Source organism: Pseudoalteromonas sp. SS15, assembly GCF_049257195.1.
In the GTDB taxonomy this organism is placed as follows: domain Bacteria; phylum Pseudomonadota; class Gammaproteobacteria; order Enterobacterales; family Alteromonadaceae; genus Pseudoalteromonas.
Map to the genome: position 1 here is coordinate 346,029 of NZ_JBMMUD010000001.1, position 57,671 is coordinate 403,699.

The 57,671-nt window shown below is 40.3% G+C and carries 53 protein-coding genes (2 of these 53 cut by a window edge); 15 read left to right on the forward strand and 38 right to left on the reverse strand.

All coding sequences use genetic code 11. From position 1 onward, the window contains the following. From AAEU28_RS01470 to AAEU28_RS01490, 5 genes are all read right to left on the reverse strand, one after another. Positions 1 to 220, reverse strand: partial view of a type 1 glutamine amidotransferase domain-containing protein gene (locus tag AAEU28_RS01470; protein ID WP_421962657.1) — the beginning only. It extends 878 nt beyond the left edge of the window; 220 of the gene's 1,098 nt are visible here — the first part of the coding sequence; it begins with the start codon at positions 218 to 220; the stop codon falls past the left edge of the window. A 75-nt stretch (positions 221 to 295) separates the two neighbouring features. Next, entirely contained in the window at positions 296 to 1,546 is a 1,251-nt protein-coding gene (locus AAEU28_RS01475; RefSeq protein WP_421962658.1) for a sensor histidine kinase, read from the reverse strand. A gap of 57 nt (positions 1,547 to 1,603) precedes the next feature. Continuing rightward, on the reverse strand, positions 1,604 to 2,293 hold the full coding sequence (locus AAEU28_RS01480; RefSeq protein WP_421962659.1) for a response regulator transcription factor: 690 nt from the start codon (positions 2,291 to 2,293) through the stop codon (positions 1,604 to 1,606). Next, the gene (locus AAEU28_RS01485) at positions 2,290 to 3,720 is read right to left on the reverse strand and encodes a S41 family peptidase (RefSeq protein WP_421962660.1); all 1,431 of its coding nucleotides are present in this window, start codon (positions 3,718 to 3,720) and stop codon (positions 2,290 to 2,292) included. The genes AAEU28_RS01480 and AAEU28_RS01485 overlap by 4 nt, the downstream gene beginning before the upstream one ends. 246 nt (positions 3,721 to 3,966) lie before the next feature. Further along, positions 3,967 to 5,550 (reverse strand): winged helix-turn-helix domain-containing protein, encoded by a 1,584-nt coding sequence (locus AAEU28_RS01490; RefSeq protein WP_421962661.1) that lies wholly within the window; start codon positions 5,548 to 5,550, stop codon positions 3,967 to 3,969. A gap of 141 nt (positions 5,551 to 5,691) precedes the next feature. Here AAEU28_RS01490 and AAEU28_RS01495 point away from each other — a divergent pair, with 141 nt between their 5' ends. Beyond that, entirely contained in the window at positions 5,692 to 7,026 is a 1,335-nt protein-coding gene (locus AAEU28_RS01495) for a serine hydrolase domain-containing protein (RefSeq protein ID WP_421962662.1), read from the forward strand. A gap of 20 nt (positions 7,027 to 7,046) precedes the next feature. On the opposite strand, the gene AAEU28_RS01500 is transcribed toward AAEU28_RS01495, so the two are convergent. After that, positions 7,047 to 7,940: a LysR family transcriptional regulator gene (locus AAEU28_RS01500; RefSeq protein WP_421962663.1), complete on the reverse strand. Its 894-nt coding sequence runs from the start codon at positions 7,938 to 7,940 to the stop codon at positions 7,047 to 7,049. Positions 7,941 to 8,065: 125 nt separating this feature from the next. Here AAEU28_RS01500 and AAEU28_RS01505 point away from each other — a divergent pair, with 125 nt between their 5' ends. Continuing rightward, a complete protein-coding gene (locus AAEU28_RS01505) occupies positions 8,066 to 8,587 on the forward strand; it encodes an NADPH-dependent FMN reductase (protein WP_421962664.1) in 522 nt (173 codons plus the stop codon). Between the two features lie 30 nt (positions 8,588 to 8,617). Here the strand turns inward: AAEU28_RS01505 and AAEU28_RS01510 are convergent, their stop codons facing one another. The 11 genes from AAEU28_RS01510 to seqA form a co-directional block, all read right to left on the reverse strand. Further along, positions 8,618 to 9,379, reverse strand: a complete 762-nt coding sequence (locus tag AAEU28_RS01510; protein WP_421962665.1) for a substrate-binding periplasmic protein — start codon at positions 9,377 to 9,379, stop codon at positions 8,618 to 8,620. A gap of 105 nt (positions 9,380 to 9,484) precedes the next feature. After that, complete coding sequence (gene arsJ / locus AAEU28_RS01515) at positions 9,485 to 10,678, reverse strand: organoarsenical effux MFS transporter ArsJ (RefSeq protein ID WP_421962666.1); 1,194 nt, start codon at positions 10,676 to 10,678, stop codon at positions 9,485 to 9,487. Between the two features lie 5 nt (positions 10,679 to 10,683). Beyond that, on the reverse strand, positions 10,684 to 11,694 hold the full coding sequence (locus AAEU28_RS01520) for an ArsJ-associated glyceraldehyde-3-phosphate dehydrogenase (RefSeq protein WP_421962667.1): 1,011 nt from the start codon (positions 11,692 to 11,694) through the stop codon (positions 10,684 to 10,686). Positions 11,695 to 11,861: 167 nt separating this feature from the next. Next, positions 11,862 to 12,887, reverse strand: coding sequence for a proline racemase family protein (locus AAEU28_RS01525; RefSeq protein ID WP_421962668.1), 1,026 nt, complete (start codon positions 12,885 to 12,887; stop codon positions 11,862 to 11,864). A gap of 98 nt (positions 12,888 to 12,985) precedes the next feature. Continuing rightward, the gene (locus AAEU28_RS01530; RefSeq protein ID WP_421962669.1) at positions 12,986 to 15,973 is read right to left on the reverse strand and encodes a TonB-dependent receptor; all 2,988 of its coding nucleotides are present in this window, start codon (positions 15,971 to 15,973) and stop codon (positions 12,986 to 12,988) included. Between the two features lie 259 nt (positions 15,974 to 16,232). Next, on the reverse strand, positions 16,233 to 17,792 hold the full coding sequence (locus tag AAEU28_RS01535) for a dihydrolipoyllysine-residue acetyltransferase (protein ID WP_421962670.1): 1,560 nt from the start codon (positions 17,790 to 17,792) through the stop codon (positions 16,233 to 16,235). A 9-nt stretch (positions 17,793 to 17,801) separates the two neighbouring features. Next, entirely contained in the window at positions 17,802 to 18,779 is a 978-nt protein-coding gene (locus tag AAEU28_RS01540; RefSeq protein ID WP_058029906.1) for a transketolase C-terminal domain-containing protein, read from the reverse strand. Next, a complete protein-coding gene (locus AAEU28_RS01545; RefSeq protein ID WP_421962671.1) occupies positions 18,779 to 19,996 on the reverse strand; it encodes a thiamine pyrophosphate-dependent dehydrogenase E1 component subunit alpha in 1,218 nt (405 codons plus the stop codon). The genes AAEU28_RS01540 and AAEU28_RS01545 overlap by 1 nt, the downstream gene beginning before the upstream one ends. Positions 19,997 to 20,243: 247 nt before the next feature. Beyond that, complete coding sequence (gene astE / locus AAEU28_RS01550; RefSeq protein ID WP_421962672.1) at positions 20,244 to 21,278, reverse strand: succinylglutamate desuccinylase; 1,035 nt, start codon at positions 21,276 to 21,278, stop codon at positions 20,244 to 20,246. Between the two features lie 71 nt (positions 21,279 to 21,349). Next, entirely contained in the window at positions 21,350 to 22,987 is a 1,638-nt protein-coding gene (gene pgm / locus AAEU28_RS01555; RefSeq protein WP_421962673.1) for a phosphoglucomutase (alpha-D-glucose-1,6-bisphosphate-dependent), read from the reverse strand. Positions 22,988 to 22,996: 9 nt separating this feature from the next. Then, positions 22,997 to 23,539, reverse strand: a complete 543-nt coding sequence (gene seqA, locus AAEU28_RS01560; protein ID WP_421962674.1) for a replication initiation negative regulator SeqA — start codon at positions 23,537 to 23,539, stop codon at positions 22,997 to 22,999. Positions 23,540 to 23,665: 126 nt separating this feature from the next. Here seqA and AAEU28_RS01565 point away from each other — a divergent pair, with 126 nt between their 5' ends. The 5 genes from AAEU28_RS01565 to fur all read left to right on the forward strand — a co-directional run bounded on the left by AAEU28_RS01565 (position 23,666) and on the right by fur (position 26,100). After that, on the forward strand, positions 23,666 to 24,424 hold the full coding sequence (locus tag AAEU28_RS01565; protein WP_421962675.1) for an alpha/beta fold hydrolase: 759 nt from the start codon (positions 23,666 to 23,668) through the stop codon (positions 24,422 to 24,424). 85 nt (positions 24,425 to 24,509) lie between these two features. Then, complete coding sequence (locus tag AAEU28_RS01570; protein WP_058029912.1) at positions 24,510 to 24,731, forward strand: DUF2788 domain-containing protein; 222 nt, start codon at positions 24,510 to 24,512, stop codon at positions 24,729 to 24,731. Between the two features lie 2 nt (positions 24,732 to 24,733). Then, positions 24,734 to 25,012: a LexA regulated protein gene (gene ybfE, locus AAEU28_RS01575; RefSeq protein ID WP_058029913.1), complete on the forward strand. Its 279-nt coding sequence runs from the start codon at positions 24,734 to 24,736 to the stop codon at positions 25,010 to 25,012. A gap of 14 nt (positions 25,013 to 25,026) precedes the next feature. After that, the gene (fldA, locus tag AAEU28_RS01580; protein WP_058029914.1) at positions 25,027 to 25,554 is read left to right on the forward strand and encodes a flavodoxin FldA; all 528 of its coding nucleotides are present in this window, start codon (positions 25,027 to 25,029) and stop codon (positions 25,552 to 25,554) included. A 102-nt stretch (positions 25,555 to 25,656) separates the two neighbouring features. Beyond that, on the forward strand, positions 25,657 to 26,100 hold the full coding sequence (gene fur, locus AAEU28_RS01585) for a ferric iron uptake transcriptional regulator (RefSeq protein ID WP_421962676.1): 444 nt from the start codon (positions 25,657 to 25,659) through the stop codon (positions 26,098 to 26,100). A gap of 255 nt (positions 26,101 to 26,355) precedes the next feature. Here fur and AAEU28_RS01590 read toward each other — a convergent pair whose 3' ends face one another. From AAEU28_RS01590 to AAEU28_RS01610, 5 genes are all read right to left on the reverse strand, one after another. After that, complete coding sequence (locus AAEU28_RS01590) at positions 26,356 to 26,766, reverse strand: hypothetical protein (RefSeq protein WP_421962677.1); 411 nt, start codon at positions 26,764 to 26,766, stop codon at positions 26,356 to 26,358. Continuing rightward, on the reverse strand, positions 26,766 to 27,698 hold the full coding sequence (locus tag AAEU28_RS01595; RefSeq protein WP_421962678.1) for an ornithine cyclodeaminase family protein: 933 nt from the start codon (positions 27,696 to 27,698) through the stop codon (positions 26,766 to 26,768). Before AAEU28_RS01595 ends, AAEU28_RS01590 begins: the two co-directional genes overlap by 1 nt. A 9-nt stretch (positions 27,699 to 27,707) precedes the next feature. Next, positions 27,708 to 28,787 carry a M24 family metallopeptidase gene (locus tag AAEU28_RS01600; RefSeq protein WP_421962679.1) on the reverse strand — a complete coding sequence of 360 codons (1,080 nt, stop codon included), beginning with the start codon at positions 28,785 to 28,787 and terminating at the stop codon, positions 27,708 to 27,710. 69 nt (positions 28,788 to 28,856) lie between these two features. Then, positions 28,857 to 30,191, reverse strand: a complete 1,335-nt coding sequence (locus AAEU28_RS01605) for a DUF1501 domain-containing protein (protein WP_421962680.1) — start codon at positions 30,189 to 30,191, stop codon at positions 28,857 to 28,859. A gap of 9 nt (positions 30,192 to 30,200) precedes the next feature. After that, positions 30,201 to 32,327 (reverse strand): DUF1800 family protein, encoded by a 2,127-nt coding sequence (locus tag AAEU28_RS01610; protein ID WP_421962681.1) that lies wholly within the window; start codon positions 32,325 to 32,327, stop codon positions 30,201 to 30,203. Between the two features lie 172 nt (positions 32,328 to 32,499). On the opposite strand from AAEU28_RS01610, the gene rsmF reads away from it, so the two are divergent. Beyond that, positions 32,500 to 33,942, forward strand: coding sequence for a 16S rRNA (cytosine(1407)-C(5))-methyltransferase RsmF (rsmF, locus tag AAEU28_RS01615; RefSeq protein WP_421962682.1), 1,443 nt, complete (start codon positions 32,500 to 32,502; stop codon positions 33,940 to 33,942). Positions 33,943 to 34,203: 261 nt separating this feature from the next. Here the strand turns inward: rsmF and AAEU28_RS01620 are convergent, their stop codons facing one another. Both AAEU28_RS01620 and AAEU28_RS01625 read right to left on the reverse strand, forming a co-directional pair. Further along, positions 34,204 to 35,706, reverse strand: coding sequence for an aldehyde dehydrogenase (NADP(+)) (locus AAEU28_RS01620; protein WP_421962683.1), 1,503 nt, complete (start codon positions 35,704 to 35,706; stop codon positions 34,204 to 34,206). 61 nt (positions 35,707 to 35,767) lie between these two features. Next, positions 35,768 to 36,769 carry a 4-hydroxyproline epimerase gene (locus tag AAEU28_RS01625; protein ID WP_421962684.1) on the reverse strand — a complete coding sequence of 334 codons (1,002 nt, stop codon included), beginning with the start codon at positions 36,767 to 36,769 and terminating at the stop codon, positions 35,768 to 35,770. A gap of 376 nt (positions 36,770 to 37,145) precedes the next feature. Here AAEU28_RS01625 and AAEU28_RS01630 point away from each other — a divergent pair, with 376 nt between their 5' ends. The 4 genes from AAEU28_RS01630 to map all read left to right on the forward strand — a co-directional run bounded on the left by AAEU28_RS01630 (position 37,146) and on the right by map (position 40,702). After that, positions 37,146 to 38,387 carry an NAD(P)/FAD-dependent oxidoreductase gene (locus AAEU28_RS01630; RefSeq protein WP_421962685.1) on the forward strand — a complete coding sequence of 414 codons (1,242 nt, stop codon included), beginning with the start codon at positions 37,146 to 37,148 and terminating at the stop codon, positions 38,385 to 38,387. Between the two features lie 9 nt (positions 38,388 to 38,396). Then, the gene (locus AAEU28_RS01635; protein WP_421962686.1) at positions 38,397 to 39,629 is read left to right on the forward strand and encodes a M24 family metallopeptidase; all 1,233 of its coding nucleotides are present in this window, start codon (positions 38,397 to 38,399) and stop codon (positions 39,627 to 39,629) included. 103 nt (positions 39,630 to 39,732) lie between these two features. Then, positions 39,733 to 39,936: a ParD-like family protein gene (locus tag AAEU28_RS01640; protein WP_138478613.1), complete on the forward strand. Its 204-nt coding sequence runs from the start codon at positions 39,733 to 39,735 to the stop codon at positions 39,934 to 39,936. Continuing rightward, a complete protein-coding gene (gene map / locus AAEU28_RS01645) occupies positions 39,929 to 40,702 on the forward strand; it encodes a type I methionyl aminopeptidase (RefSeq protein ID WP_421962687.1) in 774 nt (257 codons plus the stop codon). The genes AAEU28_RS01640 and map overlap by 8 nt, the downstream gene beginning before the upstream one ends. 106 nt (positions 40,703 to 40,808) lie before the next feature. Here map and sucD read toward each other — a convergent pair whose 3' ends face one another. From sucD to sdhC, 8 genes are all read right to left on the reverse strand, one after another. Then, positions 40,809 to 41,681 carry a succinate--CoA ligase subunit alpha gene (sucD, locus tag AAEU28_RS01650; RefSeq protein ID WP_058029926.1) on the reverse strand — a complete coding sequence of 291 codons (873 nt, stop codon included), beginning with the start codon at positions 41,679 to 41,681 and terminating at the stop codon, positions 40,809 to 40,811. Then, on the reverse strand, positions 41,681 to 42,847 hold the full coding sequence (gene sucC / locus AAEU28_RS01655; protein ID WP_058029927.1) for an ADP-forming succinate--CoA ligase subunit beta: 1,167 nt from the start codon (positions 42,845 to 42,847) through the stop codon (positions 41,681 to 41,683). The genes sucD and sucC overlap by 1 nt, the downstream gene beginning before the upstream one ends. 176 nt (positions 42,848 to 43,023) lie before the next feature. After that, on the reverse strand, positions 43,024 to 44,520 hold the full coding sequence (gene odhB, locus AAEU28_RS01660) for a 2-oxoglutarate dehydrogenase complex dihydrolipoyllysine-residue succinyltransferase (RefSeq protein ID WP_421962688.1): 1,497 nt from the start codon (positions 44,518 to 44,520) through the stop codon (positions 43,024 to 43,026). A gap of 10 nt (positions 44,521 to 44,530) precedes the next feature. Then, a complete protein-coding gene (locus AAEU28_RS01665; RefSeq protein ID WP_390444366.1) occupies positions 44,531 to 47,344 on the reverse strand; it encodes a 2-oxoglutarate dehydrogenase E1 component in 2,814 nt (937 codons plus the stop codon). 84 nt (positions 47,345 to 47,428) lie between these two features. After that, a complete protein-coding gene (locus AAEU28_RS01670) occupies positions 47,429 to 48,139 on the reverse strand; it encodes a succinate dehydrogenase iron-sulfur subunit (protein WP_058029930.1) in 711 nt (236 codons plus the stop codon). A gap of 9 nt (positions 48,140 to 48,148) precedes the next feature. After that, the gene (gene sdhA, locus AAEU28_RS01675; RefSeq protein ID WP_349286529.1) at positions 48,149 to 49,921 is read right to left on the reverse strand and encodes a succinate dehydrogenase flavoprotein subunit; all 1,773 of its coding nucleotides are present in this window, start codon (positions 49,919 to 49,921) and stop codon (positions 48,149 to 48,151) included. Further along, entirely contained in the window at positions 49,922 to 50,269 is a 348-nt protein-coding gene (gene sdhD, locus AAEU28_RS01680; RefSeq protein ID WP_058029932.1) for a succinate dehydrogenase, hydrophobic membrane anchor protein, read from the reverse strand. It abuts the gene before it with no gap. Next, positions 50,260 to 50,637, reverse strand: a complete 378-nt coding sequence (gene sdhC, locus AAEU28_RS01685) for a succinate dehydrogenase, cytochrome b556 subunit (RefSeq protein WP_058029933.1) — start codon at positions 50,635 to 50,637, stop codon at positions 50,260 to 50,262. The genes sdhD and sdhC overlap by 10 nt, the downstream gene beginning before the upstream one ends. Before the next feature lie 400 nt (positions 50,638 to 51,037). Between sdhC and AAEU28_RS01690 the strand changes: the two genes are divergently transcribed. The 3 genes from AAEU28_RS01690 (at position 51,038) to AAEU28_RS01700 (ending at position 54,027) form a co-directional block, all read left to right on the forward strand. Further along, positions 51,038 to 52,324 carry a citrate synthase gene (locus tag AAEU28_RS01690; protein ID WP_421962689.1) on the forward strand — a complete coding sequence of 429 codons (1,287 nt, stop codon included), beginning with the start codon at positions 51,038 to 51,040 and terminating at the stop codon, positions 52,322 to 52,324. A gap of 80 nt (positions 52,325 to 52,404) precedes the next feature. Continuing rightward, positions 52,405 to 53,619, forward strand: a complete 1,215-nt coding sequence (locus tag AAEU28_RS01695) for an aminotransferase class V-fold PLP-dependent enzyme (protein ID WP_421962690.1) — start codon at positions 52,405 to 52,407, stop codon at positions 53,617 to 53,619. A 3-nt stretch (positions 53,620 to 53,622) separates the two neighbouring features. Continuing rightward, complete coding sequence (locus AAEU28_RS01700; RefSeq protein ID WP_421962691.1) at positions 53,623 to 54,027, forward strand: SufE family protein; 405 nt, start codon at positions 53,623 to 53,625, stop codon at positions 54,025 to 54,027. Here AAEU28_RS01700 and tcdA read toward each other — a convergent pair. The 6 genes in view from tcdA to msbA are tightly spaced (at most 2 nt apart) and all read right to left on the reverse strand, a layout consistent with a single transcriptional unit that may run on beyond the window. Then, entirely contained in the window at positions 54,024 to 54,821 is a 798-nt protein-coding gene (tcdA, locus tag AAEU28_RS01705) for a tRNA cyclic N6-threonylcarbamoyladenosine(37) synthase TcdA (RefSeq protein ID WP_421962692.1), read from the reverse strand. The genes AAEU28_RS01700 and tcdA overlap by 4 nt on opposite strands. Position 54,822: 1 nt before the next feature. Continuing rightward, the gene (locus AAEU28_RS01710; protein WP_421962693.1) at positions 54,823 to 55,482 is read right to left on the reverse strand and encodes a pseudouridine synthase; all 660 of its coding nucleotides are present in this window, start codon (positions 55,480 to 55,482) and stop codon (positions 54,823 to 54,825) included. After that, entirely contained in the window at positions 55,475 to 56,233 is a 759-nt protein-coding gene (gene kdsB, locus AAEU28_RS01715) for a 3-deoxy-manno-octulosonate cytidylyltransferase (protein WP_421962694.1), read from the reverse strand. Before kdsB ends, AAEU28_RS01710 begins: the two co-directional genes overlap by 8 nt. Continuing rightward, a complete protein-coding gene (locus AAEU28_RS01720) occupies positions 56,221 to 56,418 on the reverse strand; it encodes a Trm112 family protein (RefSeq protein ID WP_130253800.1) in 198 nt (65 codons plus the stop codon). The genes kdsB and AAEU28_RS01720 overlap by 13 nt, the downstream gene beginning before the upstream one ends. Beyond that, complete coding sequence (gene lpxK, locus AAEU28_RS01725) at positions 56,408 to 57,388, reverse strand: tetraacyldisaccharide 4'-kinase (RefSeq protein WP_421962695.1); 981 nt, start codon at positions 57,386 to 57,388, stop codon at positions 56,408 to 56,410. The genes AAEU28_RS01720 and lpxK overlap by 11 nt, the downstream gene beginning before the upstream one ends. A 2-nt stretch (positions 57,389 to 57,390) precedes the next feature. Further along, a protein-coding gene (gene msbA / locus AAEU28_RS01730; RefSeq protein ID WP_421962696.1) for a lipid A export permease/ATP-binding protein MsbA crosses the window boundary here: on the reverse strand, positions 57,391 to 57,671 show its final stretch. Its footprint extends 1,468 nt past the window's final position; only the last 281 of its 1,749 coding nucleotides appear in the window; its start codon lies off the right edge, out of view — the gene reads right to left on this strand; the stop codon is at positions 57,391 to 57,393.

Here is a 57,671-nt window from a genome sequence, read left to right on the forward strand (position 1 = left end):
TTGTCTTAACAACAACCTCACCGCCTTTAGGTGTGACAATATCGAGCTCTAAGTTATGGTTATGTAATACCAAATAAGTTTGTGCAAGCTCTTCAAGGTCATAACTAATTTTACCTTGGGTTTCATTGCCGTAACCGGAAATTAATAGAGCGACTTTTTTGGCAAATACATGGGGGCTTATTAAGCCCATACAAATTATGAATAAAGTTAAATATTTCATTGCTGCTTCTCCTTGTTGAAGTTAGCAACACTTTAACCAATCAGTTGTCGTGACTTTGTCGTGATTTATATTTATTTAAGTGTTTGGGGGCGTGTTACCAAAGCTTATTTGCACTATAAAGTAACCTGGCGGTTGTTCAATGCTCAATTGCCAGTTTGATTGCTCACAAATGCGCTTTATCAAGTTTAAACCATGCCCTACCCCTTCACTCTGCTTGCCTTTTACGCCGCTTACAAATGGTGAACTAATGGTATTTTGGTGAGTCTGGTTTTTAAAAATAAGCTGCCGCTCATTTAAGGTAATGTCGGCATTATCACCACTCGCATGTCGGACCATGTTCGACAATAGATTTAGCATTAGAATAGTAACCAAATTTTGGTTAAACGTTACTTTCACATCCCTCTCAAAATTAAGAGTTAACTCAAGATGTTTGCCTGCTTCTGCGAGTAAAAAATCGAATTGGTTAATAATCAAAGACTCTAACTCTGCAGTTAAATTAACCACCTCTCTTTGGCTGGATTCGGAACGTGCAAGCGCCAATAAAATTGAAGTGATTTGATTGATATTAGCAACCGCCTCTGCAACCGTATCAAAATCATTTTCTGTGATTTTTTTGGATTCTTTGCTTGCTGAAAGTACATTTTGAATAATCGCCACAGGCGTTCTGATTTCGTGACTTATGTCTTTGGTAAAAACGCGCTCTCGATCAAGCGCGCTATTCAACTGAGTAAAAGCGTTTTTAGTATTGAGTGCTAATAAACCGATTTCGTTTTCTGGAAATACATCAGGCTCAATGTTTTCTGCATTTTTTGTGTTCACTTGAGATGCGAGCGTTTTTAAAGGCCTTGTTATCTTCTTGGCAGTCAATAAGCTAACAACGAGGGCTATGGCAGAAATAACACAAGCTATTACTAAAAGCCACACGAGCAAGTTTGGCATATTATCTTTGCTAACCTCGAACTGCTCTACGTCAGCGAGCAAAAATAATTGTTGTCCACCTAATTCTAGGGTAGTCATATGGAACGTTTTTCCAGAACTTATTTGGTACTCGACTTTGCTAGAGTTTGACGGGTACTCTTTTTGGATTTCGATAGGTAGATCAGAAAAGTTTTTAACCAAGCGCATATAATTAGCTTTTGGTGGGCGGATCAGCCCTGAGCGTTGAAACTCTGAGCTTATATAACTTGCTTCGTCATTAACTAAACGGTTAAAAATATTATCTTCAATTGTCCAAGCATATAAAATAATCAACAAGCTATAAATAAGCGAGATAGATATCACAGTCGCTATAATCACGCGACTTATACTGTTTGAAAGGCTTTTCATCGTTGCATCACTTTATTTTAGTTACTCTAATTAAAATACTCGTTTTTTAGACACGTATTACTCAGACGCAACAATTTTAAAACCAATTCCGTGAACCGTTTTAATCATCGGGCACTCAAACGGTTTATCAATGGCGTTGCGAAGCGTATAAATATGACTGCGAACGGCATCGGTATCAGGCATATCATCTCCCCATACTTTTTCAATTAATTGGCGTTTGCTGAGCGCGTTCGGATATGCTTCAGCAAGCAATTTAAGTAATAAGAAATCGGTTTTTGAGAGTTTTATGTTTTGCCCTCGGCGATGAACTGTTTTTTGATGAAAGTCTATTTCTAAATCACCAATACATGTCTTCTGAGACTTATGTAATTGATGCCTTCTAGCGAGTGCTAAGCACCGAACATAAACCTCGTCTAATACATAAGGTTTTGTTAGGTAATCGTCTGTGCCATGTGAGAAGCCTTCAAGCTTTTCTTCAATACTGTCTCTTGCGGTGAGCATCAATACCGGAACATTTGCAGAAAGTTCTGATTTGATAAAACGACAGAGATTTAGTCCATCGGTATCAGGTAAGGTTAAATCAAGAATTACAACATCAAAGTGTTCAGATTTGAGAAGGTTGGTTGCCATTTGTCCATTACAGGCATAGTCAACGACCATGCCCTTTTGCATAAGAAAATCGCACAGCTGCTCTGCTAATTGCTGATTATCTTCAACCAATAATATGTGGTTTCTTATTTCGTTCATTTTGCTGCTTTTTTCCGAATTAACTCTAGTGTGGCCGCAATGGTCTTATCATTCATGTTTTGCGTGATGCTATTGCCTGGTTCAATTTCATAATGTGGTTGAACACCTTGTTGAGTCAATTCCCCGCTCGGCCTAACTAATAATCGAGTTGTAATATAAGCCCTTAGCTCTGAGTGAGGTAAGTTAAACAAATTGCCCTGTCCTGATTGATTGGCAAAACCTTGTGTTGGCTGACCTACTAAGGTTGCAAAGCCATTATCTTTTAAGGTCGTTGCGAATACGATGGCTGCTGAATAACTCATAGCGCCTGTCAGTAAATAAACCTTACCAGTAAATCTGATATCGTCACTCATTGGCGTTTCCCATTCATCCCAATCCGTGTCAACAACCTTCCCTACTTCACCTTTATAATTAAACCAACCACGGTTGTCTTTGTTGAGTTTTTCTTGCAGCGCTGAGACCAATCTGAATGGTTTATTTGCAAGGTAGCGACTTAAATAGGCAACGGTATCCGTATTACCACCGGGGTTGTTTCTAATATCAATAATAAGAGAGTGAATGTTTAACGTCTTAATTTGCTCAAAACTGTCATCTACAAAATCTTCAAACTCGCTCGGTTTAATATCAAAATGTTCCAAATATAATAAACCTACACCTTTTTCTAACTCTTTAAAGTAATGGTCTTGATTTGTTTTTCCTGAAATAGCAGTTGTTGTCTGTTGCCAATCTTGGGCTTGGGTGATCTGCAGGGTTTTGGCTCTCCCCTCGACTTCTATTTCTAGTTTAAATTCATTAATAAATCCGTATACAGCCCACAAGTTAACTGGGAATCTCGCTACAACGACTTTTTCTCTAAGTAGCCGACTCTCTCCACCTGTATATCTTTGCATGTCTAATACAAGGTCTTTTGTCGAAATACCATTAATCGACAAAATTTTACTTTCAGCCACAACCCTCTCAATACCTGAATGATAGTCGTTTTGTATATATAGCTCTTGCTGTGAATTGATAAATACTTCAAAAGGAAAAGGTTTCGCACCTTGTTCTTTAAGCAAGCTATATTCTTGGTAAGGCCAAATTAAGAATGCATGACCATCATTAAATTTATGACTAAGTTGACCGACTATTTTATAAAATTCGGTTCGTATTAAAGGTCGAGTAATTTGCGACTTGAGTACTTCAGTGTACCTTTTTAGCTCAGAGACTTGAGTATATTTACCAAGGTTAGGGTGACGCTCCAGTGCACCTTGTAATAAAGCATCAATATCTTGATGCATTTGCTCAACAGATAAATGTTCTGTCAGCAAGGTTTCATCTGACAATTCAGGCATTATCTCTAAATGACTACCTTGGCATGCAACTAACACGGGTAGCACACATGCCAACATCAGTGATTTATTAAAGGGTTTTAGAAATTGTTTGAACATCGCTTTACTCCTTTGTGGTATCTCATACCAATCCTCAATAATACTCAATCATTTTGAGGGACTAAAACTGTCGCTAGCTTCGTTAAAAATATCTTCTTTAGAACAACTAAATAGCGAAATTTTCGCCTTGCTATCGACAAGTTTTCTTTGCCTCAAAATAGATCACTTAATTAAGAGGATTGGTATCGCAAAGTTAGCAAAGTGTTTGTGAAGGTTTTGTCGTGAAATGCGAATGATTAATTTCAACTACAGGATAGGCACCCGCTTTACTCGTCGTGCTTGCTTGATATTAAACAAGTTTGTTTTAAGAGCTTGGTAATCTTTAAATAGCTTATCACTTTGTACTTGTTGCTCTAACGAAGTATCAATAATATTGGATTCTAATAAATACTCTTTAGAAAACCCGTTTTGCACGGCTTTCTCTGCTAGCTGTATAAATTGCTCAGGGTCTTTGTTATTTAATGTGAGCAACGAAGCGATAAAATGATTGGAGTATGTAACACCTTCTGAAGTTTTACCTTTCACATTTCTATTATTACCGTCAACCAAATTGGCGAGCAACTGTGCAAGCTGTGCATGTTTACTTTGGCTATGAGCAACCCGCTTTAAATGAACAAGTGATTTATCCATTTTTCCTTGTAACTCTAAAGCGCTTGCCATAAGTAGATGCGCTTCAATAAAGTTTGGCTTTAAGGTCAGTAATTCATTTAAGGTTATTTCTGCTTTTTCATAATGTTTAATTTCCAAGAAATACTCAGCTTGAGTCAGCGAATAAAACGCATCTTGCGGAGAAGACGCTATCAATGAGTCTAAATGACGTTCACTCCAACTAAACATATTTTTATTTAATAAAACCTGAACCCGTATCTTTTGAACAAGCGGATTGTCTGGTTGTAATTTATGCGCAATTTGGATCGCTTGCCACGCCCCTGAAATATCACCACGGTGATTCAGGGCACTAGATTTGACGGCATGCGCGTTCACCCATTTAGGCGAAAGTGAAATGGCTTTGCTAGCACTTTCAATGGCGTTTTTATATTTCCCCTGCTCAATTTGCACATTCCCAAGGGCAACATAAGGCCAAGGTTGGCTGTTCGAAGCGTTAACTGCCTTTAATGCAAATTGATAGGCTTGTATTAAATCGTCTTGATTGGCACCATATAACTTATGCTTAGTTAAATACAATTCGCTTAATATTGAGAAAATAGCGACTTTATTGCTGGCGTGTTTGATTGAGTTTTCTAGCTCACTAATCGCACTATCAATTTTTGAACTATTTTGTAACCCCATAAATCGAGCTACATTTAGCTCACTCGATGGATCGTGAGATGATAGGCTTTTTCTTACTTGTTCTGGTTGCTGTATCTTGCTTGGCTCTGTTTGCTTAAAAACACCGAACGCAATGATGCCAAAGATGACTAATCCACTAAGCATGACACGATGCCTAATAGAATAACGGAATTGTGGACTTACAAGTTTTGGTGAATTTTGTTGTTCTTGTAGGCTAACTGTTTGTTCTATGGTCTTAACTGATAAATTTAAACGATATCCTAGACCTCGTTCTGCAATAATAAGGTCTTGTTCTTTTCCGACTGCCAAAACTTCCCTAAGACGAGATACACGTTTTTTAATGGTGTCTTCTGAAACAACTTTTCCCTGCCATACAAAGTCCAAGAGAATGTCATGAGAAACGACATTCGGCGCGCGTTCAACCAAACACACTAATAATCGATATGATAACTCAGGCAAAGTAACCTCTGTCGAACCTTTAAATAATTTTCGTTCACCAAGGTTTAAAGTTAGGTTGTCTCCGACTTTATAAATTGACATCTTATTCCTTAAATACCCTTAACTAATTCTTATTATTAGATAAGTTCTTTTGTCACTGTGCGTCACCCTAACTCACTTTAAATCACTCTTCAATTAGTTTGAATGTCGTTAAATTAAATGCATGTTTAATTTGGGAATAGCATGATGCGTACTAAGATACTTTTTTTACTTATATTTTTTTCTTCATTTTTAAGCGTTGCAAATCAAATAAAGAGCAAAGAAATTGACAAACTACTGACTCGATATCACCAATTAGAGCAATTTAATGGTGTCGCGTTAATCAGCCATAAAGGGAAAGTGCTCTTGAAAAAAGGTTATGGCAAAGCCAACTTTGAATGGGACATTAATCATACTGTTGAAGGCAAATTCAAAATCGCCTCAATTACTAAGCAATTTACAGCTATGTTGATACTTCAACTTGTTGAACAAAAAAAGCTAAAGTTGGATGAAAAGTTAATAGAATACTATCCAGGCTACAGAGCAGATACTGGCTCTAAAATTACAATTAGACAGTTACTAAATCACACATCAGGCCTTGGCAATTTCTTTCACCTTGACGGATACAAAGCTGTTGAAGCAAGAAACCCTTACACACTGGACGAGTTTATCTCAAAGTTTTGTAGTGAGGATTTAAACTTCGAGCCCGGCACCCAATTCAGATATAGCAATGCGGGTTATACCATTTTAGGTAAAGTCATCGAACAAGTAACAGGTAAATCCTATAGTGAAGTTTTAACACAGCAGATTCTAAAGCCGCTTAACATGAATAACTCTGGGTTTAACCAACAATATTCTGTCCTAAACAATCGGGTGACTGGTTATGAGCGACTTTTAAATCGTTTAGAACACGCAAGCCATATAGACATGTCAGTGCCCTTTTCTGCTGGCAGTATGTATTCAACGGCCATGGATTTGTACCTTTGGGACCGAGGCTTAGCTGAAAACAAAATCTTATCTAAACCTTTAACCACAGTGTTGTATCAAGTCACAAAACATAGAAACTATGCAGCGGGCTGGTTGGTTGATAACTACCCAGAAGAGCGATTCGGTAAACCTCTCACTCGAGTACATCATGGCGGTATGATCCCTGGTTTTAATGCCAATATCAGTCGTGAGTTAGAAGACGACACTTTAGTTGTACTGCTTGATAATACGGGTGGTGCGCCAATGACAGCAATCACTGAAAAAGTACTGAGTATAATCTATGATAAAGACTATGAAGAGCCTGAGTTACGGCTTTCACAACAACTCTATAAAATGATCATAGAACAAGGAACTTCTCCATCAATCGCTTGGTACAAAACATTGATAGCGCAACAAGAAGGGTTTAGTGAGCGTCAATTAATCAGATTTGCATATGAGCTTGTTGATGCTAACGAACAACAAGCTGCTATTGCATTTTTAACGCTAAACACAAAACTCAATCCAGAATCGCAACGAACGCAAGAAGCCCTTGAAAAGATAAGGCTGCTTTAATACCTTATTGGTGAATGAACTTATTTTTTCAGTTCATCACTCAACAGATCAATCAAGCGCCGGACTTTTGATGAAAGGTGCTTGCGACTTGGATAAACAGCATAAACATTGACTGTTGGTTGCTCATACTCTGAAAATAAGATCTCTAAATTGCCTGATTCTAAGCCACTTGATAAATAAAATTCAGGTAATCGAGTTATACCAACCCCAGCTTCAACCAATGCAGTTTCTGCTTCACCGTTATTACACTTGGCTTTGAGTTTAACATCGACAACAAATGGTTCAGCATCACTGTGCTTAAACTCCCATTTTTCTGGATTCTTAAGATTACTATAACCAATGCAATGATGGTTAATGAGCTCCCTGGGGTGATGAGGTCGACCAAATTGAGCAAGATAAGATTTCGATGCCACCACATAGGTGGGGCACGCATAGATTTTTTTACAAATTAGGCTTGATTCATTTAATACCGGTGTTGCTCGTATAACTAAATCGAATCCATCCGCAACAATATCAACGTGTTTATCACTCAAATCTAAATCAAGGGTGACGTTTGGATACTGTTTAATAAAACTTACTACAATGGGTTGAATATGTGAGCGATAGAGCCCTATAGGACAACTTAACTTTAAATTCCCTTTTGGCGTATCGTCTCCCTGTGTGACTAGATTGAAGGCGTCTTGTGCATCACTTATGAGCTGTATGCATTGCTGATAATAAGCCTCACCTTCTGGTGTGAGCGCCAAAGAGCGTGTTGTTCTATTTAACAATCTCACACCAAGCCTTGCTTCAAGCTTATTCATTTCTTTAGAAATATGAGAATTAGAATGGCCCAATTGCTGCGCGGCACTTGCAAAGCTTCCTCGCTTAACCACTTCAACAAAAATTTCTATACCTTCAAACAGCTTATTCATAGTCATATGGAAATAGTGAAAACACAAATAAGGGATTAATAACTAAATAAAGATAATATAGACTATATTTCATCGAGTCGAGCAATGAATTGAAGACTCATCACTTAATTAATGAGGAAGAAGTCATGAAAGTATTAGCATTTGCAGCAAGTAGTAGCCGCCAATCAATTAACAAACAGTTGGCTCAGTACACGGCAAATCAAATTGAAAACGCAGACGTTGAATTATTAGATTTAAACGATTTTGAAATGCCAATCTACAGCTCAGATCGTGAAAATGAATCAGGTATTCCAGAAAAAGCACAAACTTTTTTCAAAAAAATTGGCGAAGCAGATGCCATTGTTATTTCTTTTGCTGAGCACAATGGTTCTTATACGGCTGCCTACAAAAACATTTTTGATTGGACATCACGTATTGATATGAAAGTTTACCAAGGTAAACCAGTTATTTTGTTAGCGACTTCACCGGGTCCCGGTGGTGCGCAAAGCGTACTCGCTGCTGCAGTTGGTTCATCTCAGTTTTTTGCCATGGATGTAAAAGGCTCACTTTCAGTACCGAGTTTCTATGATAATTTCGACTTAGAAACCGGTCAGTTAACAAACCAAGAGCTTGTAGATCAAATCAAAACTATCACTGCTTTGATTTAAACTCCTCTATGAGCTGTGTATTAACACAGCTCAATTTTTAAATTTAATCACTTTTGCTAAAAATTGATCATAACGACCTGATTGTTTCATTCTAAGTAAAGCTTCATCAAACATCTTCAGAATATCGGCATTATTCTTATCAGCTTTCGATAACATGATGTGGCTGTTTTTGCGCATGAAGGGCTGTTCGATATGCCCTATGTTTTTCACTTCTTGCTCTGAAAAATGTTGACGCAACAAATAGTAACCAACCGCCATTTCTTGTGGGTAAATCGATACTCTGCTTTTTAACAACATGCCAAATGCTTGCTCATCATTAGACACTCTGTGCATGTTGATTTGTTTCGCTCGAATAATGTTATCTAGGTCGATGCCATAACTGAAATCTTCAAGGCCAACATAGCTATACGACTTTAATGCTTCAAAGCTATTTAGATAAGGCTTATTTTTTTTGTTGTAAAAAAAAACATGCTTTTCTTCTAATACTGGCTCAGAGAAATAGAATTCACTTTCTCTAGACTCAGTTTTAAGCCATAAGCCGGTGCCATCAACTCTCCCTAATTGCGCTTGCTCCATCGCTCTCGCCCACGGGTAAAATTCAAAAGCAACTTGATACCCGATATCTGAAAATGCCTCGGTAATTATCTCAGCAATGGCACCGTTATTCGGTAAATCACTGCCCATATAAGGCGGCCACTCTCCAACAGATAAAGTAATTTGTTTCGCTGAAACGGGAAAACTTGAAAATATAGATACTAAGAATAATACGTAGACATATATTAACTTTTTCAATGTGATACCAATCATTATCAAACCTAAATTAACTTTAGACGATAATTATGGATAAAAAGTGGAAGTAAAACCCAGAGTCTAAGTTTCTGGGTTTTATAAAAGAGATTAAAGTCGCTTAGTTAGCACTATGGCAATGCCTAACATAACTGACGAAACCAATAAGCAAGCGCTTAAGCCATAATATTGATACATTACACCAGACAATACAGTACCAGTTAAGCGCCCTGCTGCATTGGCCATATAATAAAAGCCCACATCCATTGATACGCCGTCACTGTCTGCACACCTCACAATCAGGTAGCTATGCAATGATGAGTTAATCGCAAATACAGCACCAAAAATTAGCAAACCACCAACAAGGATAAGCTCTGGTGAGAAACTTGAATCTAAACCCAATACTATCATTGCCGGAATAACTGCAAGGGTTGTAACCCATGACAGCGCTGATTGCTTACTTTGGGTTAACGCCATATTTCTGCCGGTGACTTTGGGGGCGTTTGCCTGTACTAAGCCATATAGAATGACCCACACAGCCATAAAAGTACCAACTGTGCTACTTTGCCAACCTAGATCACTGACAAAATACACTGGCAGTGCTACTACAAACCACACATCTCTTGCTGCAAATAGAAATAGTCTCGCAGCTGAAAGCCGATTGATTTGCGGGCTTTTTGAGAACATTTCTGTGAATTTAGGTTTTGCTTTCTTTTTACCTAAGTCTGCTTTTAATCGCCACAGGCTTAATAGCCAAACAAGTATCAGCATTCCAGCCATAAGCCATAATGCGCCTTGAAAACCAAACAAGGTCAGCAACAAACCACCTAAAAAGAAACCGACACCTTTTAGCGCATTTTTAGAACCAGTTAAAATAGCAACCCATTTATACAAAACGCCATCGGCGTCTTCAGGTACCAATTTTTTTATGGCACTTTTGGCACTCATTTTATTGAGATCTTTTGCAATGCCAGATAATGCCTGAGCACACATGACATAAACAACACTCAACCACTCTGGGTTAATAGCAAGCATGACTAATGCGAAGATTTGAATGGACAAGCCTAAATTCATAGTTTTATTCAAACCAAGTCGCGCACCTAGCCAGCCACCGACTAAGTTAGTCACAACCCCAAAGAATTCATAAAACAAAAACAACATGGCGACTTCAAGCGCACTGTAGCCAAGCTGGTGGAAATACAACACCACCAGCATTCTGAGCGCCCCATCTGTTAATGTGAACGCCCAATAATTACTGGTGATGAGTAAATATTGTTTTATGTCATCCGAAAGTTTGGACAACATCTAGATTATCCCCACTTTTGCTCAATAACATAACGAACTAGATCTGCAGTACGATTTGCATAACCCCACTCGTTGTCATACCACAAGTACATTTTTACTTGCGTACCATTCACGACCATGGTTGACTGCGCATCAACCACACTACTTCTTGGATCAGTTTTATAATCAATCGACACAAGTGGACGAGTTTCAAAACCTAAAATGTCTTTTAGTTCACCTTCAGCCGCTTCTTTCATCCATTCATTGATTTCTTCAGCAGTAGTCGCTCGGCTAACTTCAAACACACAATCTGTGATTGATGCATTAGCCAGCGGTACACGAACAGCATGGCCGTTTAGTTTACCTTTCAATTCTGGAAAAATATGTGTAATTGCAGTAGCTGAACCTGTCGTTGTTGGGATCAAGCTCATACCACACGCTCTTGCTCGACGAAGATCTTTGTGCGGTGCATCAAGGATGGTTTGAGTATTGGTGATATCGTGAATTGTTGTCATTGAACCATGCACAATACCGATTTTTTCTTGTAATACTTTAATCGGTGGTGCCAAACAGTTGGTTGTACACGATGCAGCAGTCACAATATTGTGCTTTTCAGCATCAAATAAATCATGGTTTACGCCATAAACCACATTTAATACGCCCTCTTCTTTGACCGGCGCAGTCACAACTACTTGTTTCACACCTTGATCAAAATAAGCCTGTAATTTAGCTTTTGACTTCATCACACCAGACGCTTCAATTACTAAATCACAGTTTGACCAATCAGTTGCTTCAATGGTTTTATTCTGAGTAACTGAAATAGTATGACCATTGATAACCATAGTATCGCCTGCAAAATCAACTTCATGGCTCCAGCGACCATGTACCGAGTCAAAGTTCATCAGGTGCGCTAGTGTTTCTGCATTGCCTGCTGGGTCATTGATCTGAATCACCTCAATACCAGCAGTGTCATATAAGGCACGCATAGTTAGGCGACCCATACGGCCAAAGCCATTTATTCCAACTTTTATACTCATATTTACTCCCAGAAATTGAACGAAGACACACCGATTATGGTCAACTTTCTTGAAAATGTGATTTCTAGTTTTAAAGAAAAAACTGTCAACCTAAAACATATGGAAAATCATATATTTGATTTTCCATATATTCAAGTTTAATTTTCGTTCTGGGTGATTAGAGCGGGTTATTTTAGGAAAAAACCATGTTTGAATGGATCTGAGTCTTCTAAAACGAAATTAGAAAATGCAGTGATATATGCAGTGCCAAATACTCGTGGTATTACAGCGTTGTAACTATGAAATTGTGATTCTTTTTGAATTGTTACATCAAAACTACTCTCTACGATACTTTCAATGGTAATTTTGTCACCAATGTTTATTTGCTTTCTAGCATGAAGTATTGCGGCTCTTGCACTTACACCTGTTCCTGTTGGGCTTCTATCAAGCTCACCATCAGCAAATATACACACATGTTTACTATGGCTGTCTTTATCTTTAGTTTGGGTAGACGAGTAAAAAATCACACCATATAAAAAACTCAAACTTTCATCTTCTGGGTGTGAAAGTGCTAAAGAGTCCTTAACTAAAGCTTTAATTTCTTCACCAAGCTCAGATAATTTAGCGGCATTTGCTTTTGACAACGAGATATCCAGCTTGTCTGCATCTACGTAAGCATAATAGGCACCCCCAAAAGCAACATCAGTTGTAAAGGACCCCAGAGCAGGATGATTAATTTGATGGTCGAGTTTCACTACAAAACTGGCGACATTATCAAAATACGCTTGCCCATTATTATAGTAGGCAGTTACCTGCCCAGCTGGTGAGTCAATTTTTAGTTCCTCTTTTTCTTTAAAGTGGCCAGCTCTTTCAGCCAATGTAGACAATGCAATAATGGCATGACCACACATAGTGCTATACCCTTCGTTGTGAAGAAATAACACACCAAACTCACTGTCTGCTCTTTCATTTTCAGTGATTAAAGCACCATACATATCTGAGTGACCTCTTGGCTCTCCCATAATAGCCGTTCGTAAATGATCTTGATGTTCAAGACATTCAAGCCGCTTTTCTACTATGCGCTTGCCTTTGAGATGTGCGAACCCGCTTTTAATTACTCTAAGCGGTTCACCACCTGTATGCATATCAATGCACTTTATTTGTGTCCCAGACCGAATGTTTAGTGTTTCTAATTGTTTTATAAAATCTGACATGAAACTTCCTTAGATCAAAAAATGCCAAGCAAGCTTGGCATTGGGTGAATGCTGAGCGTAGGTACTTCGCTCAGCGCGCACGGGTATTTTCAGGGAGATTAGAAAACCATACGTGCAGTCAGTGAGACATAGCGTGCCGCTTGACGACCTGTCACCATGCCGTAATCTGGGTTTAACTCAATACCATCATCACCATAACGAGTACGTTCTTCGTTGATGTTTAAAGCACTATCAGCATTCAGTAAGTTATAAACGGTGGCTTTCAGTGATACTTCATTACCCATTAGCTCTGTGAAATATGACATTGAAAGGTCAACATTCGTTACCCATGGTAGTGTGCCTGCGCTACCACGAGGCGCTGGGTTACCATTTTCGTCATAGTGTGAGGCATGGTCATAATAACGACTAATACATGCATCCCAAGGGTTACCTTCTGCACAGCTATCTACATTCTTAGGGTGTACTGAGAAGTAACTTTGCGGACGACCTGATGTAGTACGAGCCACTAAACCAGCAATTAAGTTATCCGTGATATTATACGAGCCAGAAAATTTGAATGCATGACGGTGGTCATTTGGTAAGTTACCGTAGCCATGGTCCATTAGGTCAGCATAGTCGTATGAAGTCGTCCAACCTGGATCTGCCTGGTTATTATCAGTTTTAACTAGGCCTTCTGTGTTACCGTAGTTTTTAGACCAAGTGTAAGATGCATTAATTCTTAAATCATCCGTCACGTTGCCATCTAAAGTAAACTCAACCGCTGTGTACTTACGTACTGCTGCAGGTAAAGCTAGCTCTTCAGCTGATAAGTTAATTACATCAACTGTACCATCGCCATCAAAGTCATAAGACATTTCAATCGCTTCACCTGGATTGTTCAACACATAATATGAGCCTTGACCCACATTATCTGTGATACCCATTTCAGCTAATTTCTTAGCAAGTACAGGACCTACATCTGTGTCTTCTACGCTGCGACCTAGGTCACGGTGAACCACACGTACACCCGCTGACATAGTATCAAAAATTTCCTGCTGATAACCAATGGTGATTTCATCAGAATACATAGGTTTCAAGCTTGAAGAAGCGATAAGGCCAGGTTCAGTAATACCACGTTGACGCCAGCGACGGTCACGTAACATATCGCCACGACTTGGTGAACCATCAGCTAACAGTACTGGTGTACCATCTGCATTTACATCGCCCATTTCATGGTATTCGAACCATTCAACTGACGCAGAGCCTTGCGTGATATTCATGTTTGCAGAAACCGGTTGGTAATAACGGCCAAATGTTGCGAACACTTTAGTTGTACCATCACCGTGTAAGTCATAGATTGCTTGAAGACGAGGCGAGATTTGGTCTTTCATATCAACGTATGCACGACCATCTGTCACCGTGTTTTCAAACTCACTATAACGAAGACCTAAATTAAGCACTAAATTGTCAGTTGCTTGCCAAGTATCATTAATATAGAACGCAATTGAAGTTGAATCAGAATCTACGTCACGTGTTCTTACACGTCTTTCGATGAAAGACTCACCTTCTGCTGCACCTGAGATATCATCAACACCTGCGTTTTTGATTTCCCACCAGCCCATACCATCGCCAATACCATTTTGACCTGAGCTAAATTTTACTTTTACTTTGTTATAGTCAATACCGAACTGTAAAGCGTGCTCATCTAAATCTAAAGTGAAATCAACACGTGCTTGCTCACGTACATATTTCTCTTCTGATACAGTTGATGTTGTATGTTGGCTTAGTGTTGTCCAGCCATTTCTAGAATCCCATACACCAGGATCTGTCGATGCAACCACATTTTCAACATTCTCAGTAACCTGACCAACTACAGCAGAAACTGACATAGTGTCTGTTAAGTAGCCGTTATAGTTAACACTGAAAACTTTACCGCCATCTTCACCTGGTGCAGCTACCCCTTTTTGATCGCCAATTACATTAGTTTGCCAATCATAAACAAAATTTGTTGTATCCCAAGTACGCTTGTTATTCATTGCTGAGAAACCAATTGAATGGTCTTCATTAATGAACCAATCTAGCTTTGTGAACCAGCGATCTTCTTCGGTAGAGGTAGAGCTGAAAGTTGTCTGTCCAGCGCCTTCACTGTCTGAACGACGTGGTGAAAATAATGCGTAAGCAAATACTTTATCTTCAATTAACGCACCCGATGCCCAAACTTGAAACTCTTTAAAATCATATTCATCACGCTGTGTATTTGTTGAAATTGTGCCATTAGACTGATAAATAGAATCATGGTTAGATTCTAGGCTTGATGGATCCCAGCGCACCTCTGCACCAAAATCAAAGTCATTTTCACCCGATTTAGATACCGCGTTTACGATACCACCCATCGCACCACCAAACTCAGGGCTTACACCACCCGTTTTGATTTGCGTTTGAGAAATCGCTTCCCAAGGTAAGCGAATTGAACCTAGGCCTGTTTTAATTGAAGCAACATTTAAACCATTGAAGTAGTAGCCATTTTCAGCTGATGACGCACCACCAAAGCTTGATGCACCATTGAAACTACTACCACCAGGCGCAGACGTACCCGGTGCAAGTAGTGCAATGCTTTCGAAACCCGTATTTACAGGCATCATGTTTAATTCTTCATCACTGAATGTCACACCTGATGTCGAATTACTTAAATCAACTCGACGAATTGAAGCACCTGTTACAGCGATACGCTCAATATTTTGACCAGCTTGCGACATTTGTGCATCAATGATCATAGATTGACCAATGGTAACGTTTACATTTTCTTGCAGTACACTTTGATAACCATCTTTTACGATTGTTACGTCGTAAGTACCGACAGGTACATTACGTAACAAGTACTCACCTTCAGCATTGGTTGTCACTGTATATTTCAAACCTTTAGTTTTGTGTTTGAAAGTCAATGTTGCACCAATAATATCAGAGCCCGTACTTGCTTCGATATGACCCTTAACAACACTGCTGCCGTCTACAGCTAACGTTGGCGCGTGCCAACTTAATGCTGCAGCAATTGCAGTAGCTGCAAGGCTTTTTCTTAGATAGTTACCTTTTTTATTATTGTACTTCATGAGTTGTCCTACTCCTGTGAGTTTTGCGTTTTTCATAATGACGCGTAACACAATACATACAATTTATATTGTATACAATATTTTATTTGATCTTTTATTAACTGGAATATGTAACAAAATATACATTTGATCATAAATTAAGGGTTAACAGGTACAAAAAAGAAATATCGGAAAGGTAGAATTAGAATAAAAACGTTAAGTGTTCATTAACAAAAAACCCCGCATTGGGCGGGGCTTTAAAATATATTTTGAAAATAACTTAGCGCATCGCCATCATCATCTTCGCAGGATTTTCAAGGTAAGCCTTCCATAGATTATTGAATCGAGCAATTGTGCCACCATCAATAACTCTGTGGTCGCCAGACCAACTGACTTGCATAATTGCACGAGAAACGACATTACCTTGTGAATCAAAACGAGGTAAGTGCTGTAATTTACCTAATGCCACAATCGCCACTTCAGGCTTATTAATAATTGGCGTTGCAGTTGTACCACCAATTGCACCTATATTCGAAATCGAAATTGTGCCGCCCTTCAAATCATCAGGTGAAACGCGTCCTTCTCTAGCTGCATCAGTTAAGCGTGTTACATCCTGGGCAACATCAACTATAGATTTACTCTGACAACCTTTAATATTTGGCACCAATAAACCAAGTTTTGAATCTACAGCCATACCGATATTGTGGTCATCAAAATAGGTGATCTCAGTGCAGTCATCGTTTACTTGTGAATTAACAATTGGGAACTCTTTAATCGCAAGCGAAAGTGCCTTAATAAAGAATGGCATCATAGTCAGCTTGATACCTTCTTTCGCATACTGCTCTTTGAGCTCTTTGCGAAGCGCGATCAGGTCAGTTAAGTCGATTTCATCGCTGAATGTAAAGTGTGGAATGGTCGATACCGATGCAACCATCTGCTTTGCCATTGCTGCTTTCATGCCACGAATAGGCTCTACACGCGTGCCCCCTGAAGTAACAGCTTGCACAACCTCTGAAGCAGCCGCTGTGTTTGTTGCAGCTGGTTTGGTTTCAACAACCGCTTGTTGCTCAGTCTCACCGCTTACAAACCTGGCAATATCTTCTTTATACACTCGGCCATTTTTGCCAGAGCCAGGTACCAAGTTAATATCGATATCTTGCTCACGCGCTAAACGACGAACAGCTGGAGACGCGATTGCTTTACCATTTTTTGGTAATTGCGTTTTCACTGTAGTATTTTGTGTATCAGCTTTTGCAGCTGGCTTACTTTCAGCTACCGAAGAAGTTTGAACATTGCCATTACCACCAGCTAAACGCATTTGGAATAACGGACTATGAACCTGTGCAATTTCACCCTTCTGATAGTAAAGCTTTTCAACCACACCATCGTATTTAGCTGGGATCTGTACCAAGGCTTTGTCTGTCATTACGTCACACACAGCTTGGTCTTCAACTATGGTGTCACCTTCGCTGACTAACCACTCAACGATTTCACACTCAACAATACCTTCACCAATGTCTGGCAGTATAAAGTCTTCTAAATGAGAACCTGAAGTGTCTGATGACGCTTGAGTGTCATTAGCTACTTCGGCAGGTGCAGCACCTGCTACATCCATTGCAAAAAGCGGCTCATGCACTTTAGCAATTTCGCCTTTTTCATAGTGTAATTGTGTGATCACACCATCATGTACGGCAGGAATTTGTACTAGCGCTTTGTCGGTCATTACGTCACAGATAGGTTGATCTTCTTTTACTTCATCACCGACTGAGACTAACCACTCTACAATTTCGCACTCTACAATGCCTTCGCCAATATCTGGTAAGATAAATTCTTTTGACATGTCTAATCCTTAAAACTCAACCGACTTTTTAATCGCAGAGAACACTTTAAGTGCATCTGGTACATATTCTTTTTCAAGTGCCAGTGGGTAAGGAGTATCTAAGCCACACACTCGTAAAATCGGCGATTCTAAATGTAAGAAACATTCTTGCTGAATAGTTGCAGCGACTTCAGCACCAAAACCATTGGTGATCGGAGCCTCATGACTAATGATCAAACGGCCTGTTTTGGTCACAGATTTAGCAATGGTTTCAACATCCCAAGGCAGAATACTACGTAAGTCAATGATCTCACAGCTGATACCTGCTTCTTCTGCTTTTTCAGCAGCCTGCTCGATGATTTCCATCTGCGCGCCCCAAGCAAGGAGCGTCACATCTGAGCCTTCTTTTACGACTTCAGCTTTACCCAGCTCAATTTCGTAGTCTTCTTCAGGTACTTCACCGACTGAAGCACGATATAAACGCTTCGGCTCAAAGAAAATTACCGGGTTATCATCTTTAATACATGCACGTAATAAACCTTTAGCTTGGTAAGGGTTACGAGGTACAACTAATTTCAAACCTGGTGTATGCGCAAAGTAAGCTTCTGGAGATTGTGAATGGTATAAACCGCCCGCAATACCACCGCCGTAAGGCGTTCGAATTGTTAAATTACCCACATTGAATTCATTACCACTGCGGTAACGGAATTTAGCCGATTCGTTCACGATCTGATCGAATGCAGGGAAGATATAATCCGCAAACTGAATTTCAGCCAGTGCCGGAGCGCCAAAAGCCGCTAAACCATTTGCGAAACCAAGAATACCTTGCTCAGTCAGTGGCGTATTAAATACACGATGCTTACCGTATTTTTCTTGTAAACCTGAGGTTGCACGGAACACACCGCCGAAATAACCCACATCTTCACCGAAAATACAGGCTTGCGGATGCTCTGCCATAGTGATGTCTAGCGCCGAGTTAATGGCGTGTAGCATATTCATTTTAGCCATTATTTGATTCTCCCTGAAGTCACTGGGTACGCTTCTGGATGTTGCTTGATATGTTCTTTTAATTCTTCGTATTGTTTTTGAAGCGCTGGAATTGGCGTGTCGTATACATCAGAAACTAACTCTTCTAATGCTGGTTTTTGTACTTTCTCAGCAACCTTTAATGCAGCAAGAATTTCTTCACGGATCTTATCTTTTGCCGCTTCGTCTTCTGCTTCATTTAACCAGCCCTGTTTTAATAACCAGTTTTTGAATCGCTCAATTGGGCAAGCCGCTCTGAATTCAGCTTCTTCATCTTTACTACGGTAGCCAGATGGATCATCTGATGTTGAGTGAGCACCTAAACGATAAGCAATCGATTCGACTAATACAGGCTCGCCCTGCTCTGCTGCGATTTTACGTGCAGCTTGTGTTGCGGCATAAACCGCCAGTGTATCAGTACCATCAACACGGATCGTTTTGATACCATAGCCCACGCCACGTGCAGCAATACCATCGCCTTTAAATTGTTCATCTGCTGGCGTTGAAATCGCATAACCATTATTACGCGCGAAGAAAACAACCGGTGCTTTATGCACAGCAGCCATATTTAAACCGGCATGGAAGTCGCCTTCAGAGGCAGCACCCTCACCGAAATAACAAATAGTCACGTTTTCGATTTCAGAAGCTAGTTCACCGGTTGCAGCATCGATATGATTCAATTTTTGACCATAAGCATAACCTGTCGCTTGCGGGATTTGCGTACCAAGCGGTGAAGAAATCGTCATATAATTAAGTTCGTTAGAACCATAGTGGATTGGCATCTGACGGCCTTTACCTAAATCAAGTTCATTTGAGAACATTTGATTCATAAAGTTATCTAGGCTAAAACCACGATAAGCAAGCGCTGCTTGCTCGCGATATTGGGCCATGATCATGTCATCATGTTTAAGCGCTGCAGCACTGGCTGTCACAGCGGCTTCTTCACCAAGACATTGCATGTAAAAACTAACACGACCTTGACGCTGTGCAGCCTGCATACGTTCATCTAGTAAACGAATGAAGCGCATAGTGCTATATATTTTTAATGCTGTTTCTTTGTCTAGCTCTGGTGCGGTTGCACCATCAAGGATCTCACCATTATCACCGAGAATTTTTAAGGTGGGGATATTCAGTGCATGGCCATCAATAAATTCCAGCGCGTGGCTGATATTTAGAGATATGTTATTCGGGTTAATCATAACCTACCTTCTCTTGTTGTCATTATCCATTTGCATGCAAATAACTACTCAAAAGTATTTATTCGTTCGCTATGTTGTTTTATGAATAATCTGTGCGATTTATGCAATTGGTTTAAATTAAACCTATCGACACTTTACGTTAACGTAAAGTGTTATTCAACTGATCATAGATGAATAACACTTAATTTGCATAAATATTACTGGAAAGAAAAGAATACGCTATGTTATTAGCTTTTAATTCAGTTACTTATATGAATTTTTGATTAATTTGCATAGGAATAACGGTTAATAATGCACGCTGACCTAGTGCAACTTTAGCATTTGGGAAAATAATGGCTTCGCCTTCAACTTCTGCAAAATACTGCTTTTCGCCGTCATTTGCTAACAACTCACCCTTTGCAAAGCCTGTGAAGTTCACTGCGCTGTCTGGGAAAGTAAAGCTAAATGCTTCTTGCGTTCTGTTAATCGTTCGATACACTTCAAACAATTCAAAGTCGTCAGAATTAAATTCCTTATATTCGACTTTTTCTTGGCTAATTAATGCAGTCAGTGTTTGCTTGGTTTTCTCAAAGCGCGCCATATCATTTTCACCAAAAGGCTTAACTTGACCCAGCTCAATGGTAAATGCATCTGCTCCAAATTCATTTGAAGAAAAATAACTGAATGTCGTCGCCGGTGCTGCCATCATTAATACGGTGTTAACGCCGCAAGAAAGCAAGAACTGAAGTTGTGACTTTTTCCAAGGCTTACCATTTAAAAACGGATAAACTGCAAATTTCTCGTTCTTTGAACCTCGAATAGCCGTGTGTAAATCATAGTGACAGCGGTATCGACCAGCTTCAACTTCATTAAAAAAGTCAGACACATAAGTTTCTAACTTTTTCGCTCTGTCTCTTTCAGCGTTTTGTACATCACCTTTACTATGTGAACCACTGAACAAACGGTTTAGGTTCTCTTCTACAAATCGCTCACCAATATTAATTGATTTTGGATTACCAAAAATAAACAGCACGCGCTGCTTAAGCTCTAGCTTGCCTAAGATAATGTTTTGGATCAGTTCATCACAAATTTCAATCGGCGCCGTTTCATTACCATGAACCGCACTTGATAAAACGATATCTTTTGTTGTTTTTACACTAGGTGTGAATTTAATAACGCCTGTATCAAGTACATCAACTTGCGTCCCATTTGCTAGAACAAATGATGTCGGCTCTAAATGAAATTCGTTTTCGCGAGTGATTGATAAAAAGTCACCAGACTTTTTAAGTGTTTCAAGGTACATACTGTCCCCTTTTGTGAGAGTGTATTAATAAAAAAGCCATGCTTGAGCATGGCTTTTATAGAATAAATTGTTTAGCTAATTACTGAATCAACCAGCGCTTTGGCCTCTTGCTCTAGTAACGCTAAATGCGCTTCACCTTTGAAAGATTCAAGGTAAATTTTGTAAATATCTTCAGTGCCTGATGGACGAGCTGCAAACCAGCCTGATTCAGTCACGACTTTTAATCCACCAATGCCAGCTTTGTTGCCTGGTGCTTCAGTGAGTTTTTCAATAATTTTATCACCAGCAAGCGTATCTGCAGTCACATCTGCAGCACTAAGTTCTTTTAATTTTGCTTTTTGCGCTGCATTAGCGGGGGCATCAATACGTTTGTATAGTGGCGCACCGAATTCTGCTTCAAGCTCTCTGTAACGTTCTGATGGTGTTTTACCGGTTACAGCTAATATTTCGGCTGCAAGTAGACCTAAAATGAAGCCATCTTTATCGGTATTCCAAACTGTTCCATCACGGCGTAAGAATGACGCACCGGCACTTTCTTCACCACCAAATGCCAGCCACTGCTCACTTAAGCCTTTTACAAACCATTTGAAGCCTACTGGTACTTCAAACACCTCTTTATCAAGTGACTTAACCACTTTGTCGATCATTGCCGAAGACACCAATGTTTTACCCACTTTAATGTCTTTCGCCCAATCACGATGAGTAAGTAGATAATCAATCGCCACTGCTAAGAAATGATTTGGATTCATCAAACCATCTTTGGTTACTATGCCATGACGGTCATAGTCCGGATCGTTACCAATACCAATATCAAAGTCATCTTTTAACGCAATTAAGTTTGCCATCGCGTAAGGTGACGAACAATCCATACGGATCTTGCCATCTTTATCTAAAGGCATAAATGCAAAACGCGGATCAACCTCAGGGTTTACAACTGTTAAATCTAGGCCGTACTTTTCTTTAATTACAGGCCAGAAATTGATACCAGAACCACCTAGAGGGTCAATACCAATTTTTACACCTGCCTTTGCAATCGCGTCTAGATCAACAATATTGATTAAATCATCAACGTAAGGTGTGATTAAATCTTCATACTTAATGAAGCCAGATTGCTTAGCCTTAGCGAAAGGAAATAACTCAACTTCGACTAAATCTTCTAGCAATAGCTGATTGGCTCTGTCTTCGATCCACTTGGTGATATCAGTATCAGCTGGGCCACCATTTGGCGGGTTATATTTGAAACCGCCATCTTCAGGTGGGTTGTGCGAAGGTGTTACTACAATACCGTCGCTTAATTCATGTGGGTGGGCTTTGTTGTAACACACAACCGCATGGCTGATCACAGGTGTTGGTGTATAGTCATCATTTTCTTGCGTAATGACTTGGACTTCATTCGCTACTAACACTTCTATGGCTGAGTTAAAAGCCGCTTCAGATAACGCATGTGTGTCTTTGCCTAAAAATAACGGGCCAAAAATATTATTTTCTTTACGATAATCACAAATAGCTTGTGTAATCGCTAGAATATGAGACTCGTTAAACTTAACATTTAACGAACATCCACGGTGGCCTGATGTGCCAAAAGCAACACATTGCTCAGGGTTTTGTTCTAAATCGGGCTCATTTAAATAATAAGCCGAGACAAGTTTTGGAATATTCACTAATGTGTCGTGTTTTGCTGGTTTGCCAGCACCTGGATGGATAGACATAGAACGTCCTTATAAGTAATCTCTAATAGTTTCAGCGTCAGCTTCTTTATACCCTAAACCTAAGGCAACCTCATGTAACATCATCTTCTTACGTGTGGTATTAGAATTGGTCATGACCCAATATTCACTGTCTGCGATATTTTTAGGGTTCATACTGCTGCCACTTTCTAATAAAGCTTCTTTACTTTTTGCAAAGTAAATTCTGTCTCGGCCTTTGATTTCTAGAACCGAGTCAAAGTTGTCTTTATGGGTGCGGTGTAATGCACTTAAAATAAATAAAAATCGGCCTACTACACCTTTTTGCATAGCGAGCTCTTCTTTATTAAGAATATTAAAAACATTAGCAGTTTTAGTGGTCACTTTTGTGACGCTTTGTTCTTCAACTGTCTCTTGCTGTGGTTCTTCTTCTAATACAACATCATCAACTTCTGAAGATGTGTTGGGTGATAACTTTAATAAACGACGCAGAATGTCTGAGGCACTTTCACCAATGCTTTGCGTATTACTGGCGATATATTGATAAAGCTCGTCATCTATTTCTATTTTTTTCATGCTTTTCCTGTCATTACTGATTTTGGTGCATCGAGCTGATTATATAATGAAATGAGCCAAGACACTATGCCTTTGCATTTCACCAATACACTGGCAAAATTACCTCATAATTTATCGGAGTGCAAAATGCTATTAAATTTCAAGCAAACAGGAGCTGGTCCCGTTGTCGTGATCATGCATGGCCTATTCGGTTCATTAGAGAACCTTAACATTATCGCAAAAGCCCTTAGCGAACATTACACTGTCATTAATATAGATTTAAGAAATCATGGTGCATCTTTTCATGAAGATGAAGTGAGTTACCCTGCTATGGCACGAGATGTGCTCAATTTGCTTGATGAATTGAATATAGAAAAAGCGCATATCATCGGCCACTCCATGGGCGGCAAAGTCGCAATGCAATTAGCCATGCTTGATGAAACACGTGTTAATAAGCTTGTGGTGCTTGATATTGCACCTGTTGATTACCACCCTCGCCATAGTGCTATTATTAATGCGCTGCAATCTGTTCAGAAACAAGATGTAAGCTCGCGCAGTGAAGCTGACACAATAATGAAAGAATTTATAGATGAGATGGGTGTTAGACAATTCTTATTAAAAAGTTTGTCTAAATTTGAAAACGGTTACGCTTGGAAATTCAACTTAAATACCATTGTTGAAAACTATTCAAAGATCATCTCAAATATTAATGAGACTCATTCCTGCCAATGTGATACCTTATTTATTAAGGGGAATAATTCGGACTACATATTGCCTGAACATAGAGAAGCAATTGTCTCATTATTTCCAAATTCGAAAGCAAAAGTCATCCATGGTGCTGGACATTGGCTTCATGCTGAAAAACCACAAGCCGTAAATCGGTCAATTATTGATTTTCTTCAATAATTAGCGAGTTTTTCACTCACACTATTAAATTATGATACTCGGTTATGATATAGTAGCCGCCGTTTAAATATTAGTTAGAGCAAGTATGGCCAATCAGTATATTCAACAGTTTGAAACTATGGGACTGTATTTCGGTTTAGCAGGCATCTTTTTCTTTATCGGAATGGCAATCAACGATGTTTTAAAAAAAGGTGATGTGCCTAAATTTGGTCGATATATTGTTTGGCTCGTATTGTTTCTAGGCTGTTCAGGTTTTATTGCAAAAGGGCTTATACAAGCATTTTGGCAAGGCGCTGGCGTAGGATAAACATGGCCAAGTCAGAAACAGATCGTACAACAATCGATCTTTTTGAAAATGAGAAACGTCCTGGTCGTCCTAAAACTAACCCGCTTCCACGTGAAGTGCAGTTAAAAGTTAATAAGCGGAACCAGATCAAACGTGATAAGGCAAGAGGGTTAAAGCGTATTGAGTTCAAAGTATCATCTGAGCTTTACCAAGCACTAAGTGATATGGCTCAAGCGCAAAATATCAGTAGAAGCGCTCTGATAGAAACCATTTTGCAAGAGAAATTAGCGAACAATAGATAGAAGGTAAGTATTACATGGCAAGCGTAGGTATTTTTTTCGGTAGCGATACTGGTAACACTGAACACGTTGCTAAGATGATTCAAAAAGAGCTTGGTAAAAAGCTTGTTGATGTAAAAGACATCGCTAAAAGTAGTAAAGAAGAAATTGCTGAGTTTGATTTAATCCTGTTTGGTATTCCAACTTGGTATTACGGTGAAGCACAGTGTGATTGGGATGATTTCTTCCCAGAGCTTGAAGAAGTTGATTTCGAAGGCAAGCTAGTTGCTATTTTCGGTTGTGGTGACCAAGAAGATTATGCTGAGTATTTCCTTGATGCAATGGGCATGATCAACGATATCGTTACTGAGCGAGGTGCTATTGTTGTAGGTCACTGGTCTACAGAAGGCTATGACTTCGAAGCATCTAAAGCGATGGCTGATGATAATCACTTTGTTGGCTTGGGTATTGATGAAGACCGTCAACCAGAGTTAACAGAACAACGTGTTAAAGCATGGTGTGCACAAGTATTTGATGAAATGTGCCTAAGTGAACTTGTTGACTAATCAATAAGTTTTGCACTTATAGCCAATGCACGTTACCTTTAGTAATGAAGTCGTGCTCATTGCTAGAGTAAAATAGAATTAATAAAATTACTGAGACAGATAATGACTGATCATAACTTAGAGTTGAAGAAAGCAGGGTTAAAAGTTACTTTGCCACGAATTAAAATTTTAGAAATCTTGCAGTCTCCTGATAATCAACATATCAGCGCTGAAGACGTTTATAAAATTTTATTAGATAAAGGCGAAGAAATTGGCCTTGCAACAGTTTATCGAGTTTTAAACCAGTTTGATGATGCAGGCATTGTTACTCGCCACCATTTTGAAGGTGGTAAATCTGTCTTTGAATTAGCGGGCAGCACTCACCACGATCACCTAGTATGCTTGAAGTGTGGCAAGGTTGTTGAATTTGAAGATGAAGTTATCGAAACCCGTCAGGTTGAGATTGCGACTCAAAATGGCATCAAATTGACTAATCACTCTTTATATCTTTACGGTGAATGTGAAGATGCTGAAGCGTGTAAAAAATACGCTGAAGAAAATAGCTAAATTAGAAAAGCCGACGTAAGTCGGCTTTTTTTGCTTCAATAAAACCTTCTCTATACACCTACTTACCTACCTTCAAACAATCACTTATACCACCCCTCTTAATTAAGCAGCCTATTTTGAGGCAATAAAAACGAGTCAATAACAAGGAGAAATTTTGTTATTTATCTGTTCTAAATAGGAAATTTTCAACGAAATTAGCGTCAGTTTTAGTCCCTCAAAATGATTGAGTATTATTGAGGATTGGTATTCTTACTTCTAAGTATGTTTGAATACAGCGATTAGAATTAAACAAGCACTAAGACAAAGTGAAAGGCTCACCCACAACTTTGCATATCTTGTTTGCTGACAAGCATTGTAATAACACTGTTTGGGGTTCTCAGGATCAATTAAAATGAAAGTGGCCTTTTGATCTTTAAACGATTCATATAAATCGGGTCTAAAGGCAGTTTGACAACAATAGCTAATTTCATTAAAAGTAAATTCAACTAAAAGACTCGACTCACCTAACATTTCTAATGGCCCAGCCTTATGCTGTTTTACTTTAACCAAATTCTCTACTTGCACCTGACGCCATATACGTTTGTTTAATTGCTTCTTTTTGCTCTGCCACATTATGAATGTGGCAGCAAAAAATAACGAGGTAACGAGTACACTTAACCAGATCATCACTGCGACTTATACACCAAATGTGCTGTTATAAGGTCGCTTAGCGCAGTACCAACTGATTTAAATAAGGTAATATCAGTTTTAGCTCTTAATGTATCAAATTGATGCATTTCGCTAAGTTCAGCGATGATCTGCTGCTCCGAAAAAACGCCTTCGGCAATAGGAATAAGTATCTCCCCAGCTTCATTCAACACGTTCTTTTTACTATCGACAAACACTTTTGAACGCACAACACAAGCAGAGTCACACTCTCTAAATTGTTTGTGGTGATTGCCAATTAAGTCTATATGCGCGCCATCTGACACCCAATTACCATCAAACAAAGGGTCATGTGCCCCCGTACCACAACTGATGATGTCAGCCGAACTAATGGTTGCTTGATTTGACTCTCCGAGTAAAAATTCTACTTGTGAATATTTTTCAGCAAGTAACGAGCGTAAACTTTCTGCTTTATCTGTGTTTCTTGCAATGATAGTTACTTTCTTAATATCACGTACACTCATATGGGCTTCAATCATGTAACGTGACAAATTACCTGAACCAAAGTACACCAAATGGGCACTATCTTGTCTTGATAGATATTGACTTGCTAGCGCGGACACTGCTGCCGTTCGCCAAAGTGTCACACTCGTGCCATCTACCAATGCCAGTGGCTCACCGTGAGTGCGATCAAACAACATAATTTTAGAATATAAACTTTTATATCCATGCTCTGCATTCGAAGGAAAATAAGTAAAGGATTTAACACCGATAACTTCTTCATTCCATGCAGGTAAAACGGCAAAAGCATCGTGGTTCTCTTCAGACTCTGATAGTTCAAAAACTTGTCTGGTCGGTGTGCCCGCAGGTCTTGAAAAGCCTTCTTTTAAAGCGTCGATGACCTTGTTGAAATTTAAACTCGCATGTACTTGTTGTTCGGAAACTATTTTCATTTCTTTTCCTTAATTAATCACAAACGATTTTGGTGCATGGGTTATAAACTCAAAACCATCATGAGTAATGAGCACATCATCTTCAATACGGATACCGCCAATGTCCGGTATATATACACCGGGCTCGATGGTTATAATGTTTCCTGCTTCTAACCTATAATCTGTATTTGAGTTTATAAAAGGCACTTCATGTAATGCCAAACCCACCCCATGGCCCAGTCCTTTGCCTGCATACTCTAAAAAACCAGCTTGAGCCAAAACATCTAATGAAACCTGATTTAGCTGCTGGCAATCGACTCCTGCTTTAAGACTCTCTAAAGATTTGCTTTGAGATGCCATAACAGCTTCATACATAGCTTGTTGTCGAGAGTTTGGTTCGCCATAAACATAAGTACGCGTCATATCTGAACGATAGCCATTTACAACAGCACCAAAATCAACCAGTAACAAGTCACCATAATTAAGCTTTCTTTCACCAGGCTTCCCATGCGGCAATGCACTTCGCTCTGCAAACAATAAAATGGTGTCGAAGCTTACACCATCAGAGCCAAGCTTTTTCATTTTGTAGTCAAGCTCAGTAGCCAAATCTAATTCAGTCACCCCTGTTGAAACTTGTGTGAGCAAATCCGCAAGGGCCAAATCTGCAATAGCTGCTGCTTTTTTAATAGAAGCAACTTCGAACTCGTCTTTAACCACCCTGAGTGTTTCAATGCAACCATCAAGTGGTGAAACATTATATGAGGCTAATTCATTCGCGATAGATAACCAAACACCATAATTGATAGCTTGGCTTTCAAACCCCGTTTTTTCATGAGGTAAGAAACGTTTTATACACGCGCCTAATGATTCGCTGTCTCTGTCTCTGCAAATAATTTCACAACCATTGCTTTCTGATTTTGCCCGTTCGAAATATCGGTAATCAGTGATCAGAAATAGACCTTGTGTTGAAACGATGAGGTAAGCTGCGTTACCACTGTAACCTGTTAGGTAGAAGATGTTTTCATAATTAAACACCAACAAGTTTTTTACGCCTTTCTCTTGTAAAGCAACTAATAAACGTTGCTGACGTTGAAGATATCGTGTCTGCATTTGAGTTAAACCACCGCCAATAATGGCAATAACATAACCCAAACAACAATTGTATACAATATCCTTTTGTTAACTTCGCATAAATGGCAAGGTATGTGAGTTAAAGTTGGCTAAGTTTGGAAAAATATCAACCAATTCTGTGTTATCTAAACCAAACCACTGCGCTAAAGACGCAAAGTATTGCTCATTGGCAACTTGTGGGATCAAACGACCCCCCCGCGTATCATTCGGACCGTCTAGATGTTGCATCATCAGTGAGCCATAAATTTCTCCGCCATTTACCGCGCCGCCCATAATGATTTGATTTCCCGCCCAACCATGATCAGTACCATCACCATTGGACGTTAGTGTGCGACCAAAGTCACTCATCGTGAATAAGGTTACATCATCGTTTGCATTGATGGATGACATCGCTGCATTGAACTCTGACAAAGACTGAGATAAAGCGCCTAATAATGCTGGGTGAGTTGTGAGTTGATTATCATGAGTATCGAAGCCACCCATGCTAACAAAGTAAATCTGCCTTTTTGCATTGAGTGTTTCTCTGACTGATATTGATTTAGCCACCGTATGCAGTTGCTGTGATAAGCTGCTATCAGAGAAGTAGCTGCTTAGATCTTCGCTGGACTCAATGGCACTATTCATTGTTTCGGTATTTGTAATCGCTTTTTGCATTTTCGAACCATATGCACTCGCTAGAGGGTGGGTTGACTGGGCCAACACTCTATTCATTATACTTTTTACATGGGCTGCGCGATTTCCAGTACCATTAATTGGGTTTATTTTACTGACACCACTTCTATGTAATGAGAATGGCGTGAGATTAACACTGGTTTGCCACGGATTTGTGCCTGCCAGTGAAATGTTGTTCACGAATGAGCCACCTTGATCTAATCGCTCTAATAGTCTTGCGCCCCAGCCACTATTTAAAGAGATTTTTTCTCTGCCATGCATCCATGTCGCTTGCTGATCGTTATGAGAGAATAAGTGCTTAGGAAGAGGCACACTTTCATTTTGATAGTCTGCTTTGCTAGTTGGCACAATCAAGCTGCCTACACCGGATATAAAAGCCAAATTTTTATTATCAAAAATAGTTTTTATTGAACCCATAGCAGGATGAAGACCTACTCCACCAGCAAATTCACTAACTGGAGCGAGTTGGAGTGCATCTGTCACCGCTAAGTTTTGTCGACTTGCTTCGTATAAGCTCCGCTGTTCGCCCTCTAAAGGCACCAACATATTTAGTGAATCATTACCACCGAATAAAAAGACACAGACAAGCGCTTTATGATCGTCAAAGCTATAAGACAAAGATCCCTGAAAAGCCTGTAGCTGCAATTGAGTTAATGCGGCAACCGATACTCCACCTTTCATACAATAAGATAAAAACTTTCTTCTATTCATGTCCGTCTCCTACTGCTGCAAGGTAAATTCAGGTGAAATTGAAATTAAATAAACAAGATTGGAAATACGTTGGTAACTGTCGCGGCTTGCAAAAAACTCATCCATATCAACTAACGATTGTCTCATTTCTTGTGACATATTACCGGCGAAAAATAGCAAATCGTATTTATCTAAAACTGCACTCAGCCCATTCATATTGATTAAGTCGTGGTCTGTTTGCATATATAAATAAAGGCTGTTTTCATTTAACTCATCATGACGCTCAGCCACACGCCAAACGAGATCTGCATAGTGGGTGTTAATGATACCAACTAACGCTGCGTCATTAGCAATTTGCAGTTCGGGGGCAACAAATTCAGTACTTGCCAACTCCCCAGGCTGAAAATCCGGTCTAAAAAAATTGAATACAGAAGGCGACTGTAAAGGACCTTGACCATAAGTTGAGGGTAAATTCCAAGTGTAATAGCGGTTGTTAAGGGTTTTAGCGTTAAAAACCCGCCAGAACTGAACTGTTTTGAGTAAAGGTTCTTTTATTTTGCCAAAATGGGCAAGCGGTGAACCAAGACCTCTAGCTTCATTATCTAAATAAATCGCTTTCACTGTGGCAGCCAAATCTCCCCTTACCCCCTCACCGTTATCATTGAATACCATAGCGACCCGCTCTACGTAACCTGGGCTTGGGTTAGAAGTAATTAATCGTTGTATTAGCTGTTTTGAAATAAATGGTGCGACATTATCGTGATTAAACAAATTATCTAACGCAATTTCTAGGCTTTGTTCCGCGCTCGTATTTGGTGGAATAAACTCACCATTTAGCAATGTTTTTTCAGCGCTCGAGTGATAGTCTTCAAAAGCTTGCATCGGCAAAGTATAGTTTCTACTTGGCCTGCTCCACCTAGCACTATATGCAAATGTCCAACCAGTAAACACTTTTGCAAACCCTTCAATTTCAGTTTGACCGTATGTTGGTATGATTTCACCATTTACATCTTGCTTAGTCGTACCATTTAAATTTAGTTCGTTAAGACCTATAGTGAATAACTGCATAACTTCACGTGCATAATTCTCATCAGGCCGAATATTACGTTCTAGATCAGCCTTTTCATTTCCTAGGTGGCTTAGGTACACCCCCATCACAGGTGATAAAGTGACTTGCTCTAATAAGTCTCTATAATTTCCAAAAGCGTATTCAAGTAAAATGTCATAATAAGCAGCCATGCCTTCAGGCTCACCACTGAGTGATGTATTTAGATCGGATACAACAAAGATTTCACTCAGGGCAAAAGCAACACGCTGTCTTAACTGATCTTCTGCGTTTAAACTTGCTTTCCACCATGCATCTATACGATTAATTTGATTGGGCTCATCACGGTTTGGGTAATTTTCGACGAGTGGACTGTGATAAGTAATCGGGAGGTTAAATTGATCATCAAGCCATTGTTCGTAACTTTTACCTGTAACTGCCAGAATTTCATTATAAGTCGGTCCAAGACTTGCCTGGTGGAGAAGCCTTGCAGCTTGTGCCTCGTTCATATCCTTCAATACTGAAAATCTAACTTCTTGTTCCGCGGAAAGACCATCTGAATTGGTCACTGTCACTAAGAAATGATACTTTTCATCTAGAGCTGTGGAATTATTAGAAGCTGTAAACTCTAACGAATCAGTCGTTGTCAGTGCGATTTCAGGTCCTGTTAATTGTTGCCATGCAAAACTGAATGATTCTGAGCCTTGCTCTGTTACCTCGACCTTAACTTTAACTATTTCACCTTGTTTGAAGGTATCTGAATCTATTTTTATGGCAATAACCGGTGGTTCGGCTTCATCGCTACTATCATTATCAGAATCGTTCTCTGAATCCTGGTCAGACCCACTGCTAGAGTCATCACTAGAACCGTCTCCCCCCCCATCTGAATCTGAGCCATTTCCATTATCAGAATCGTTCTCTGAATCCTGGTCAGACCCACTGCTAGAGTCATCACTGGAACCGTCTACCCCCCCATCTGAATCTAAGCCATCTCCATTATCAGAACCGGATACTGCGGGCTGTTCTGGTGCTGGCTCTTCAGATTGCGATCCGCCACCACATCCTGTTATCAAGGAAAGTATCAGTATTATAAAAACGTACCTAGCGATCATGTGTAATTATTCCAATTCGAACAATTTATAAACTTTAGTACCAACTAGAACATGTTTAAATACGAATATTTGAGTAAATTTAGATTTTTACACTAAACACTTTTTATATTTGAAAGAAATTTATTCTTAAAATGATAAGATCTCGTCAAAAGCAAATTTGCTAGAGATTATTTTGAATACCGATACCTTCATACCACAGAATTTCATCGACGATGTAAAAACCTATTTACCTGACAGCTTGAGTATTGAATCTTTTATTGAGTATTGTCAAAAACCGCTTAGACGATCAGTCAGAGTGAATACATTGAAAATGACAGTCACTGAATTTAAGCAGTACTGCTCAGCGAATAACTGGAAAATTGAAGGGGTTCCTTGGTGCGACACAGGCTTTTGGCTTGAGAGAAGTGTTGAAGAGGAAGAGGCCCTTCCTCTAGGCAGCACGGATATTCATTTGAGTGGTGGTATTTATGTTCAAGAAGCCAGCTCAATGTTGCCACCTATGGCGCTTCAATCAAGTTTAAAAGAAGATGGCATAGTCCTAGATATGGCTGCTGCCCCCGGGTCAAAAACATCGCAAATAGCCGCAATGATGAATAACCAAGGCATTCTGGTTGCAAACGAGCTTTCTTCTTCACGCTTAAAAGTACTGGCTGCAAATATGAAGCGTATGGGCGTGCATAACTGTGCACTGTCTCATTTTGACGGTGCTGTCTTTGGCGATTATATGTTTGAGTGTTTCGATAACATTCAGCTAGATGCACCTTGTTCTGGTGAAGGCACAGTCAGAAAAGATGCTGATGCCTTAAAGAATTGGTCTGTTGAGTCAAACATTGAGATTGCCGATGTACAAAAACAACTTATCAAAAGCGCATTCTTTGCTCTGAAACCCGGTGGCTCTTTAATTTACTCAACCTGTACTCTCACACCAATTGAAAACCAAGCGGTGTGTCAGTACCTACTTGAGCAATTTGGCGACAGTGTTGAAATCGAGCCATTAAATGCACTTTTTGAAAATGCAGACAAAGCCTGTACTCCAGAAGGCTATTTGCATGTATGGCCTCAGATTTTTGACAGTGAAGGCTTTTTCATCGCTAAATTTAAAAAATTAAAATCGGTTGATAACCCGAATTTAAAAACCAAAAAAGGTGCTTTCCCGTTTTCATCGGCTGATAAAAAGTTAACGCAAACCTTCATGTCAGCAATCAAAAAACAATTCGGAATTACATCACTACCGGGAGAGCTGACAATTCGAGACAAAGAGCTCTGGCTTTTTCCTGAACGATTCTCTGAAATTGAGAATAAGATCAAATATTCTCGTATCGGGATCAAGTTAGGCACAACCCATAAAAATGGCGTACGGCTTGAACATGAATTTGCAACAGCACTTGGGAAACTTGCAGAAAGTAACACCTATGCGCTCACACAATCACAAGCTGCCGATTATTATCAAGGCAAAGATATTCGACTTGAAACAGTTAGCAATCAAAATGGTGAGGTTATTTTAACCCTTTGTGGTGCACCGATAGGTTTAGGAAAATGGCAAAAAAATAAAATTAAAAATTCATTACCTAGAGATTTAGTTATGAATAATAGAGTTATTGAATGGTCGCGTTAGCAGTCTGATTAAGTTTTTAGACTAAATTCTTATAAGCATATATGTTACTGATAATTATAGAGTTTATTTTATGTTGTTTATTTGTAGTTTTTGTTAAGAGTTAACTACAATTAAATTACTTTCTTACTTCTCCCTGATTGTTAGAAAGGTGTTTTAAGTTAACGCATTGGCTCAAATGAGCCGTCCCCTAAGCCCAGAGTAACCTGTACTCTGGGTCTTTTTTTGCATTAAATATGCGGATAAAGCAATTCAATACTTAGATTACATCGCACTTTGACGACATATTGGACGTAAGAAACGTTGAATCGCATTCAAGCCAACAGAGGTTGAACGTACATCTGTTGAAGATGGGAATGGACCACCATGGTTCATTGATGCACAAACTTCAACGCCCGTAGGCATTTGGTTCTCAATTAAACGCCCTACTTTGTACTGTAGATCTTCACTTAGATCAGACGCAGACGCTATATCGCTGCCCGTGCCATGGATTGATGCTGTTAACTGACCTTCTAGAGCATCAACCAAGGTTTCTAGCTGTGCCATAGAGTCGTAGGTCACCAACATAGCTGCAGGACCAAATACTTCTTCATGTAATGAAGGTGTATTCAAGTAAGTGTCGATATCCGTTTTAAAGATATGGGCATTTGCATGAAACGCTTCAGATAACTCTGCCGCTGCCAAAACCTCTACACCCTCGATATCTGAGCGCTCGACCATGGCTTGTTTGAAGCTATTCAGAATATTTGGTGATAATAAAGTATCTGAACAGCTTGCAGCCACAGTTTTCTTAACGCTTTCTAGTAATGCAACTGAGCTGTTTGGTACTAACCAAAGGCCTGGGCTAGTACAAAACTGGCCATTACCCATCAACATTGAATTACATAAATTCGCACCAAGCTCTTCGCCATTTTGTTCTGCCATTTCTGGTAACACAAATTGCGGGTTAATACTGCCTAATTCACCATAGAATGGAATAGCTTCTTTACGTGTATTAATCGTGTCGATTAATTTACTCGCGACAGACATTGAGCCCGTGAAACCGACCGCTTTAATCGGCTCTGCAGCAACAAGTGCATGTGCCATGTCGTATTTCTTCGCTTGGATCATTGAAAATACACCTTTTGGCATATCACACTTGTCAATCGCTTTTTCAATAGCTCGAGTCATTAACTCGCTGGTTGCTGGGTGCGCAGTATGGCTTTTCATTACAACAGGACAACCTGCAGCAAGTGCCGATGCCGTATCACCACCAAGCGTCGAGAACGCATAAGGGAAGTTTGAAGCTCCGAAAACAGCAACAACACCAACAGGGATAAAATCAAGTTGGGTGCGCGGCTTAGCTAACGGTGCACGTGCAGGATCTGCCTCGTCTAATACACTTAGGTTAACAATGCCGTTTTGGCTTTGCTCTAAACCTTGTGCAAAAGCACGTAACTGATTCATAGTACGGCCGCGTTCGCCTTGTAAACGGGCAAACGGCAGGTTTGTCTCTTCGTGAGTCACTTCAAGCAGTTGATCACCTAGGGCTTCTATTTCATCTGCAATGGCATGCAAGAATGTTGCACGCTCAATAAGAGAAGTCTTTCTATAAACTTTAAATGCTTTTTCAGCTTCATTGATCGCTGTTGCAAGCATGTCTTGGCTTGCTTCGAAAAACTGAGTATCGATTGGCTCATGGCGCTTTGGTGAAAAGGCATGAAAAACTGATGCATCCGCATCTTTTAACCATTCACCTGCGATAAAACTTGCACCGCTAATTTCCATCTTTTTCTCCTCAATGAAAAAACCAGCTACTAATTGCTGGTTTTAGTCTAGTTTAAATTTGTTATACAACTTGAAAGCCAAAAGCATACGGGTCACTATCATCCACGCTAATGTTGCTAGTGCCCGTTACTTTCGACCATCCTTTGATACTTGGTAGGATTGCTGTTTTACCCGCGACTTCCGTAACACCTTCTATACAACCTACGAACTGGCTGCCGATGTAACTTTCATGTACAAAATCTTCACCTGGCTGTAATTTACCTTTTGCAAATAACTGCGCCATTCTTGCGCTTGTGCCTGTGCCACAAGGCGATCTGTCTATGGCTTTATCGCCATAGAAAACCGCATTGGCTGCGCTTGATTCTGCATGTTTTGGTTTGCCAGTCCAAAGAAGATGCGATGCGCCTTTTACGGTTGGATCTTCAGGGTGCACACACTCTAGTAACTCATTAATTGCTGTTCGCACAAGCGGGCTATATTTAAGAATTTCAGCAGCAGACCAATTTTCAATACCTGGGAAATTTTGTTGTGGCTCTACAATAATGTAGTAGTTACCACCGTAAGAGATATCGACCGTTAATTTGCCAAGCTCAGGGACTTCGACTTCAATATTTTCATAGGCTAAAAAAGCAGGCACATTGAATATTTTTACCCATTCAACTTTGCCATCAACCATTGAATATTCGGCATTAACACGCCCTGCTGGAGTATCAAGCTTTAATTTCCCTGGTTCTTTAGGATGCATTTGCGCATGCTCCAACGCAAAAGTCACTGTACCTATGGTGCCGTGACCACACATGGGTAAACATCCAGATGTTTCAACGAATAAAATAGCCGCATCGCCATCATCGGTTGTTGGTGGATATATAAATGAACCTGACATCATATCGTGCCCGCGCGGTTCGAACATCAGTGATTGACGGATCCAATCAAACTCGGCAAGAAAGTGCTGACGTTTTTCGCTCATCGTTTCACCCTTAAGATAAGGGTGACCGCTAGTGATTAAGCGTACAGGGTTGCCGCAAGTGTGGCCATCGATACAAGAAAATGTCCCTTTACGCATATTAATAACCCTGCTTGCCTAAGCTAAGAACCGTATTCGTGTTCACAGCATTTTGGAGTTGATTCGTAAAACTTTCATTTAATTGCGGAGCAACTACTGAATACAGAACTTGGCAATTAATGTTCATTGTCTTTCCTCTTTACCTTTTATGGTTTACATCCTACGCATATTGTATACAATGTTCAATATTCCACTGTGTATTTTTCTTTAAAAGTTTTTATCGATCTGAAGACATATTGACGTTTAAAAGATTAAGCAACTGAAAGTATTAATAAAACTCACAGTTTGAAGACGAACCAAATTTTCTATACAAACTAAAAAATAGAGACATGCAATATCTTGAAATTAGGCTTTCAAGGTATTTTGGAGACAATCGATGCAAGAGAAGCAACATATTGCTGTTATCGGCGCTGGGATCATTGGGCTTTGCAATGCGAAAAGTCTGACTGATGCTGGATTTTCAGTCACATTATTTGATGAACACGGTATTGCAGAAAAATGCTCTAAAGGTAACGCCGGTCACTTCGCTACTGAACAAGTTTTCCCACTCGCACAAGCGAGTTTATTACCAAAACTTCCTAGTATGTTGTTAAATCCAAAAGGCGCTTTAAGAATAGATTGGTTATATCTGTTCAAAGCCTTACCATGGTTCACTCGCTTTTTAATCAATATGTCTAAATCAAAATTTAGTGCGCATACCAAGGCACTTAGGCAATTAAACGAGGCATCACTACCTGCCTATAAGACTTTATTAGGTGAAGAGAACTTCGAAAAGTTAATCCATGTAGATGGCAGCCTACTCAGCTTTGAACACGAAGATTATAAATTGGCTGCGACAATGGCTCAATCATTTCGAGCAAATGGCGTTGCAGTTAAACACTTAAAAGGTGATGATGTTTTTGAACTAGAGCCAAGTCTAAGCAAGAACATTAAACAAGCTTTATATTTTACTGAAGTTGGCCACAGCGTTGACCCATATGACTTATGCCAAGCCATTTATAAAATAGCAAAAAGTCAGGGCTTAGTATTTAAAAATGATAAAGTGACACGAATTGTCCCGAACAATAATGGGGTGATGATCGAGCTTGCATCAGGCGCCAAACATCAATTTGCTAAAGTGGTAGTTTCGACCGGCGCTTGGAGCAAACCTTTAGCAAAACAACTTGGTTTTAAAGTACCGATAGATACTGAGCGTGGTTACCATGCCATGATTGATAATTCGACTAGTTTACAACGCCCTGTAGCTTCAGCCGATAGACAATTTATTATAACCCCAATGAAGCAAGGGCTTAGACTAGCTGGCACCGTGGAGTTTGCAGGACTGGAAGCCGCTGAAAACATGACAAGAGCGACTATGCTTTTAGATCACGCCAAAGCGCTTGTTAACGGTATCAAAAAACAAAGTGTTAAAACCACCTGGATGGGTCATCGCCCTTCTCTTCCTGATTCATTACCTGTATTAAATACAGCACCCAATAATAAAAATATTGTATTTGCTTTTGGCCATCAACATTTAGGTCTGACCCAAGCGGCAATTACAGCACAAATTGTCTCACAACTTTGCTTAGGTGAGAAAACTAGCATAGATTTAACCCCTTACAGAATAGACAGATTCTAGGAGCAAAATATGAAGCCATTAGGCGTTGGTACGAAAACCAAACAAGAAGCTTTAGAGTCATTACAAAATATGACTCATGACTTAAAGCCAATTAGCATCGAAGAATACCAGCAGCGTATAGAAAAAGCACAGCGCTATATGCAAGACAACGATATTGCAGCTTTATATTTGAATGCAGGCACGAATTTAAAATACTTCACAGGTATGCAATGGTATGCCAGTGAGCGTATGGTTGGCGCTATTTTACCAGCAAAAGGCGAAGTGCAATTTATCGCGCCTTATTTCGAAATTGGCACACTATTAGACCATCAAGTCGTAGAAGGTCCAATTCACGGCTGGCAAGAAGAGCAGAGCCCTTACCAATTATTCTTAAACGTGCTTGAACAGCTTGGCATTGACTCAGATGCAAAAGTTGCCATTGATGAAAGCGCGGCGTTTTTCATTTTTGATGGCATTCGCAACCTTGCTCCTTCTCTTAAGCTAATTAACGGTAAAGAAGTCACTGCACATTGTCGTATGTATAAATCAGACAACGAATTGAAGCTTATTCAACGTGCTATGGACATGACTTTAGAAGTTCATAAAGCAACGGCGAGTATGTTACATGAAGGGATCAGCACGACTGAAGTTGAAGCCTTCATAAATGAAGCGCATAAAAAAGTGGGCGCACCATCAGGAAACTATTTCGTGATTGTACTGTTTGGTAAAGCAAGCTCGTTTCCACATGGTGTGAAAGACCCACAAACCTTAAAAGAAGGTGATGTGGTTCTAATTGATACTGGCTGCAAAGTACATGATTACCTATCGGATATCACCCGCACATTTGTATTTGGCGAAGCAACAGAGCGCCAAAAAAGTATGTGGCAACATGAGAAGAATGCGCAGGCTGCTGCATTTGAAGCGGCACAAATTGGTAATACATGTGGCGATGTAGATAAAGCGGCAAGAGATTATTTAGCGTCAGTTGATCTTGGCCCTGATTATCAAACACCAGGATGTCCGCACAGAACAGGCCACGGTATCGGCTTAGATATTCATGAATGGCCTTATCTTGTAAAGAATAACCCGCAACCATTAGCACCAGGCATGTGTTTTAGTAACGAGCCTATGCTAGTGATCCCTAATGAGTTTGGGATTCGCCTTGAGGATCATTTCTATATGACGGAAAACGGTCCTAAATGGTTTACTGAGCCAAGTCATAGTATTGATGACCCATTTGGATTGGAAACTAGCAAAAGTTAAAAAGCATTTTAGATGTAATGTTAAGCAAACCAAAGGAAGCATTCGCTTCCTTTTTTTATTTCACGATATACAATGTATATATGTTTTATATATGGAATATATAATGGGTATTGTAAAAATTTCAGATGAACTACACGAAGAAATTCGTACAACGTCGTCAGTTATGTCTCGCTCTATCAACTCGCAAGCCGAATTTTGGATAAAAATAGGTCGCTTATGCGAAATGCATCCTGACAAAACATTTAACGAGTTAATTCAACAAGAACTCATGTTACAGCGACAAAAAGAGGCATCACTGAATGAATGAAGTTACCATTAAATCGGTAGATGAAATTGCACTGATGAAAGAATCAGGCAAGTTGCTCGCCAAAGTGTTCAAAATGCTCGACGATTTCATCAAACCCGGAGTTTCAACGTTAGAAATTGATTCGCAAGTAGAAAACTATATCGTCAATGAATTAAGGGCGCGCCCTGCTTCAAAAGGACAATACGGCTATCAGTATTGTCTAAATAGCTCAATTAACGAAGTAGTCTGTCATGGCGTACCTAGTGCAAGCCAGGTTTTAAAAAGTACTGATATCGTCAATATTGACATTACTTTAGAGAAAAATGGCTTTATCACAGACTCAAGTAAAATGTATGTCATGCCAGATGCCAAACCTGATGCGAGAGCACTGGTCAAAGTCACGACTGAGGCGATGTGGTTAGGTATAAAAACCGTAAAGCCAGGTGCAAAGCTCGGTGATATTGGATTTGCAATACAGAATTATGTGAGTAAATTTGGCTACACGGTTGTAAAAGAGTATTGCGGGCACGGTATAGGCCGAGAAATGCATGAAGAGCCAAATGTTTTACACTATGGCCGCCCTAACACTGGCCTAACTTTAAAAGAAGGCATGACTTTCACAATTGAACCAATGATCAACCAAGGCACAGCAAGAGTTAAAACTAAAAAAGATGGTTGGACTGTAGTCACCAAAGACAGAAAGCTTTCAGCACAAGCCGAACACACTATTCTTGTTACAAAAGACGGTTTTGAAGTACTCACACTTCGCGAAGAAGAACAAATTTAAGTTTTATTTTACACTTCTAGCTTCTAGCTTCTAGCTTCTAGCTTCTAGCTATCGAAATTTAAATACAAAAAAGGCTCCCTAAGGAGCCTTTTTAAGCAAGGTTAGATTACCAACCCGCTTTTTCTTTAAGTGCAACACCGATGTCAGCTAGTGAACGAACAGTCTTAACACCTGCAGCTTCTAGTGCAGCGAACTTCTCGTCAGCTGTACCTTTACCACCAGAGATAATTGCACCAGCGTGGCCCATGCGCTTACCTGGAGGAGCTGTAACACCAGCGATGTAAGAAACAACTGGCTTAGTTACATTGTGCTTGATGTACTCAGCTGCTTCTTCTTCAGCTGTACCACCAATCTCACCGATCATTACGATAGCTTCAGTTTGCTCGTCTTTCTCGAACATCTCAAGTACGTCGATGAAGTTAGTACCAGGGATTGGGTCACCACCGATACCAACACATGTAGATTGACCGAAACCAGCGTCAGTTGTTTGCTTAACAGCTTCGTAAGTAAGCGTACCAGAACGTGATACGATACCTACTTTACCTGGCTTGTGGATGTGACCAGGCATGATACCGATCTTAGTTTCACCTGGAGTGATAACACCTGGGCAGTTAGGACCGATCATACGAACGCCAGTTTGCTCAAGCTTCTCTTTCACGTCAACCATGTCTAGTGTAGGGATACCTTCAGTGATACAAACGATAAGCTGGATACCAGCATCGATTGCTTCTAAGATAGCATCTTTACAGAACGCAGCTGGAACGTAGATTACTGATGCAGTTGCGCCAGTAGTTTCTACAGCTTCACGCACAGTGTTGAATACAGGAAGACCTAGGTGAGTTGTACCACCTTTACCTGGAGAAACACCACCAACCATCTGTGTACCGTACTGGATAGCTTGCTCTGAGTGGAAAGTACCTTGACCACCAGTGAAACCTTGACAGATTACTTTAGTATCTTTGTTAATTAAAACAGACATTATTTGCCCTCCGCAGCAGCAACTACTTTCTCAGCAGCGTCAGTTAGAGACTCAGCTGCAATGATGTCAAGATCAGAGTTAGCAAGAACTTCACGACCTAGTTCAGAGTTAGTACCTTCAAGACGTACAACAACTGGTACGTTTACACCAACTTCTTTAACAGCACCAATGATACCTTCTGCGATCATGTCACAACGTACGATACCACCGAAGATGTTAACTAGAACTGCTTTAACATTGTCATCAGAAAGGATGATCTTGAATGCTTCAGCAACACGCTCTTTAGTAGCACCGCCACCAACATCTAGGAAGTTAGCTGGCTTACCACCATGTAGGTTTACGATGTCCATAGTACCCATTGCTAGGCCTGCACCGTTAACCATACAACCAACGTTACCGTCTAGAGCAACGTAGTTAAGCTCGAAGCTTGCTGCGTGAGCTTCACGCGCGTCTTCTTGTGAAGGATCGTGGAATTCACGGATCTTAGGCTGACGGAATAATGCGTTACCGTCTACACCGATCTTACCGTCTAGACAGTGAAGGTTACCAGCGTCTGTGATTACTAGAGGGTTGATTTCAAGAAGTGCGAAATCGTGATCGATGAACATGTTCGCAAGACCTAAGAAGATCTTAGTGAACTGTTTGATTTGTGCAGGAGTTAGACCTAGTTTGAAGCCTAGCTCACGACCTTGGTAAGCTTGAGGGCCTACTAGTGGATCGATTTCTGCTTTGTGAATTAGTTCAGGTGTTTCTTCAGCAACTTGCTCGATTTCAACACCACCTTCAGTTGAAGCCATGAACACGATTTTACGTGAAGCACGGTCTACAACAGCACCTAGGTATAATTCATTTGCAATATCAGTGCAGCTTTCTACTAAGATTTTAGCAACTGGCTGACCTTTTTCGTCTGTTTGGTAAGTAACTAAGTTTTTACCTAACCAGTTTTCTGCGAATGCGCGGATTTCGTCTTTGCTGTCGGCTAGTTTTACACCGCCAGCTTTACCACGTCCACCTGCGTGCACTTGACATTTAACAACCCACTTGTCACCACCGATTTTACCAGCAGCTTCAACTGCTTCTTGTGGTGTATCACAAGCGAAACCTTCAGATACAGGTAAACCATAGTCGGCAAAAAGTTGTTTTGCCTGATACTCATGCAAATTCATGATGCTTTATCCAATTTCTTATACTATTAAAGCTATTTATGAGTTCATAAACAGCTATCCCAAATTGCGCCCCTAGTATAGATCCCAAGGCTAAGTATGAAAACCCTAGTTAGACCAAAGCCGCAAAAAAAAAGCTGTATGATGTGTCATACAGCTTAATATCTAAACAATAACGATTATACGTCTAGAAGAAGACGCGTTGGATCTTCAAGAAGTTCCTTAATTGTTACCAAGAAGCCTACTGATTCTTTACCATCGATTTGACGGTGGTCGTAAGAAAGCGCTAGGTACATCATAGGTAAAATTTCAACTTTACCGTTTACAGCCATAGGACGCTCTTGGATTTTGTGCATACCAAGAATTGAAGACTGAGGTAAGTTGATGATAGGTGTAGAAAGTAATGAACCGAATACACCACCATTTGTGATAGTGAAGTTACCGCCTGTCATATCGTCAACAGTTAGCTTACCATCACGACCTTTAAGCGCTAATTCACGAATACCCTTCTCGATTTCAGCCACTGAAAGCTTGTCACAATCACGAAGTACTGGTGTAACTAGACCACGAGGAGTAGAAACCGCGATGCTGATATCAAAGTAGTTGTGGTAAACGATGTCATCACCGTCAATTGACGCATTTACTTCAGGGAAACGCTTAAGTGCTTCTGTTACTGCTTTCACATAGAAAGACATGAAACCTAAACGGATACCGTGACGCTCTTCAAATACATCTTTGTATTGCTTACGAAGATCCATGATTGGTTTCATGTTAACTTCGTTGAACGTAGTAAGCATTGCCGTTGAGTTCTTAGCTTCAAGAAGACGGTTAGCAATTGTCTTACGTAGACGTGTCATAGGTACACGTTTCTGTGAACGGTCACCTAAAGGCGCAGCAGGTGCTTGTGCAGATGCTGCCGCAGGAGCCGCAGCAGGCTTAGCCGCTGGAGCTTTAAGGAATGCATCAACGTCTTCTTTCGTGATACGACCACCTTTACCAGTACCTTTGATCTGTGAAGCATCAAGGCCTTTTTCAGCGATTAAACGACGAACTGAAGGTGTTAATACGTCTGAAGACTCATCAGAAGCTGGTGCAGCTTCTGTAGCAGGTGCCGCTGCTGGAGCAGAAGCGCCAACAACGATATTACCAATCACTTGTTCGCCAAGAACAGTTTCACCTTCAGCATGGATCTGCTCGCCCATCACACCGTCTTCAGGTGCAACAACTTCTAGAACAACCTTATCTGTTTCAATATCAACAAGGTTCTGGTCGCGGCTTACCGCTTCACCAGGTTGAACATGCCAAGTTGCAATTGTAGCGTCTGCTACTGATTCTGGAAGTACAGGTACTTTAATTTCCACGTCTTTACCTTCTGTTGCTGCAGCAGCTACTGGTGCAGCTTGTTCATTTGATTGTTGAGCTGGTGCAGCAGCTTCGCCAGCAGCACCAAGTTGAGCAATCACTTGCTCGCCTAATACAGTTGCGCCTTCATCTTCAGAGATAGATACAATTACACCATCTTCTGGTGCAACTACCTCTAGAACAACTTTGTCAGTTTCGATGTCAACTAAGTTTTGGTCACGTGATACAGCATCACCAACTTTAACATGCCAAGTCGCGACAGTAGCGTCTGCTACTGACTCAGGAAGAACTGGAACCTTAATTTCGGTTGTCATCTCTTATCCCTTATTTCTTAATTGTTAATGCGTCAGCAACTAACGCGTTTTGTTCTTTAGTATGAGTAGACATATAACCACATGCTGGAGCAGCTGAAGCCTTACGTCCTGCGTAAGAAAGATTTGCACCCGCTGGGATTGCTTCCCAGAAATGGTGTTGAGAACAGTACCAAGCACCTTGGTTTTGTGGCTCTTCTTGACACCATACGAAATCTTTAACATGTTGATAGCGAGACATGATGTCTTCCATTTCCTGATGAGGGAAAGGATATAACTGTTCAACACGAACAATAGCAACATTGTTTAATTCAAGCTTACGACGCTCTTGCAGTAGTTCGTAATAAACTTTACCACTACAGAAAACCACTCTTTCAACATTTTCAGGATTGATATCGTCAATCTCATCAATCATGTTGTGAAAGACACCTTCCGAAAGCTCTTCTAAAGAAGAAACAGCTAGAGGATGACGTAATAGTGATTTAGGTGTCATTACAATCAATGGACGACGTAAAGGACGAACAGATTGACGACGAAGCATTGCATAAACTTGAGCCGGTGTTGAAGGAACACACACCTGCATATTATGGTCAGCACATAATTGTAGGTAACGCTCTAGACGTGCAGAACTGTGCTCTGGACCCTGGCCTTCGTAGCCATGAGGAAGAAGCATAGTTAAACCACATAAACGACCCCACTTTTGCTCACCTGAGCTTAAGAACTGGTCAAATACAACCTGAGCACCGTTAGCGAAGTCACCGAATTGCGCTTCCCAAAGAACCAGTGAAGTAGGCTCTGCTGTTGCATAACCATATTCAAACGCTAATACAGCTTCTTCAGATAAAACTGAGTCGTAAACTTCAAATGCGCCCTGACCTTCACGGATATTTTGTAGAGGTAGGTAAACAGATGCATCTTCTTGGTTGTGAACAACAGCATGACGGTGGAAGAAAGTACCACGGCCAGAATCCTGACCTGTCATACGGACGTCTGTGCCTTCATCTACTAAAGTTGCATACGCCAAAGATTCAGCCATACCCCAGTCTAGTAATTTGTCACCGCTCGCCATTGCTTTACGGTCGTCATATATTTTCTTTACACGAGACTGTGCTTTGTGGTTTTCTGGATAAGCAGCAAGCACATTACCAAGCTCTTTCAGCTTCTCAACAGATACCTTCGGATCGTAAGCTACATCCCAATCATGACCTACAAACTTAGACCAATCAGATGAGTGTTTAGTTTCTTCTTTAACTTCTTCAACAACACATACACCGTTGTCTAAGCCATTGCGGTATTCATTCGCAAGCGCTTTTGACTCATCAGCAGAAATCACACCTTCAGCAGCGAGCTTGTCTGCATAAAGCTGACGAGGAACTGGGTGCTTTTTGATTTTCTGATACATCAGTGGCTGAGTTGCATTTGGCTCATCTGCTTCGTTGTGACCGTGACGACGGTAACAAACTAAGTCAATAACAACATCGCGCTTAAACTGATTACGGAAATCAAGTGCTAGCTGAGTTACAAATGCAACTGCTTCTGGGTCATCAGAATTCACGTGGAAGATTGGTGCCTGAACCATCTTAGCGATGTCAGTACAATAATCTGTAGAGCGAACATCTTCTTGCTTAGACGTTGTGAAACCAACTTGGTTGTTTACAACGATTCGAACTGTACCACCTACACCAAATGCGCGTGTTTGCGATAAGTTGAATGTTTCTTGAACAACACCTTGACCAGCAATTGCAGAGTCACCGTGGATAGTAATAGGTAGTGCTTTAGAACCATTCTTACACCCTAAACGGTCAAGACGTGCTCTTACTGAACCCATAACTACAGGATTAACGATTTCAAGGTGAGATGGGTTGAATGCAAGCGCCATATGAACATCACCACCATTGGTAGCGAAGTCAGATGAATAACCCATATGGTATTTAACATCACCCGAACCTGCTAGCTCACCGTATTTACCAGCAAACTCATCGAAAAGAACCTGTGGATTTTTACCTAGAACGTTTACCAGAACGTTCAAACGACCACGGTGCGCCATACCAATTACAGCTTCTTCTTGGCCACTTTCACCTGCACGGTGAATTAGCTCTTTAAGCATAGGTACTAATGCATCACCACCTTCTAAAGAGAAGCGTTTTGCACCTGGGAATTTTGCACCTAAATACTTTTCAAGACCATCAGCTGCAATTAGGCCTTTAAGAATTCTAAGTTTAGTTTCTTTGCTAAATTGAGGCTGTGAGAAGGTAGATTCTAAACGTTTTTGTAACCAACGTTTTTCTTCTGTAGAAGTGATATGCATGTATTCAGCACCAACAGAACCACAGTAAGTGGTTTTCAAGGCTGCATACAAGTCTTTTAGTTTCATTGTCTCTTTGCCACAAGCAAAAGAGCCAACGTTAAATTCTTTGTCTAAGTCAGCATTGTCTAGATCATGGTAAGACAAATCTAGATCTCTAACACGTTCACGTTGCCACAAACCTAACGGATCAAGGTTTGCATTTTGATGGCCTCGGAATCTAAACGCATTGATAAGCTGTAGTACACGTACTTGTTTAGCATCTGTAGTACCAGCTGCTGCAACAACTACTTCTCTGTGTTTGTTTTTCGCAAGTTCAGCAAATTGTGCTTTCACTTCTGAATGTTTTACATCAACATCCACACCATCAACTTTAGGAAGTTGATCAAACACCTCACGCCATTCTTCTGGCACTGAAGTCGCATCGTCTAGATACGCTTCATAAAGCTCTTCTACATAAGCTACGTTTCCGCCATATAAATGCGAAGATTCTAGCCATGCCTTCATCACACCTTCGTGCATTAATTAGCCCTTTTTATTCGCGCAGAAATTAAACTAAAAACAAGATGGCATCTGCAGATGCCATCTTGTGGATTTAACTATGGATTAAACCGAACGATTTAACAACATAGATTTAATCTGACCAATGGCTTTAGTTGGATTTAAGCCTTTTGGACATACGCTTACACAGTTCATAATACTGTGACAGCGGAATACGCTAAATGCATCATCTAAATCTTTCAGACGCTCTTCAGTCGCAGTATCACGGCTATCCGCTAAGAAACGGTAAGCGTGTAATAGACCTGCAGGACCGATGAACTTATCTGGATTCCACCAGAATGAAGGACAAGATGTTGAACAACAAGCACATAAAATACACTCATAAAGACCATCAAGCTTTTCACGATCTTCAACACTCTGAAGACGCTCAATACCACCTGTTGGCTTATCATTAATTAAGAAAGGTTTAACTTTCTCGTATTGAGTGTAGAACTGAGTCATGTCGATAACAAGGTCACGAATGACTGGTAAACCTGGTAAAGGACGTAAAATTACTTTATTGCCCTTTAATGCAGATAACGGAGTAATACATGCTAGGCCGTTTTTGCCGTTCATGTTTAAACCATCAGAGCCACATACACCTTCACGGCAAGAGCGACGGAAAGAAAGTGTTGGATCTTGCTCTTTTAATAATAAAAGTGCATCCAAAACCATCATATCACGGCCTTCTTCTACCTCGAGTTTATAATCCTGCATACGTGGCGCATTGTCCACATCAGGGTTATAACGATAAACAGAAAATTCTAATGTTGCCATCGTTAACTCCTAGTAAGTACGTGCTTTAGGTGGGAATGCTTCACGCGTAGTCGGCGCAAAGTTTACATCACGTTTAGTCATCACATCTGACTCTGGGTGATGTAATGAGTGACATAGCCAGTTTGCATCGTCACGCTCTGGGAAGTCAAAGCGAGAGTGAGCACCACGGCTTTCAGTACGGAAGTTTGCAGCTACGGCCGTAGAGTAAGCAGTTTCCATAAGGTTGTCTAACTCAAGACATTCGATACGTTGTGTATTGAAGTCTGACGACTTATCGTCAAGACGCGCGTGCTTAAGACGCTCACGAATAGCTTTAAGCTGCTCAAGACCTTCAGCCATTGAGTCACCTTCACGGAATACCGAGAAGTTAAGCTGCATACACTCTTGTAAGTCTTTCTTGATTTGCGCTGGATCTTCACCTTTACCAGGTTCAGAGTTTTCCCAACGATTAAAGCGAGCAAATGCTTCGTCAATGTTATCTTGCGTCGCATCACCTGTAGACTCGAAGTCTTTCAGGTAAGTACCTAAGAAGTTACCTGCTGCACGACCGAATACAACAAGGTCAAGTAGTGAGTTACCACCTAGACGGTTTGCACCGTGTACAGATACACATGCAATCTCACCAACAGCGAATAAACCTTCAACGATGCGCTCGTCACCGTTTTCATTCACGTTAAGTACTTGGCCATTTACGTTAGTCGGTACACCACCCATCATGTAGTGACATGTTGGGATTACAGGAATTGGCTCTTCTGCCGGGTCAACGTGTGCGAATGTCTTAGATAGATCACAAACACCTGGAAGACGTAGGTTAAGCATTTCAGCACCAAGGTGATCAAGCTTAAGTTTGATATGTGGACCCCAAGGACCTTCACAACCACGACCTTCACGAATTTCTGTCATCATTGCACGTGCAACAACGTCACGACCTGCTAAATCTTTAGCGTTTGGCGCATAACGTTCCATGAAGCGTTCGCCGTCTTTATTAAGAAGGTAACCACCTTCACCACGACAACCTTCAGTTACAAGTGTACCTGCACCAGCGATACCCGTTGGGTGGAACTGCCACATTTCCATGTCTTGCATAGCAATGCCAGCACGAACTGCCATACCAACACCGTCACCAGTGTTAATGTGTGCGTTCGTTGTTGACGCATAAATACGACCAGCGCCACCTGTTGCAAGCACAACAGCTTTTGATTTGAAGTAAACAACTTCACCTGATTCAATACAGATGGCTGTTACACCAACAACGTCACCCTTGTCATTTTTAACAAGGTCTAACGCATACCACTCTGAGAATACGTTTGTTTTGTTTTTAACGTTTTGTTGGTAAAGACAGTGAAGAAGTGCGTGACCAGTACGGTCAGCTGCAGCTGCTGTACGCGCAGCCTGTTCGCCACCGAAGTTTTTAGATTGACCACCAAATGGACGTTGGTAAACACGGCCGTTCTCGAAACGCGAGAATGGTAAACCCATGTTCTCAAGTTCTGTGATAGCTTCTGGACCTGTCTTAGTCATGTATTCGATAGCGTCTTGGTCACCGATGTAATCAGAACCTTTAACCGTATCGTACATGTGCCATTCCCAGTTATCTTCATGAGAATTACCAAGAGCAACTGTAATACCACCTTGCGCAGACACTGTATGCGAACGAGTTGGGAATACTTTAGAGATCAGGGCACAGCTTTTGCCTGATTCAGAAATCGCAAGAGCAGCACGCATACCAGCACCACCGGCGCCTACTACTACTGCATCAAATTCACGAACATTATATTTCACTTAAACACCCCATAAAACGAATAGACCAATTGCTACGTAAGCAACGGCCATAAGGTTTAATACGAAACCTAAAACTGAACGCAACGCAGATGCTTTCACATAGTCTGTTAGGACTTGCCAAAGACCAATGCGAGTGTGAACCATAATGCACACTAAAGTGATAAACGTTGCTGCTTTAACGAAAAGGTTTGAGAATAAACCCGTCCAAGCTTCATAAGTAAGTTCAGGGGTAAGGAATAAATAACCAACGATAAAGAATGCATATGCTGCAATGATTAACGCGGTAGCACGTAATGATACATAATCTTGTACACCATCACGCTTCAGAGTTGCTTGATTTAAGACCATATCCACACTCCAGCTAGAATTGCAACGATTACCCAAAGTGCAATCGCAATTTTAGCGCTGCTATTGCCCGATTCTAATTCTTCCCAGTGACCCATATCTTGGATCATATGGCGAATACCACCGATTAGGTGATATGAAAGCGCCGCGAAGGTGCCCCATGCAATGAATTTTGCAATAAAGCCAGTGAATAGCTCTTTTACAAATTCAAACCCTTCAGGAGAAGAAAGAGACTCAGACCAAGCCCAGATAACAAAAGTTAAAGCAATGAACAATGCCACACCCGAAATACGGTGAAGGATTGATGCTTTAGCAGTTGCTGGCATAGATATAGTCGTAAGATCTAGATTTACAGGTCTTTGCTTTTTCACAGTTACTTGCCCATCTTGCCCACATAAGGAGCTTCATCTACTTGTTTTTATAAAACCATTTATACCGAATGTATAAATGACACACTCTAAGTAAACCTTTTTTGCAACAGAAACGGATTTTTGTTGTAAAAATAGGTTTACCCACAGACGACATGGTATTAAACCGCATACAGTATATAAGGCCGTGAGTGCTTTTACAATTCTTGTTTAGATTGAGAAGCTTGCGAATTAGCCAATGGTATAATATTTAAACTTGAGTAGAATATTTATTATCCATTTTTGCATAATCCTTATAAAAATTGACTTTACACCCCTGTTATACGTTAAAATGATCTGAATTTGCTTAACATTAGTATCACAACATAACAATCGACATTGTTATTTCATAGGAGATAAATAGATGGCAGATAAAAAAGCCACAGTCCATATTGATGGTCATGATCCAATCGAACTTCCAATTTACTCTGGCACAGCTGGTCAAGACGTAATTGACGTTCGTACCCTAGGCGCTCACGGCCACTTCACATATGATCCAGGTTTTATGTCTACTGGCTCTTGTGAGTCATCTATTACCTACATCGATGGTGGTAAAGGTGTTCTACTTCACCGTGGCTACCCTATCGAGCAATTAGCTGAGAACTCAAACTACATCGAGTTATGCTACTTACTTCTTAACGGTGAACTTCCTACAGAAGAACAACACGCTGAGTTTGCTAAAGAAATCACAACCAACACTATGATGCACGAGAAGATTGCTGCTTTCTTCCAAGGCTTCCGTGTAGATTCACACCCAATGGCTATGCTATGTGGTGTTGTTGGTGCACTTTCTTCATTCTACCATGACGATTTAGACATCTCAGATGCTGATCAGCGTCACCGTAGTGCGGTTAAACTAATCGCTAAGCTGCCTACTATTGCGGCTATGTGTTACAAGTACAACATCGGCCAACCATTTGTATACCCTCGCAATGACCTAAGCTATGCTGAAAACTTCCTACACATGATGTTCTCAGTACCTGCTGAGAAGTATGAAGTAAGCCCTGTTCTTGCTAAAGCAATGGACCGTATTTTCATGCTTCACGCTGATCACGAGCAAAACGCTTCAACGTCTACTGTTCGTCTGGCTGGTTCTTCTGGTGCAAACCCATATGCATGTATTGCAGCTGGTATCGCGTCACTATGGGGTCCTGCTCACGGTGGTGCAAACGAAGCATGTTTGAACATGTTAGAAGAAATCGGTTCAGTTGATCGTATTGACGAATATGTTGCTAAAGCGAAAGACAAAAACGACCCATTCCGTCTAATGGGCTTCGGTCACCGTGTTTACAAAAACTTCGATCCGCGTGCAACAGTAATGCGTGAAACGTGTCACCAAGTACTTGAAGAACTAAACATTCAAGATCCGCTACTAGACGTTGCTATGCGTTTAGAGCAAATCGCGCTCGAAGACCCATACTTCATCGAGAAGAAACTATACCCTAACGTAGATTTCTACTCAGGTATCATTCTTAAAGCGATTGGCATCCCAACAAGCATGTTCACTGTGATCTTTGCTATGTCTCGTACAGTTGGTTGGATCTCACACTGGGATGAGATGCTATCTCAACCAGGTCACAAAATTGGTCGTCCTCGTCAGCTTTACACTGGCTACACACAGCGCGACTACAAAGCAAAATCAGAAAGATAATGCTTTAACATTCAAAAAAGGCCGCACTCGCGGCCTTTTTTATTGTTATAATTTGCGAAATTTTACTAAATCTTTCTAGTATGTGCCCTATCTCTGAACTTAGACAACAGTTTCCTATCTTGAATTCAAATAGTGAAGACCCTTTTATCTATCTCGATTCAGGTGCAACAAGCCAAAAACCACGACAAGTTATCGAGGCAGTAGATTCTTTTTATCGCGAGCAAAATGCAAATGTACACCGAGGTTTACACACGCTAAGCGCTGAAGCCACTTCTGCATTTGAGAAAGCCCGTGAAAAAGTCGCTAATTTTTTAAATGTTCAGAGTAAAGAAATTGTTTGGACGGCAGGTGCGACAGATAGTATTAATATTATTGCTAATGGTATTAAAGCGCAACTTAACCAAGGTGAAGTAATATGCGTATCTGCTTTAGAACATCACGCAAACATCGTACCTTGGCAAGAATTATGTAAAGAAAGAGGCTGTATTCTTAAAGTTTTACCTATCACAGAATCGGGCGTTTTAGATCTAAAATCATCTGTTGAGCTCATTTTCGAACAGAAACCAAAAATAGTTGCCATAAGCCACGCTTCAAATGCCTTAGGGAATATTCAACCTGTAGAGAAAATTATTGAAGCTGCTCATGAAGTTGGGGCTAAAACGATTCTAGATGGCGCACAAGCCTTTATGCACCTTCGTCCAAATCTTCGTAATCTTAACTGCGACTTTTATGTATTTTCTGCACATAAAGCATTAGGACCGACTGGATTAGGAGTTTTGTATGGTAAATATGACCAATTAAATGCACTTAATCCTTTAAGATTCGGTGGAGAAATGATCAAAGAAGTCTCTTTTGAACAGACAACATTTCAAGATGCGCCAAGCAAGTTTGAGGCAGGTACTCCAAATATTTCAGCTGTCATTGGTTTTTCTGCTGCGCTCGATTTTTTAAATTCAATTGATTACAAAGAATTACAACAATACGAGCAAGGGCTTTATCACTACTTACTGAGTCAATTGCGCACCATTAATGGCGTTATCATTTATGGTGATACTGAAAATAACATTGGCACAATAAGCTTTAGATATAAAAATGAACACCATTTTGACTTGGCTACTTTGCTTAATGGCTATGGCGTCGCCATACGTAGCGGTCACCACTGTACACAGCCTTTAATGAAGGCGCTCGATATCGACGGTACAATCCGTGTGAGCCTGGCGTTTTATAATAATCATGACGACATTGATGCGTTTATTCAGGCATTAAAAGAGTCCATCGACTTACTAGAAATCTAATAAATGACGTATAACGAATTTAAAGAAAAACTCTCAGATTTAAAATCTTGGCAATTAATGTATCGAGAGATCATGTTACTTGGCAAAAGCTTACCAGAAATGCCTGAGTTACTAAAAACAGACGATGTTTTGATTAAAGGCTGTGAAAGTAAAGTCTGGTTGAGAGTTGAATTGAGTGATGAACAAATTCTTGTGCTGATTGGTGATTCTGACACGCGCATCGTCAAAGGTCTGATGGGACTAATTATGCTTATGCACCAAGGAAAAACGCCTGAGCAAAGCTTAGATATTAATACCTACCATGAATTCGAACAATTAGGCTTGATCAAGCATTTAAGCCCATCAAGAGGCAATGGTATCAAAGCCATTGCTGATACCATTCATGAAAAGGTAAAACAGTGGCTTTAAACTGCCACTGTTTTTTTCTTTTTCTCTAGATATTTTTTTATTGCTTTTGATGAAGCAAAAAAGCCAAAACTGGCCGTGACCATAGTGGCGGAGCCAAACCCTGTCGCGCAGTCCATATTCTTTGCACCCTCAGTGCCCTGCTTCGCTAAACAAACTTCACCATCAGCTGTGGGGTAAGCCAATTGCTCAGTTGAATATACGCAGTCTACTGCAAACTTACGCTTAGGATTCTTGGTGAAGTTATACTTCTTACGCAATAAGTATCGAACTTTAGCCAGTAACGGATCTTGTGTCGTTTTTGCCACATCACCATATAAAATCTGACTTGGATCGATTTGACCTCCTGCACCACCTGTTGTGATAACTGGGATTTTGTTTCTTTTACAATGTGCGATCAACGCTGCTTTTTCATTTACCGCGTCAATACAGTCAATAACATAATCAAAGCCAGTAATATATTCACGAATATTCTCTAGCGTTAAGAAATCATCTATGAGTTGAACATCGCACTCGGGATTGATTTGTTTAATACGTGCAGCCATAGCTTCGATTTTTTGTTCACCCACAGAGTCAGTTAGTGCATGGATCTGTCGATTAATATTAGTCACACAAATATCATCCATATCAATCAAGGTGATTTTACCAACGCCTGTGCGCGCTAGAGACTCAGCAACCCAGCTCCCAACACCACCAATGCCAATGACACAAAAATGTGCTTCACCTAGCCAAGTTAAAGCTTGTGCACCATATAAACGGCCAATACCACCAAATCGTAATTGTTGCTCTTCTGTCATATTACCAATCTAAATTCAAAGGTGCTTTCCATTGCTGAAAAGCATCTGATGTTACGAGTTTACTAAACTCTTTACCTGAATCAGGCAAATAAGAAAAATATTTATCTTGTCCTTGCCATTGAAAAGACAAAGCAAAGGCATGTAAATATACCCTATCGGAAGACGAGCCAGTATATGCTGTATCGCCCAATATTGGGCTTGAAATACTTTTCATCGCGACTCGCAGCTGGTGTGTTTTACCTGAATACGGCTTCAATATCACCCCTCTCAAACCTTCACCGAGACTAGTTGAGTAAAACCGCGTGACAGCTGGGTTCTTCGATGTTTTCTCGAGCTTATAGGTACCGCGCCTTGACGCTGACATATCACCTTTTATCCAGCCTTGTTTCTTCTTCGGTTTGCCTTCAGTGATAGCGAGATAAAATTTATCCACCAATCGATTCGAAAACAACTCTGTTAACATAGCTGCTGATTTACTAGATTTTCCTAAAACAATCAAACCAGAGGTGACTTTATCTAACCTATGAACTGGATAGAATTTGCATGCTTGCTGTGCTTCTAAAAGCGCAACAAAACCTGCACCTTGCTCAGAATGAAAACTAAGCCCAGCAGGTTTCACCGCAACGATAAAATCCGCTTCGTCAGAAATAACTTTAAGCATTGCCACTCAGAATGTTATTAACTCGAGCCAAGTCTTCAGGGGTATCAACACCTGCAAAAACAGGTTTACACGCTTTGGTGATTTTTATTTGATAACCGTGGTACAAAACGCGCAACTGCTCAAGTGACTCTTGAACTTCTAAAGGCGAGACAGCAAGATTAAGATACTCAGAGATAAAACCCGCTCTGTAAGCGTAGATACCAACATGTCTTTGAAAATGCAGCAAAGGAATGGCTTCTTTTTTCGCTAACATGCTGTCTCTTTGAAACGGTATTGATGCACGAGAAAAGTATAAGGCGTTGTTATTCACATCTTGAACAACCTTTACCGCATTCGGGTTGTAAACCTCTTCTTCGTCTGCAATATCCACGCTAAGTGTCGCCATTGGCGCTGGAGAGTTAAATAACAGCTCTGCAACTTGGTCAATATTTTCAGCTTCTAATAGCGGTTCATCGCCCTGAACATTAACGATGATTGTGTCTTTATCCAGTGATAATTTTTCAACCACTTCTGACAAACGCTCAGTACCTGACTGATGGTCTTCTCTGGTCATCAATACATTGTCTGTAAAGCTTTTTGCGCTTTCAAACACGGCTTGATGATCTGTAGCGATATAAACCGCTGCAGCTTTTGATTTACACGCTTGCTCATAAACTCTTTGGATCATTGGCTTACCACAAATATCAGCCAAAGGTTTTCCTGGTAAACGAGTCGATGCGTAACGCGCAGGAATAACGACTACGAATTCCACTGCTCTACCTCATCAGCAGAAAGCTCACGTGCTTCATTTTCTAATAGCACTGGAATATCATCATTTATTGGGTATGCAAGCTTTGCCGCTGTGCTGATCAACTCTTTGTTTTCTGCATCATACTGTAACTTTCCTTTTGTTACCGGACACGCGATGATCTCAAGTAATTTTCTATCAAATGCCATGTTTAATACCCTTTTCTTTTAATAATTGATTGATCTTTTCAATCAATTCTTTGGTTGGTGTGGCGTCTACTTTTAAGTAATACCAATTGTTTTTTGCAAACTGCTGACATTTTACGGCATCTTTTTCCGTCATAAATACAGCGTTTGATTCTGTATCTGAAAAGTCTTGTTCAGAGTAAGCGTGATGATCGCGGTAATGCTTACATTCAACAAGTTTTTTACCAAGTGCTTCAAGGCTTTTTTCAAATCGTTGCGGAGAGCCAATGGCACTGACTGCAATCCCTTCGCTCGGTGTATTATCAGCGAACGCTTTATTTTTTACGCTATAGAAACCTGAAGGCGCTAACTGATATGAGAAGTGACTATCCCCGCCATTCTCTATAGCTAAATCAACACTGTTAATACGCGAAGGTAATTCTCGTAATGGCCCCGCGGGAATTAAAAACCCATTTCCAAAACGTCTTTTCGAGTCGATAATACAAAATTCAATGGCTCTTGGCATTTTATAATGCTGCATACCATCATCAGAAACAATCACATCTACTTTGTATTTTTCTTTAAGTATTTTGTAACTCGCTTCTCTATTTGACCCTATTACCAAAGGGCACTTCAAGCGATTATAAATTAAGAAGGGTTCATCACCGGCTTCTTCTACTGTCGATGTACTTGATAACTCATATGGGTATGCAGGTGCTTTAGCGCCATACCCACGGCTGATCACACCTACTTTGAGCCCCATATTCTCTAAATGCGGTACTAGCCATAATACAAATGGAGTTTTACCATTACCGCCAATACCTATATTGCCAACCACTATGATTGGAATGTCAGCCTCAAATGATTTTACAATACCGAGTTTAAACAGCAGTTTTCTAAAACTTGATAGCAGAAAAAAAAAGCCACTTAATGGCGCGAGCAGCCAAGTGATCAGTGATTTTTTTTTATACCAAGATGATTCAATATAGCTCATGATTATTCGCCATACTGCATTTGGCAAAGCGCTGCATAGGTGCCTTTTTGAGCAAGTAACGATTTATGATCGCCCTGCTCAATCACTTTGCCTTTATCAAGGACATAAATACAGTCAGCATTTTCTATCGTCGATAATCTATGAGCGATAACAATAGACGTTTTTTCTTTCATTAGTTCATCAAGCGCAGCTTGTATTAAACGCTCAGACTCAGTATCAAGTGCTGAAGTGGCTTCGTCTAGAATTAAAATCGGCGCATCTTTGACGATTGCACGTGCTATTG

What these genes read in the sequence shown, in the direction of transcription:
- AAEU28_RS01475 (WP_421962658.1), bottom strand. Translation starts at nt 1,546, where the DNA reads ATGAAAAGCCTTTCAAACAGTATAAGTCGCGTGATTATAGCGACTGTG.
- AAEU28_RS01480 (WP_421962659.1), bottom strand. Translation starts at nt 2,293, where the DNA reads ATGAACGAAATAAGAAACCACATATTATTGGTTGAAGATAATCAGCAA.
- AAEU28_RS01485 (WP_421962660.1), bottom strand. Translation starts at nt 3,720, where the DNA reads ATGTTCAAACAATTTCTAAAACCCTTTAATAAATCACTGATGTTGGCA.
- AAEU28_RS01490 (WP_421962661.1), bottom strand. Translation starts at nt 5,550, where the DNA reads ATGTCAATTTATAAAGTCGGAGACAACCTAACTTTAAACCTTGGTGAA.
- AAEU28_RS01495 (WP_421962662.1), top strand. Translation starts at nt 5,692, where the DNA reads ATGATGCGTACTAAGATACTTTTTTTACTTATATTTTTTTCTTCATTT.
- AAEU28_RS01500 (WP_421962663.1), bottom strand. Translation starts at nt 7,940, where the DNA reads ATGAATAAGCTGTTTGAAGGTATAGAAATTTTTGTTGAAGTGGTTAAG.
- AAEU28_RS01505 (WP_421962664.1), top strand. Translation starts at nt 8,066, where the DNA reads ATGAAAGTATTAGCATTTGCAGCAAGTAGTAGCCGCCAATCAATTAAC.
- arsJ (WP_421962666.1), bottom strand. Translation starts at nt 10,678, where the DNA reads ATGTTGTCCAAACTTTCGGATGACATAAAACAATATTTACTCATCACC.
- AAEU28_RS01520 (WP_421962667.1), bottom strand. Translation starts at nt 11,694, where the DNA reads ATGAGTATAAAAGTTGGAATAAATGGCTTTGGCCGTATGGGTCGCCTA.
- AAEU28_RS01525 (WP_421962668.1), bottom strand. Translation starts at nt 12,887, where the DNA reads ATGTCAGATTTTATAAAACAATTAGAAACACTAAACATTCGGTCTGGG.
- AAEU28_RS01530 (WP_421962669.1), bottom strand. Translation starts at nt 15,973, where the DNA reads ATGAAGTACAATAATAAAAAAGGTAACTATCTAAGAAAAAGCCTTGCA.
- AAEU28_RS01535 (WP_421962670.1), bottom strand. Translation starts at nt 17,792, where the DNA reads ATGTCAAAAGAATTTATCTTACCAGATATTGGCGAAGGCATTGTAGAG.
- AAEU28_RS01540 (WP_058029906.1), bottom strand. Translation starts at nt 18,779, where the DNA reads ATGGCTAAAATGAATATGCTACACGCCATTAACTCGGCGCTAGACATC.
- AAEU28_RS01545 (WP_421962671.1), bottom strand. Translation starts at nt 19,996, where the DNA reads ATGATTAACCCGAATAACATATCTCTAAATATCAGCCACGCGCTGGAA.
- astE (WP_421962672.1), bottom strand. Translation starts at nt 21,278, where the DNA reads ATGTACCTTGAAACACTTAAAAAGTCTGGTGACTTTTTATCAATCACT.
- pgm (WP_421962673.1), bottom strand. Translation starts at nt 22,987, where the DNA reads ATGTCTATCCATCCAGGTGCTGGCAAACCAGCAAAACACGACACATTA.
- seqA (WP_421962674.1), bottom strand. Translation starts at nt 23,539, where the DNA reads ATGAAAAAAATAGAAATAGATGACGAGCTTTATCAATATATCGCCAGT.
- AAEU28_RS01565 (WP_421962675.1), top strand. Translation starts at nt 23,666, where the DNA reads ATGCTATTAAATTTCAAGCAAACAGGAGCTGGTCCCGTTGTCGTGATC.
- AAEU28_RS01570 (WP_058029912.1), top strand. Translation starts at nt 24,510, where the DNA reads ATGGCCAATCAGTATATTCAACAGTTTGAAACTATGGGACTGTATTTC.
- ybfE (WP_058029913.1), top strand. Translation starts at nt 24,734, where the DNA reads ATGGCCAAGTCAGAAACAGATCGTACAACAATCGATCTTTTTGAAAAT.
- fldA (WP_058029914.1), top strand. Translation starts at nt 25,027, where the DNA reads ATGGCAAGCGTAGGTATTTTTTTCGGTAGCGATACTGGTAACACTGAA.
- fur (WP_421962676.1), top strand. Translation starts at nt 25,657, where the DNA reads ATGACTGATCATAACTTAGAGTTGAAGAAAGCAGGGTTAAAAGTTACT.
- AAEU28_RS01590 (WP_421962677.1), bottom strand. Translation starts at nt 26,766, where the DNA reads ATGATCTGGTTAAGTGTACTCGTTACCTCGTTATTTTTTGCTGCCACA.
- AAEU28_RS01595 (WP_421962678.1), bottom strand. Translation starts at nt 27,698, where the DNA reads ATGAAAATAGTTTCCGAACAACAAGTACATGCGAGTTTAAATTTCAAC.
- AAEU28_RS01600 (WP_421962679.1), bottom strand. Translation starts at nt 28,787, where the DNA reads ATGCAGACACGATATCTTCAACGTCAGCAACGTTTATTAGTTGCTTTA.
- AAEU28_RS01605 (WP_421962680.1), bottom strand. Translation starts at nt 30,191, where the DNA reads ATGAATAGAAGAAAGTTTTTATCTTATTGTATGAAAGGTGGAGTATCG.
- AAEU28_RS01610 (WP_421962681.1), bottom strand. Translation starts at nt 32,327, where the DNA reads ATGATCGCTAGGTACGTTTTTATAATACTGATACTTTCCTTGATAACA.
- AAEU28_RS01620 (WP_421962683.1), bottom strand. Translation starts at nt 35,706, where the DNA reads ATGGAAATTAGCGGTGCAAGTTTTATCGCAGGTGAATGGTTAAAAGAT.
- AAEU28_RS01625 (WP_421962684.1), bottom strand. Translation starts at nt 36,769, where the DNA reads ATGCGTAAAGGGACATTTTCTTGTATCGATGGCCACACTTGCGGCAAC.
- AAEU28_RS01630 (WP_421962685.1), top strand. Translation starts at nt 37,146, where the DNA reads ATGCAAGAGAAGCAACATATTGCTGTTATCGGCGCTGGGATCATTGGG.
- AAEU28_RS01635 (WP_421962686.1), top strand. Translation starts at nt 38,397, where the DNA reads ATGAAGCCATTAGGCGTTGGTACGAAAACCAAACAAGAAGCTTTAGAG.
- AAEU28_RS01640 (WP_138478613.1), top strand. Translation starts at nt 39,733, where the DNA reads ATGGGTATTGTAAAAATTTCAGATGAACTACACGAAGAAATTCGTACA.
- map (WP_421962687.1), top strand. Translation starts at nt 39,929, where the DNA reads ATGAATGAAGTTACCATTAAATCGGTAGATGAAATTGCACTGATGAAA.
- sucD (WP_058029926.1), bottom strand. Translation starts at nt 41,681, where the DNA reads ATGTCTGTTTTAATTAACAAAGATACTAAAGTAATCTGTCAAGGTTTC.
- sucC (WP_058029927.1), bottom strand. Translation starts at nt 42,847, where the DNA reads ATGAATTTGCATGAGTATCAGGCAAAACAACTTTTTGCCGACTATGGT.
- odhB (WP_421962688.1), bottom strand. Translation starts at nt 44,520, where the DNA reads ATGACAACCGAAATTAAGGTTCCAGTTCTTCCTGAGTCAGTAGCAGAC.
- AAEU28_RS01665 (WP_390444366.1), bottom strand. Translation starts at nt 47,344, where the DNA reads ATGCACGAAGGTGTGATGAAGGCATGGCTAGAATCTTCGCATTTATAT.
- AAEU28_RS01670 (WP_058029930.1), bottom strand. Translation starts at nt 48,139, where the DNA reads ATGGCAACATTAGAATTTTCTGTTTATCGTTATAACCCTGATGTGGAC.
- sdhD (WP_058029932.1), bottom strand. Translation starts at nt 50,269, where the DNA reads ATGGTCTTAAATCAAGCAACTCTGAAGCGTGATGGTGTACAAGATTAT.
- AAEU28_RS01690 (WP_421962689.1), top strand. Translation starts at nt 51,038, where the DNA reads ATGGCAGATAAAAAAGCCACAGTCCATATTGATGGTCATGATCCAATC.
- AAEU28_RS01695 (WP_421962690.1), top strand. Translation starts at nt 52,405, where the DNA reads ATGTGCCCTATCTCTGAACTTAGACAACAGTTTCCTATCTTGAATTCA.
- AAEU28_RS01700 (WP_421962691.1), top strand. Translation starts at nt 53,623, where the DNA reads ATGACGTATAACGAATTTAAAGAAAAACTCTCAGATTTAAAATCTTGG.
- tcdA (WP_421962692.1), bottom strand. Translation starts at nt 54,821, where the DNA reads ATGACAGAAGAGCAACAATTACGATTTGGTGGTATTGGCCGTTTATAT.
- AAEU28_RS01710 (WP_421962693.1), bottom strand. Translation starts at nt 55,482, where the DNA reads ATGCTTAAAGTTATTTCTGACGAAGCGGATTTTATCGTTGCGGTGAAA.
- AAEU28_RS01720 (WP_130253800.1), bottom strand. Translation starts at nt 56,418, where the DNA reads ATGGCATTTGATAGAAAATTACTTGAGATCATCGCGTGTCCGGTAACA.
- lpxK (WP_421962695.1), bottom strand. Translation starts at nt 57,388, where the DNA reads ATGAGCTATATTGAATCATCTTGGTATAAAAAAAAATCACTGATCACT.